This window comes from Gordonia marina, assembly GCF_052036135.1.
In the GTDB taxonomy this organism is placed as follows: domain Bacteria; phylum Actinomycetota; class Actinomycetes; order Mycobacteriales; family Mycobacteriaceae; genus Gordonia.
Genome location: NZ_JBPSDN010000029.1, coordinates 1 through 53,713 on the forward strand (window position 1 = coordinate 1; position 53,713 = coordinate 53,713).

Consider the following 53,713-nt stretch of genomic DNA (forward strand, 5'->3'; position numbering starts at 1 on the left):
GGACCGCCGCCACCTTCTCCTCCGGGCTGTAGCGCCGCGTCTGCGGCTTCCCGGGAACCTGTTCCTTCGGCATGTACTCATCCTCGTTTCCAAGGTCACGAGCCTCCAAAGAACCCAGTGCGGTTCAGAGAACGTGCTGCCCGGTGTTTCGGCGGTGTGTGGCCCGGCGAGACCGAGTCACTGTCGGCCTCTGCGGACCGATGAACTCGCCGACGCCGTCCGTGGTCCACACGCGGGTGCGCCACGTCCGGCGCGAACCGGTGGACCACCGATTCGAGTACGCGAGCCTGAGTTGGCTGATCGACGTCGACGAGATACCGACCCTCCCGCTGGGCCTGCGGTGGACGGCGAAGTTCCGGCCTGCCGATCACTTTCCTCAGTGCGTCCGTCCTGGGGAGACCCTGCGCGGGCGACTCGACCGGTATCTCGACGACGCTGGTATCGGGCGCCCGGATGGGCGGGTCGTTGCGCTCCTGTCGCCGCGCACGGCGGGTTACGTGTTCAATCCGCTTTCGGTGTTCTGGTGTCACGATGCGGCCGGGGCGCTGAGCTACGTGGTCGCTGAAGTGCACAACACCTACGGGGAGCGTCACTGTTATGTGGTTCGCACCGACGCGGCGGGCCGCGCGCACATCGGAAAGTCGTTCTATGTGTCGCCGTTCAACGACGTCGCCGGCCAGTACCGACTGGTGCTTCCGGAGCCTGATTCGGCGGGCGAGGTCAGGCTTGCCATTGTTCTCGAGCGGACCGGCAACGCGCCGTTCACCGCGACGGTCACCGGCACCGCGCACCGCGCGACCGTCGCTGAAGTGATCCGGGCGCAGGTGCGCGCCCCGCTGTCACCCCTGCTGGTCGCCGCCCGCATCCGGTTCCACGGCATTCGGCTGTGGGCCCGCGGGTTGCGTATCCAACCGCGTCCCGATCAGACGTCCCGACCTGATAGAGAAGAGGATCTCCTACGATGACGAGCAACGAGCAGTGCGCGGTCAACGACCCGGCGATCGACGCCCGGCTGTGGCCCGACGTGGCGCACTCGCCGGCCGGCCGGATCCGGGGGGCGGCGGCGGTGCCGGTCTTCGCCATGGCCACTCGCGGTCTGCCGATCTCGGTCGAGTTCCCCGGCAAGCGCGCTGGCGGGGACCGGTCCGGCACAGTGCGGCCCCGGATGATAATACGCAGACCGGAGTCGATGTACCGCCGGATCGGATCGGCCGGTCTGATCGGGTTCGGTGAAGCGTTCATGGCGGGCGACTGGACCACCGACGATCTGGTGGGTGTGCTGACTCCGTTTGCCGAGCGGGCCGCCGATCTCGTGCCCGCACCGTTGCAGCGACTGCGGTCCTTGGTGCTGCCGCGGCATCCGGCGGGTGAACGGAACACAGTGGAGAACACTCGCTCCAACATTTCGCGCCATTACGACCTTTCCAACGATCTGTTTGCGGCGTTTCTGGATGAGACGCTCAGCTATTCCAGCGCTTACTTCGGGTCAAATGAGGCGGCCGACGCCGCGACCTGGCCCCAGTTGGCGGTGGCTCAGCGAGCAAAGATCGACCGGCTCCTCGATTCGGCCGGGGTGGGGCCGGGCACCCGGCTACTGGAGATCGGGACCGGTTGGGGCGAGCTATGCCTCCGAGCGGCGGAGCGGGGTGCCCGGGTTCGCTCACTGACACTGTCCAGCGAGCAGCGTGAGCTGGCCATGGAGCGGGTTGCCGCGGCGGGCTTCGCCGAGCAAATCCAGATCGACCTGCTCGATTATCGACTCGTTGCCGGCGAGTATGACGCGGTGGTGTCGGTAGAGATGCTTGAGGCGGTCGGCCGGGAGTTCTGGCCCGAGTATTTCCAGACGGTCGATCGCATGCTTGCACCGGGTGGCCGCGCCGCCATTCAGGTGATCACCATGCCGCACGATCGGATGCTCGCCTCGGAGGGTACTTATACGTGGGTTCACAAGTACATCTTCCCGGGCGGACAGCTGCCGTCGATCGAGGCGCTCCGCTCAGTGGTGAGCGAAGAGACCGGGCTCGCGATCACCGACGAAATGGCGATGGGCAGGCATTACGCCCGGACGCTGCGCCTGTGGCGGGAACGTTTCTGCGCAGCATCCGAACGGGTGAATCAACTGGGGTTCGACGCGGTGTTCGCGCGGATGTGGACCTTCTACCTCGCATATTCGGAGGCCGGTTTCCGCTCCGGCTACCTCGATGTCTATCAACTCAGGCTGGACAAGAGCGGTGGCGCCTCGTAGCGGCAGGGTCCAGTGACTGCGCTGATCGCGGACGCAGTGGCCGATAGGATGGTCGCCGATGAGACCTGCCGAGGCGAGAGCGAGTGGTGCATGACGGTGGAAGCGGTCCACTTGGAAGATCTGCTGGCGCGTATAGCCACAGGCGACCATGAGGCCTTCGCCGAACTGTACGACCGCACCAGTTCCCGGCTGTACGGCATGGTGGTGCGTGTACTGCGTGACCAGGGCTACAGCGAAGAAGTGACGCAAGAGGTCTACCTGCAGGTGTGGCGGGAAGCGGGCCGGTTTCGCCCCGAACAGGGCAGCCCGATGTCGTGGCTGCTGACCATCGGGCATCGTCGAGCGGTGGATCGAGTCAGATCAGAGTCGTCGGCCTCGGAGCGGGAGTCCCGGTACGGGCGAGTCGAGTCCGTCGATTCCGCGTATGGGGTCGACGAGGTGGTGGTTGCGCGCTCGGAGGCGGAGCGTGTCCGCGAGTGCCTTGGTAGTTTGACCGACCGGCAGTTCGAGGCGGTGACGCTGTCGTATTACGAAGGTCTCACTTATCGCGAGGTGGCGCGACATCTGGCGGTCGCGCTGCCGACGGTCAAGAGTCGGATTCGTGATGGGCTCAAGCGATTGAGAGGGTGTCTGGAGAATGGATGACGATACCGGTCTGATCGCGGACGCTCCTCAGCTGGCCCTGGACGCGCTGGATGAAATGGAGCGTGCTCGCCTGCTCCGGCAGGTGGCGCAAGCTTCTGCAGAGGAGCGGGCGTCGTTCGATGCGGAGGTGGTCGCCGTCCGGGAGACGCTGGCCCGACTGAGCCATTCCACGGCCACCGCACCGCCGCAGGAGCTACGGGCTCGGTTGCTCGATACCGTCGCCGACCTCGGACTCCCCCCGGCTCCCGGTGGCGCCTCCCAGCCGGTGGGTCGGCGCCCGTGGAGGTTGGCCGCGGCTGCGGCTGCCGCCGCGGTCGTCCTGGGCGCCGGTGGTGCCGTGTTCGGCTACGCGATCGCGAACCGAGACGGTCCGACCAGCTCGTCGACGGCCGCCGATGTGTTCGCGGCGCCGGACGTCCGGACCGCCACCGGCGACGTGGCCGGCGGGCGGGCGACGGTCACCTATTCCCCGACGGTGGGCGAGGGCATTCTGGTGATGAATCAGGTTCCGCGGCCGGCCCCGGGCACGGTGCATCAGATGTGGCTCGATGGGCCGGGCGGTCCCCGGCTCGCCGGCACGATGTCCGAGACAGACGTTGGCCCGTCGACCACCGCGGTCCTCCGCGATATGGGTGGGGCCACGGCGATCACTTTCACCGTCGGTTCGGCCGCTGAGCCGACAAGACGAGTGGGCGCGCCGGTCGCCAGTCTCCCGCTGTCTTAGCTGTCCGACTAGGCTCACCTGCATGGAACCCGTATACGACACGGTGATCGGCGCCGCCCGCGCGCTGTGGCTGGCCCAGGGCCTGAAGTTCAAGATCTCCGGGGTGGAGAACGTCCCGGTCGACGGCCCCGGAGTGGTCGCGATCAACCACACCGGCTACCTCGATTTCACGCTCGCCGGCATCCCCGCCTTCCTGCAGCACAAGCGCAAGGTGCGGTTCATGGCGAAGAAGGAGGTCTTCGACAACAAGGTCGGCGGCCCCATCATGCGCGCGCTCAAGCACATCCCGGTCGATCGCGGCGACGGTGCGGCGAGCTATCAGATGGCCGTCGACTACCTGAAGAGCGGTGAACTGGTCGGCGTCTACCCGGAGGCGACGATCAGCCGCAGCTTCGAGATCAAGGCGTTCAAGTCCGGCGCCGCGCGGATGGCGCTGGAGTCCGGGGCGCCGATCATCCCGACGGTGATCTGGGGCGCGCAGCGCATCTGGACCAAGGGTCATCCGAAAGCGATGGGCCGCAACAAGTTCAAGATCGCGATCGGGGTCGCCGAGCCGATCCTGCCGACCGGCACCGCCGACGAGATCACCGCGCGCCTGCACGAGTCGATGTCGGCCAAGCTGGCCGAGCTGCAGGAGATGTACGCGGAGTGGAACGGGCCCTACCCGGCCGGTGAGTTCTGGGTGCCCGCCAAGTTCGGCGGCGGCGCTCCGACGCTGGCCGAGGCCGACGCGATGGATGCCGCCGACGCAGAGGCCAAGGCCGCGCGCCGCGCCGCGCGTGACGAGGCGAGTGAGGGCGGCGCGGGGGAGGCCTGACATGGAACCGGTCTTCCGGGCACTGGAGCTGACCGCGGGGACGCTGGTCCGTGTGCAGGGCATGCGGCGGCGCTACTTCGGGCTGGAGAACATCCCGGCCACCGGCGGATTCGTGCTCGCGCTGAACCACACCGGATACACCGACTTCATCGCGCCCGGGCTGGGGCTCTACCGCGCCGGACGACGCGGCCGGTTCCTGGTCAAGTCCGAGGTGATGGACATATCGATCATGCGATTCCTGGTGAATCATGCGCGAGCGGTGCCGGTGGACCGCTCGGCAGGCGGCGCGGCGTACGCGGCCGCCGTCGAGGCGCTGCGCGGCGGCGAGGCCGTCGTGGTCTACCCGGAGACCACCATCAGCCGCAGCTTCGAGTTGCGCGAATTCAAGAACGGCGCCGTCCGGATGGCCGCCGAGGCCGGCGTGCCGGTGGTCCCCGCGGTCGTGTGGGGTGCGCAGCGCCAGTGGAGCAAGGGCACCGCGCGGCACATGGGTTTCGCGCGGATCCCGGTCGACGTCCGGTACGGCGCACCGATCCACTACGTGCCGGACGTCGATGTCGACCAGGCGACCCGAGAGCTGTACGACGTGATGGAAGCGCTGCTCCACCGTGTGCAGGACGGCTATCCGGAGGCGCCGCGCGGCGCGGACTGGCTGCCGGCCCGGCTCGGCGGCAGCGCGCCCACCCCCGACGAGGCGCATGCCATCGAGGAGGCGGAGGCCGTCGAGAAGGCCCGGCGTCGTGCCGAGAAGGCCGCGCGGGAAGCGAAGGACCGATGACGGCCCGCGACTGGGGTCCGCCCAGCGTCATCGTGTCGGACGTCGACGGCACGCTGCTGGATCCGGCCGAGCGGGTGTCCGCGCGTACGCGCGCGGTGCTCGAGCGGGCCCGGGCCCGGGGTGTCGAGTTGGTGCTCGCGACCGGCCGCCCGCCGCGGTGGATCCCGCAGGTCGCCAACCAGCTCGCCGATTCCCCGGCCGCCGTCCGGTACGCGATCTGCGCGAACGGGGCCATCGTGTACGACGTCGCCGCCGACCGGATCCTCTATCGCGACGTGCTGGAACCCGCCGTGCTGCGGCGGCTGGCGGACATCGTCGCCCAGCGGCTGCCGGCCCCGGGCCTGGCGGTCGAACGGGTCGGCACGCTCGCCGACCTGGCGAGCGCCGACGCGGCGACCGCGCCCTTCGTGGCGACGACCGGGTACGAGCACGCGTGGCTCAACCCCGACCACGTCGAGGTGAGCGACGAGCAGATCTTCGCCGCGCCCGCGGTGAAACTGCTGGCCAGGGTGCCGCAGCTGAGTTCGCGCGAGATGGCCCACCGGGTGCGTCCCGCACTGCGCGGACTCGCCGAGGTGACGTTCTCCATCGACACCGGCCTGATCGAGCTGTCGCGCCCGAAGGTGAGCAAGGCCAGCGGACTGTCGTGGCTGATGGCCCACACCGACGTCGCCGGTGAGTCCCCGATCGCGTTCGGCGACATGCCCAACGACATCGAGATGCTTCGCTGGGCCGGTCTCGGCGTGGCGATGGGTCACGGCGACGAGGCGGCGATCGCCGCCGCCGACGAGGTGGCGCTCTCCAACGCCGACGACGGCCTCGCGCGTGTCCTCGAACGCTGGTTCTAGCCGCCGGCCGACGGAGCAGGGCGCTCCGCGTGCTGGAGATGGTGCTGGATGCGGGCCGTCATGATCGGTCGGCCGTCGTGACGCGGCGGCCGTGGCCGCGTCGACTCGGCGGGTGATCCCGGAGCTGACGGCCGGGAGCGGCGCGCCGCTCGACCGGACGGGCGCGATCTGTCGCGGATGCTGTCGCCGGCGGACAGATGTCGCGGATTCCGGCGAGTCTCGTATCGGATGCGCGACGGATTTTCGGCCCCGACACGATCCGCGACGGATCGCTGCGGGCGTCGTTCCCCGCGGTGCCACGCCGTCGCGGATCGCCGGCCGGCCGACGCCACCTGGACTGTTCGATTCCTGTTCGATAAGCGTGACCCGGTTGTGACCGCGTCGGCTTGTGGGGCGGCCCCAAAAATCACTACTGTCACAGGAGTCCCATTAATCACACGGGCCACATGCTGCAGCTGGGGTCCCGCGCGAACGAGGTAGTGCAGTGCCCAAGACCCGACCCGGCCGAGCCAAGAAGCGGACCCTCACCTACGCCGCCCTCGGGCTGGCGCCCGTCCTGCTGGCCGGTGGTCTCGCCGCCGGTGGCGGGCAGTGGATCGAGGATGCGGGTATCTCGCTGCGCGCGGATACCCCCATCACGCTGCAGGGACACGGCAACGGCCACGGTCGCGGCATGGGCCAGTGGGGTGCGTTCGGCTACGCGAAACAGGGCTGGAACGCGGAGAAGATCCTGAGCCACTACTACGGCAACACGACCGCCGGGAAGGTGGGCAACACCGACGTCACGGTCTCGCTGAGCGAGAAGAAGTCGGTGAGTGTCCGCGCGGACGCGGGTGCCAAGGTGGGTGGCCAGACGGTGGCTCCCGGGCAGGCGGTCAGCCTGTCCGGGGGCAACGCCACCATCACTCAGGGCTGCGGTGGTGCCGTGGTCAAGACGGTGCCTGCCCAGTGGGTGGATCCGATCAACCCGGGACCGAGCCGCCCGGCGAACGAACTTCTGACCTTCTGCGACGGCGGCGACGCGTACCGCGGTTCCATCGGGACCGGGCCCGACGGCGTGCTGAACAAAGTCGGCGTCGACGACTACGTCAAGGGCGTGATCCCCAAGGAATCGCTGCCGGCGTGGGCCGATGCGGGTGGCTTCGAGGCGCTGAAGGCGCAGGCCGTGGCCGCGCGGTCGTATGTGCTGGCAGGCCTGGCCGCCGGCCGCAAGATGGACAACACGCAGCAGTCGCAGATGTACCACGGAGCCTCCGGCGAGGACCCGCGCACCAACCGGGCCGCCGATGCCACCGCGGGCCAGGTCCGCATGCGGAACGGCAAGCCCGCGCTCACCGAGTTCTCGGCGTCCACCGGCGGATACACCGCGGGCGGGGACTTCCCGGCCGTCGTCGACGCCGGTGACTCCATCTCGCCGACCCACTCCTGGACGGCCACGGTCAGCCCGTCGAGCATCGCGTCGGCGTTCGGCGTCGGCACCCTCAAGAGCTTCGAGGTGATCGAGGCCAACGGGCTCGGCGAGGGCAGCGGCCGCGTCGGCAAGGTGCGGGTGGTCGGCACCGGTCGCACCGTCGAGGCGACGGGCGACGAGGTCCGGCAGAAATTGCAGCTCAAGTCCGACTGGTTCTCGGTGCAGGGCCAGAAGACGATGCCGAAGATCGTGCGGCCCCCGGTGGGTCCGGCGGCTCCGGGTGGCGGCGGCCTGCTCGACCTGCTCGATCTGAGCCCGCTCACCGATCTGCTGTCCGGCCAGCTCCCGGACCTGTCCGCGTTCGGTCTCAGCGACATGACGGCCGTCACCGGCCAGCTCACCCCGCTCATCCAGCAGATGATCGCGACCGGCACCGGGGTACTCGCCGGCAAGCGCGTCGCCCTGGAACGCAGCGATAACTCGAACGGCTCGACGGGCACCGTGAGCCGCGACCGGAGCGACAACGCGAACGGCTCCATGGGCACGGTGAGCCGCGATCGCAGTGACAACGCCAACGGCTCGATGGGCACCGTGAGCGAGCCCCGCAGTGACAACTCGCAGGGTTCCACCGGCACCGTCGCCAAGCCGGAACTGGTGACCGACGGCAAGGGCATCCACGGGCTGGTCCAGGTGCTGCAGAACGGCGTCATCTACTACAGCCCGCTGACCGGTGCGCACGCGCTGTTCGGTCAGGCGCTGACCGACTTCCTCAACGCGGGCGGCCTGAAGGTTCTGGGCTTCCCGACCCAGGACGCGCTGCGCTGAGCCGCAGGCGGGACCGGCTGTCCCCGGCGGCCGAGTCCGTCGTGCCCGGGCCGTGTCTCCCGAGTCTCTTCCGGTCCTCGGCGGCCCGCGCAGCGCCTGGCGGCGTTGTGGTCGGACGGTATGGCGCCGCTATGGCTCCCTCCTCCGCCTTGCCGGCCGCCCGGCTGATCCACCGATGCCTTCGGAGAAGACGGAGGAGACGACGTAGGAGACACGGCCTCGCGAAATACTCAGGTTCGGTCCGATAGCCTGAACAGTTGTGACTGACAGTGCGAATCACCCGGATCCGACGGGGACGACGACCCCGAGCGTGGACCTGATCGTCGTCGGCTCGGGCTTCTTCGGCCTGACCGTGGCCGAGCGGGCCGCCTCGCAACTGGGGAAGCGGGTCCTCGTCGTCGAGCGCAGGCACCACCTGGGCGGCAACGCCTACTCCGAGGCCGAGCCGGAGACCGGTATCGAGGTCCACAAGTACGGTGCGCACCTGTTCCACACCTCCAACCAGCGGGTGTGGGACTACGTCAACCAGTTCACCGACTTCACCGGCTACCAGCATCGGGTCTTCGCCATGCACGACGGCCAGGCCTACCAGTTCCCGATGGGGCTGGGCCTGGTGTCGCAGTTCTTCGGCCGCTACTTCAGCCCGGACGAGGCCCGCGCGCTGATCGCCGAGCAGGCCAGCGAGATCGACACCGCGGACGCGAAGAATCTGGAAGAGAAGGCGATCAGCCTGATCGGCCGCCCGCTGTACGAGGCGTTCATCAAGGCGTACACCGCCAAGCAGTGGCAGACCGACCCGAAGAATCTCCCGGCGGGCAACATCACCCGGCTGCCGGTGCGCTACACCTTCGACAACCGCTACTTCAACGACACCTACGAGGGCCTGCCGGTCGACGGCTACACCGCGTGGCTGGAGAACATGGCGGCCGACGAGCGCATCGAGGTCCGCCTGAACACCGACTGGTTCGAGGTGCGCGACGAACTGCGCGCGGCCAACCCGGATGCGCCGGTGGTCTATACCGGCCCGCTGGACCGCTACTTCGACTACGCGGCGGGCGACCTGGGCTGGCGCACCCTGGACTTCGAGCTGGAGGTGCTGCCGACCGGCGACTTCCAGGGCACCCCGGTGATGAACTACAACGACGCCGACGTGCCCTACACGCGGATCCACGAGTTCCGGCACTTCCACCCCGAGCGCACCGGATACCCGAACGACAAGACGGTCATCATGCGCGAGTTCAGCCGCTTCGCCGGCGAGGACGACGAGCCGTACTACCCGATCAACACCCCCGAGGACCGGGAGCGCGTCGCCGCCTACCGCGAACTCGCCAAGGCCGAGACCGCCGAGAACAAGGTGCTCTTCGGCGGCCGCCTGGGCACCTACCAGTACCTCGACATGCACATGGCGATCGCCAGTGCGCTGACCATGTTCGACAACACGCTGGCCCCGCACCTGCGTGACGGTGCGCCGCTGGCGGACCGGCCCGACGCGGACTGACGGAGCTGCCACCCATGACTTCCACCGATCCCGGTACCACCGGCAGCCGGGCCGTGTCCCTGCTGCAGCGGGTGATCTTCCCGCGCCCCGGCGAGCCGCTCGACGTGCGCTCGCTCTACCTGGTGGAGTCCGATCGCAACGAGTCGCGCGCCCACGCCCCCGACCGCACCAGCGTCCGTATCGGCGGCGAGTCGGAGATCAGCTTCGCGACCTACTTCAACGCCTTCGCCGCGTCGTACTGGCGGCGCTGGTCGGTGCTGGAGTCGGTGGTGCTGCGCATCGAGCTGACCGGCAGCGCGCGGGTGGACCTGTACCGCTCCAAGATCGACGGTTCCCGTATCGCCATCGGCGGCGACCTCGTCGAGATCGACGACGAGGGCAAGGGCGTCTTCGAGTTCGAGACCGATCTGGGGCCGTTCGAGGACGGCGGCTGGATCTGGTTCGACGTCACCACCGACACCGCGACCGAGATCACCGCGGCCGGCTGGTACGCGCCGCAGGCGCCGACTCAGGGATCGCCGAACGTCACCGTCGGCATCCCGACCTTCAACCGCCCCGCCGATGCGGTGGCCGCGCTCGCGGCGCTCACCTCCGATCCGCTGGTCGACGCGGTGATCGACGCGGTGATCATGCCCGACCAGGGCACCCGCAAGGTGAAGGACCAGGACGGCTATCCGGAGGCGGCGGATGCCCTCGGCGATCGCCTGCACATCTTCGACCAGGGCAATCTCGGCGGCTCCGGCGGCTACTCCCGCATCATGTTCGAGGCGCTGCGGCTGACCGACAGCCCGTACATCCTGTACATGGACGACGACATCATGATCGAGCCCGACTCGATCCTGCGCGCCCTCGCCCTGTCCCGCTTCGCCAAGACCCCGATGCTGGTCGGCGGCCAGATGCTGAACCTGCAGGACCGCAGTCATCTGCACTGCATGGGCGAGGTGATCGACCACCACAAGTTCATGTGGACCGCCGCGCCGTTCGTCGAGTACGACCACGATTTCAGCAAGTACCCGCTGAGCGACCGCGACAACTCCAAGAACCTGCACCGGCGCATCGACGTCGAAGGCAACGGCTGGTGGATGTGCATGATCCCGCGCGCCGCCGCCGAGGAGATCGGGCTGCCGCTGCCGCTGTTCATCAAGTGGGACGACTGGGAGTACGCGCTGCGAGCCGGCCGGGCCGGGTACCCGACGGCCACCGTGCCGGGGATCGCGATCTGGCACATGGCCTGGAGCGACAAGGACGATGCCATCGACTGGCAGGCCTACTTCCACCTGCGTAATCGCCTGGTGGTGGCCTCGCTCTACACCGACGGGCCGATCAACGGGATCCTGACGTCGATGACCAAGGCCACCGCCAAGCATCTGCTGTGCCTGGAGTACTCGACCGTCGCCATCCAGAACGAGGCGATCCGCGACTTCCTCGCCGGCCCCATGCACATCCGCGAGATCCTGCCGTCGGCACTGGGCAAGGTCGCCGGTATCCGCAAGGAGTACCCGGACGCCGTCGTGCTGCCGTCGGCGCAGTCGCTGCCGAAGACCACCGGGCAGGCCACGCACCTGGGCGTCAACGAGCCCAAGGGCCCGGTCGCCAAGGTGAAGGCGCTGCTGGGTGCGGTCGTGAACAACGCACGACCAGCCGATCCGCGGCACCACGAGGTCCCGCAGGCCAACTACCCGCCGATCGAGGCGCGCTGGTATTCGCTGGGCCGGGTCGACGGGGTCACGGTCACCACGGCCGACGGCCGCGGCGTGGTCTACCGTCAGCGCGACCGGGAGAAGATGCTCGCGCTGGGCATGGAGTCGGCGCGGCTGCAGAAGCAGCTGCGTGAGCGGTTCGACGAGATGCGGGCGCAGTACCGGGCCGCACACCAGGAACTGGCCAGCAAGGAGAGTTGGGCGCATGTCTACGGAATCGACTGACCGGGAATCGGCCGGCCAGGGATCGGCCGGCCGGGAGTTCCTGTCCGTGCCGCCGCACGGTGAGGAGAAGGCACTGGTCGCGGTGCAGTCAGCGCTGCTGACCGTGCCCGGCGCCGTCTCCGGCGCTCGCGGCCTGAGCCACTTCGGTGAGCACTCCCTCGGCTGGCTGGCCCTGGCCGCGGCCGGCGGGCTGCTGGCCGCCCGGCGCGGCGACGACGTGGGCGTGCGCAGATACGCCGAGGCCGGTATCGGCGCGTTCGGCGCCCACGCGGCCTCGGTGATCATCAAGCGGATCGTGCGGCGCCGCCGCCCGGATCACCCGGCGATCACCGTCGGCGTGGGTACACCGAGCAAGTTGAGCTTCCCGTCCAGCCACGCGACGTCGACCACCGCGGCGGCGATCCTGCTCGGGCGGGCCGCCGGACTGAACCCGGCGGTCCTGCCCGCGGTGATCGTTCCGCCCATGCTGCTGTCCCGGCTGGTGCTCGGCGTCCACTACCCTTCCGATGTAGCGGCGGGCGCGCTGATCGGCGGGCTCAGCGCCGGTGCCGTGATCGCGGCCGACAAGCATCTGCCCGACCGGTTCGCGCCGTCGGCACCGACCAAGTGAGGAACTGCTGATGAGCGAGGAGCCGATCGAGGGCAAGGTCGTGGGGCCGCCGAAGAACCTGGCGACCGGCCTGGTCAAGGCGTTGCGCCCGCGGCAGTGGGTGAAGAACGTCCTCGTCCTGGCGGCACCGCTGGTCGCCGGCACCGACGCGCTCACCGACGGTCACAAGATGGCCGGCGTCGGTATCGCGTTCGTCGCCTTTTGTCTCGCGGCGTCGTCGATCTATCTGATCAACGACGCGCTCGACGTCGAGGCCGATCGTCAGCACCCCACCAAGCGTTTCCGCCCGATCGCGGCCGGGGTGGTGCCGCAGAGCCTGGCGTATGTGCTGGCCGTGGTGCTGATGGCCGCGGCGATCGGCATCTCGTTCATCGCCAACTGGCAGACCGCGGTCACCATCGCCGTCTATCTCGCGATCCAGCTGGCCTACTGCTTCGGGCTCAAGCACCAGGCCGTGGTCGACATCTGCATCGTCTCCTCGGGCTTCCTGCTCCGGGCCATCGCCGGTGGTGTCGCCGCCGAGATCGATCTGTCCAAGTGGTTCCTGCTGGTGATGGCCTTCGGTTCGCTGTTCATGGCCGCCGGCAAGCGCTACGCGGAGTTGCAGCTCGCCGAGCGCACCGGCGCCAAGATCCGCAAGTCGCTGGAGTACTACACCACCACCTACCTGCGCTTCGTCTGGACGCTGTCGGCCACGGCCGTGGTGCTCTGCTACGGCCTGTGGGCGTTCGACGGCCAGCACAGCCAGAACGTCTTCTACGCCATCTCGGTGGTCCCGTTCACCGTGGCGATCCTGCGGTACGCGGTCGACGTCGACGGCGGCGAGGCCGGCGAGCCGGAGGAGATCGCCCTCGGCGACCGCGTCCTGCAGTTCCTCGCGGTGGCCTGGGTGGTGCTCGTGGCGGTTGCGGTCTATGTCCCATCGTGACGTGCCGGGGTCCCGGCGTGACGTGCCGGGGTCCCGGCGTGACGTGCCGGGTGACGCCCCCGCCCCGGACTCCGGCGATGCCTCAGCGACCCGCCCGGCGTGGCGCGACCGCCGGCTGCTGGGTCCCGGGCTGTCGTGGCTGATCGGCACCGTGCTGGTCACCGTCTTCTTCGCGATCGGTGCGTGGCAGCGCCGCTGGATCGCCGACGACGGCCTCATCGTGTTGCGCACCATCCGGAATCTGCTGGCCGGCAACGGCCCGGTCTTCAACGCCGGGGAGCGCGTGGAGGCCAACACCTCGACCGCGTGGACCTATCTGCTGTGGTTCTTCTCCTGGGTCACCGGGGCCGGGAGCGATGCGAACGGGACGGGTGACGGGCACCTCGAGTACGTCGCCCTCTGGGTGGCCCTGGTGCTGTCCGTCGCGGCGATCCCGATCGCCATGTACGGCACGGCCCGCCTGTACGGCGACCGCTGGCTCAGCGCGCGCGGCCGGGCGGCCGCGGGCGTCACCCTGCTGCTGCCGCTCGGCTCCATCGTCTACATCTCGCTGCCGCCGGCCCGCGACTTCGCGACCAGCGGCCTGGAGAACGGTCTGGTGATCTTCTGGATCGCCTGCCTGTGGTGCCTGTTCCTGGCCTGGTCGCGCCGTGACCCGGAGCGGACAGACTGGCGGGCGCGCACGGCCTTCCTCGGCCTCTCCTTCGTGGCCGGCCTGGCGCCGCTGATCCGGCCGGAGATCACCGTGCTGGGCGGCCTGGTGCTGCTGGTGCTGTTCTGCGCGCCGATCGGCTGGAAGCTGCGCGTGTCGATGGTGGTGGTCGCGGCCGTGGTGCCGGTCGGCTATCAGATCTTCCGGATGGGCTACTACGCCATCCTGGTGCCCAACCCGGCGATCGCCAAGGACGCCAGCGGGTCCAAGTGGGGGCAGGGCTTCACCTATCTGGACAATCTGTTCAGTCCTTATATTCTTCTGCTTCCGGTCATCCTGGCGATTCTGGTCGGCGTGGTGCTCGCGGTGACCGGGCCGCGACGGAGCAGCCACGACCCCGAGCAGATCGATCCGCACGACCACATCGCCGACGACATCCCGGACATTCTGGAGCCGGTCGACTCGTCGCCCCGCCGGTTCGCGGCGCGGTGGATCGACTTCCAGGCCCGCCTGCAGCAGCCGTCGACCGTGGTCATCACGATCCTGGTGGCCGGAGTGCTGCTGACGCTCTACTGGCTGCGCCAGGGCGGCGACTTCATGCACGGCCGGGTGCTGCTGGCCCCGCTGTTCATCTTGCTGCTGCCGGTGATGGTGGTGCCCGCGACGATCCCGGCGACGGCCCGCACCGCGGTGTCGCGCTGGCGGCTCGCCGCGGCGGCGTTTATCATCCTGTGCGTCGGCGGCACCGTCTGGTGGGGTGCGGCGGTCTCCCAGAAGGTGCTCTCCCAGGCGCCGATGGACATCAGCCGCAACGGCATCGTCGACGAGCGCCGGTTCTACGTCGCCAACATGGCGATCGAGAACCCGGTGACGGCGAAGGACTATCTGGAATACCCGCGCATGCGCGCGATGGTGGAGAAGATCAACGAGCTCCACGGGACCGGCGGCATCATCCTGCCCTCGGGCAACTACGACGAGTGGTATGTCGCGCGGCTGCGCGGCGGTCTGCCCGCGGGGCAGAAGGACAAGACCACCGTGTACTTCCTGAATCTGGGTATGACGGGGATGAACGCGCCGCTGGACGTGCGCGTGGTGGACCAGATGGGGCTGGCCTATCCGCTGGCCGCGCACACCGAGCGACTCAAGGACGGCCGCATCGGGCACGACAAGAACCTGCCGACGGCCTGGGTGATCGCCGAGTCGGGCGGCGTGTCCGGTGGCCCGGGACTGCCCGCGTACGTGGAGTCGATCGATGTGCGGGAGGCGAACGTGGCGCTGACGTGTCCGGCCACTCAGGCTCGGTTCAGCTCGTACAAGGGTGTGTGGTCGTTCGCCCGATTCCGGCACAATCTGCGGCAGTCGTTCGAGTTCAACAGCTACCGCATCTCACGTACTCCCGAGTACGAGATCCTGCGGTGCGGGCTCAAACCGGTGACCGACCGTCCCCAGTGACGGTGACCACAGAATGGCGGATTTGATCTCGAAAAGGTAACGTCCTACGTCGAGCCCTCGATGGAATCAATGTCGGGACGGCCGCGGATCGCGAGATCATGAGGCCTGAATGACGGAGATGCCAGCACCGACACTGTGATCAGCGTCACAGTTTTTGAGTGGTGAGGGCGAGAGAGATAGGCTTCCGTCCATCCGGTTACGGATGAGGCGTGTGTGAGTTGCGAGGCGGCTGACACAAACGAGGCGGCTGTGGGTGATCCTGAGCGGATCCTGGCAGCTGAGTAAGTTCAAGGAAGAGAGCAGCAATGCGCGTAGCTAAGAGCAAGCCGCAGGCCGGTCGCCGGCTGACGGCCGTTCTGGTCGCCGTCCTGACCGTCCTCGGTCTGGTGGGCACCGCGATCGGAACGGGTGAGGCCAGTGCGTTGGCGCCCGGAGGCAAGACCTACTGGACCGACTCGTGCGGCATGCCGACCAACGGCGCGTTCGGCAACAAGTCGATGAAGCCCGGTCACGTCAAGGTCCGTATCTGGGCCAAGCCGGGTAACAAGCGCACCGTCATCATGCTCGACGGCCTGCGCGCCCAGTACGACCTGAGCGGCTGGGAGATCAACACCAACATCCAGAACCTGGCGAAGCAGGGCGTGAACGTCGTCGAGCCGATCGGCGGCCCGGCCAGCTTCTACACCAACTGGGATGCGCCGTCGAACTTCAACGGTCAGCGCCAGGCCTACAAGTGGGGCTGTGTCATCGACCGCCTCGCCGCGAACCTCCGCAGCGGCCGCTCCGGCCTGCCGGCCCTGCCGGGCAAGGGTGGCAAGTACGCCATCATGGGTATCTCGGCCGGTGGTAACGCCGCGCTGACCCACGCCGCGCAGCGTCGCGACCTCTACTACGCCGCCGCCTCGATGTCGGGTTACGACTACCTGAGCGCGCCCGGCATGCGCACCATGATCCGGCTCGCGATGCTCGACGTCGCGCCGCAGCCGTGGAACGTCGACTCGATGTGGGGCCCGCCGTGGAGCCCGCGCTGGGTGCAGAACGACCCGGCCATGCTGATCAACCGCATGCACGGTCTGAAGCTGTTCATCGGCTCGGGCAACGGCCTCTTCGGTCGCTACAACTACCCGCAGAACGTCGGCGACGACCTCTTCAAGGGCACCCCGCTGGAACTGCTCGCGTTCACCCAGGCGAAGGCCTTCGAGACCAGCGCGCGGATCCAGGGTCTGAACCCGATGACCTACTACGCCAACGGCACCCACGCGTGGGGCTACTGGCAGGACATGGTCTGGAACGCGAAGCGGCAGGGCTTCTTCAACTGACCCGCCGCCGTGGCTGAGAAACTTTAGTCACACAATTCACATGCGTCACAGCGTGGCGCACGGACAACGAGACGCCCCACGTGTAAGAACACACGTGGGGCGTTTCGCATCGTCGGATGCGCGGTGACCCGCGGGGTTCGTGAGTGAGTTGAAGGAGCAGCACGTGACGGTGTGGAGTACGACGAAGCGCAAGCGTGGTCGACGGGTGACCGTGGCGGCGGTCGCCGCGGCGCTGAGTGTCGTGCTGGTGGCACCGTTCGCCGGCACCGTCGTCGCCGATCCGGCGCCCGCGGCCCCGCCGGCGGCGCCCGCCGCCCCCGCGGACAAGCCCGCTCCGCCGACGGCCAAGCCCGCGGACAAGCCGGCCCCGCCGGCCGCGCCCCCGGCCGCCCCGGCCGCGCCCGCCCGCGTCACCAAGATCGTCTGGTACAGCAGCCAGCGCGTGGCGATCTGGGTGTTCTCTCCGGCGATGAACACCGAGATCCAGGTGCAGCTGCTGCTGGCTCGTGACTGGTGGTACAAGCCGACGGCCAAGTTCCCGCAGCTGCTGACCCTCGACGGGCTCCGCGCGCAGGACGATCAGAACGGCTGGCTGATCAACACCGACATCGAGCGCTTCTACCAGGACAAGAACGTCAACGTGGTGCTGCCGGTGGGCGGCGAGTCGAGCTTCTACACGGACTGGAAGGAGCCCGACAAGGGCAAGAACTACAAGTGGGAGACCTTCCTGATCCACGAGCTCCCGCCGATCCTGCAGAACCAGTGGCGCTCCACCGACGTCCGCGGCGTGCAGGGCCTCTCCATGGGCGGTAGCGCCGCGATGATGCTGGCCGCGCGCAATCCGGGCTTCTTCAAGTTCGCCGCGTCGTACTCGGGCATCCTGCAGCTCACCTCCTACGGCATGCCGCAGGCCGTGCAGTTCGCGCTGCGCGACGGCGGCGGCTACGACTCGCAGAAGATGTTCGGTCCGCCGAGCGATCCCGCGTGGGCCGAGCACGACCCGTATCTGCTGGCCGAGCAGCTGCGCGGCACCAGCCTGTACATCTCGTCCGGCAACGGCGTGGTGGGGCCGTACGACAAGCCCAGCGAGATCCCGTTGCTGGCCACCAACTATTCGGGCGTCGGCCTGGAGGTGCTGGCCCGCACCACCAGCCAGCAGTTCGCGACCAAGCTCAATCAGCTCGGCATCCCGGCGCAGGCCGTGTACCGCCCGTCGGGCACGCACACCTGGCCGTACTGGGAGTTCGAGATGAAGCAGGCGTGGCCGCAGGCCGCCAGCGCCCTCGGGCTGTCCGGCGACCGCGTCGCCTGCGCGGTCGGCGACGCCTTCAAGAAGGCCAAGCAGGTCCGCTCGCTCGGCGGTTGCCTCACCCCGCAGTACCCGGTGCCCGGCGGTATGGCGCAGGACTTCCGCAACGGGCGCATCTTCACCGGCCCGAAGGGGCCCAAGGTGGTCGGCGGTGCGATCGGCGGCGCCTATGTGCCGAACTTCGACCGCCTGGGACTCCCGACCAGCGACGAACTCACCAGCAAGGACGGCAAGGTCAAGTTCAACACCTTCGTCCACGGCAAGATCAGCTGGACGCCGACCGGCGGCACGCGCGTCGAGGTGAAGTGACACCGCTGCGGCGCACGATCGGTGACCTGCGCCGCAGCGACGTCGTCGTTATTGATAATCGGCTGAGGATCTGCCGTGTTTACGCAGGTGAATACCCTGCGAGGTGCAGAATTGCGAGATTCGGAAGGTAGCCTTTCAACCATGACTGGCAAGTTCTCTCGCGGCGTCTTCGTGTGCGTCGCCCTGGCTGCTGCCGCGGTCGCCCTCGCCGGGTGCGGCGGGGATTCGTCGACCGCCAGCGCACCGCTCTCCCAGGAGGTCACCACCCGGACCATGCCCGGCAGCGGTACCACCGATTCGTCGGCCGAGGAGCAGGCCTCCGAGCTGGCCGCGTCCAACGCGTCGAAGGCCACCAGCACGCTGCCGGCCACCAAGCCGGACAAGTCCACGACGGTGCCGGGCAACTTCCCGGGCTCCAAGCAGGGCCAGCAGCAGCTCACCGACAAGGACAAGCGCTACCTGGCGGCTCTGAAGCAGGACAATGTGGCGTTCATGGGCGACGACGACAACAACATCGCGCTCACCATGGGCCACTACGTGTGCCAGGAGAAGAAGAAGAAGACCGATCCGATGATGATCAAGGTCTACGTGCGCGCCGCCATCGGTCCGATGACCAAGACCGAGGACGAGGCCGGCGCCAAGGCCGACAAGCTGATCTCCGCCGCCGAGAAGAATCTCTGCTGATACATGCGACGCCGTGCCCGCAAGCTGGCGTGGGGTGTCGGACTCCTGGCGCTGGTCGCCCTCGTTCTGGTGATCGTGCTGATCATTCAGTTCCTGCGGCCGTCTCCGCCGCCGCCCGGGCCGCCCACGAGCCCGCCCACGTCCGCGCCCCCGCACCGGCCGAACGCCCAGCCCGCCGACTGCCCGGACGTGCTGGTCCTCTCGATCCCCGGCACCTGGGAGTCGAAGTCGAACGACGATCCGTATCACCCCACGGCCAACCCGAAGTCGCTGATGCTGCGGGTGACCAGCGCGTTGCAGGAGAAGTTTCCGCGTAGCCGCGCCGAGGTGTACACCGTGCCCTACGTCGCGCAGTTCCGGAATCCGACCGTGCTCGGCGACAACCAGCGCGACTACGACTGGTCGCGGCACCAGGGCCGCCGGAAGGCGGACGCCAAGCTGACCGCGACCCACGAGCATTGCCCGCTCACCCGGTACATCCTGATGGGCTTCTCGCAGGGCGCGGTGATCACCGGTGACATCGCGAGCGACATCGGCAACGGCAAGGGCCCGATCCCGGCCGCCGACCAGGACCTGGTGCTCGGCGTCGGCCTGATCGCCGATGGCCGCCGGGTGTCCGGCGAGCAGCACGACGTCGGCCCGAGCCCGCAGGGGCAGGGCGCGGAGGTGAGCCTCGGCGGCCTCCGGATCCCCGGGATCACGATGAGCGGCAAGCGGACCGGCGGTTTCGGCACGCTCACCGACCGGACCTACTCGATCTGCGCTCCCGGCGACCTCATCTGCGACGCCCCGCAGATCACCAACCCGTTCGACGCCGTCGGCAAGTTCGCGAATGCGGCGAACAATCCGGTGCATGCGATGTACGCCACGAAGAAGTACTGGAGTGACGACGGCGCCACCGCGACGCAGTGGATGCTGAGGTGGGCGACCGCGTTGATCGAGCAGGCCCCGCGCCCGAAACATCGGTGATACGGAAACACCGCGAAGACTTTGGGGTCGGCTCCCCGGCTGCGTTAACCTTTTCGTGACATTTGAGTGAGCGTCCCCCGTTCGGATGAACGCGGGCCGCGGTGGCCGGGGGTGGCGAGGAGGTGGACGCGTGACCGGAACGGCGATGCTGGATCCGGCGACGCGCACCTCTCGACTGCGCCGCTTCCGATTCGGCGCCGGCGGCGAGGGCAACAAGGACGAGGGCGGCGCCCGCAACTTCATCCGGCTCGCGCAGCACGCGGAGGACCTCGGCTACGACACCTTCGCCGTACCCGACCATCTCGGCAATCAGGTCGGCCCCCTCGCGGCGCTCGGCGCGCTGTCGCAGGCCACCAGCAGTATCCGGCTCGCGACGTCGGTGCTGGCCAACGGCTTCCGCCATCCGGCGATCCTGGCCAAGGAGGCCACCACCATCGACGTCCTCTCGCGAGGGCGACTGGAACTGGGCATCGGCGCAGGCTGGCTGAAAGACGAGTTCCGCCAGGCGGGCATCGACTTCGGGACCCCGGGGGAGCGGATCCGCCGGCTCGACGAAGCGCTCACCGTGCTCGACGGCCTGTTGCGCGGCGAGACGGTCGACTTCGCCGGGGAGTTCTACCGGATCAGCGGCCTGCAGGGCTCGCCGCGGCCGCGGCAGGGCCCGCGCCCGCCGATCGCGGTCGGCGGCGGAGGGCCGCGGATGCTGGCACTGGCCGCGCGGCATGCGGACATCATCTCGGTGGCCACCCGGTCCACGCCCGACGGGAAGCTGCGGCTCTCGGATATGACGATCGAGAGCACGCTCGAGCGCGTCGACCGCATCCGGGAGGCAGCCGGGGAGCGGTTCGACGAGATCGAACTGAATTGGACCATCGCCGCCGTCGTGCCGACCGACGACCGGGTCGCCGCCGCCGAACTGGCCCTGAAGGCTCTCGACAGCGGGTATCCGCCGACCATCGAACGCGACGCGGAACTGACCGTCGACGACCTCCTCGCCTCCCCGTATCTGGCGTTCGGCACCGTCAAGGAGATCGCCGAGCACATCCGCGAGGTCCGTCGCCGGACGACGATGAGCTACGTCGGTGTGTTCCCCACGCAGATGGATGCATTCGCACCCGTCATCCCGCTCTTGCGGGAGGAGTAGAATCAGACCGGTTTTGCGTGTCCCGGACCGATGAGAACCATCGGAGAGCGGGAGAAATGGACAGGGCGACGACACCGCGGGTGAGTGCAACGGAGCCGACAGGATGACTGAGAAGACGCCGCGGCAGCGGCACAGGAGTTTGGAATGCTGAATACCGAGTTCGAGCAGTTTCTCGATGAGAACGGCAACCTTCGGTTCACCGCGGACGCCACGCTCGTCGACTACGTCGAACGCAACGTCCGGGATCAGGCCGACACTCTCGCCTACCGGTTCATCGATTACAGCCGCGAGCGCGACGGTGAACCCCAAGACCTGACCTGGGCCCAGTTCGGCAAGCGGCTCCGCGCCGTGGCCGCACGCCTTCAGCAGGTGACCAAGCCCGGCGACCGCGTCGCGATCCTGGCCCCGCAGTCGCTCGAATACGTGATCGGCTTCTTCGCCGCGCTGTACGCCAGCAACATCGCCGTCCCGCTGTTCAGCCCCGACGAGCCCGGGCACACCGACCGTCTCACCGCGGTGCTCGCCGACTGCCGGCCGACCGCCATCCTGACCTCCACCAAGTCGGCCGAGGCGGTTCGCGACTTCTTCGCCGACCGTCCGGCCAAGGAGCGCCCGCGCGTCATCGCCGTCGACGCCGTGCCCGACTCGGTCGGCTCCACCTGGGTGGCCCCGGTCGCCGGCAAGGACCACAACCGCGACACCGTCGCCTACCTGCAGTACACCTCCGGCTCCACCCGCGTGCCGGCCGGCGTCGAGATCACCTACGAGGCGGTCGCCGCCAACTGCCTGCAGATCTACGACTGCATCGAGATCGACCGCAACTCCCGCGGCGTCACCTGGCTGCCGATGTTCCACGACATGGGCCTGCTGACGGTGATCCTGCCCGCGCTCGGCGGCAAGTACATCACCATCATGAGCCCGGCCGCGTTCGTGCGGCGCCCGGGCCGGTGGATCAAGGAACTGGCCGCCGCCGACGATCACACGCCCACCTACGCCGCGGCCCCGAACTTCGCCTACGAGCACGCCGCCGCCCGCGGCCTGCCGCGGGAGGGCGAGGAACTGGACCTCTCCAACGTGATCGGCCTGATCAACGGCTCGGAGCCGGTCACCGTCAGCTCGATGCGCAAGTTCAACGAGGCCTTCGAGCCCTACGGTCTGTCGCCGAAGGCGATCAAGCCCTGCTACGGCATGGCCGAGGCCACCCTCTTCGTCTCCGCCACCCAGCGCGACAACGCCGCCAAGATCAGCTACGTCGACCGCGAGAAGCTGAACGCCGGCGAGTTCGTCCCGGTCGCCGAGGACGCCGAGAACGCGATCGCCCAGGTCTCCTGCGGTCAGGTGGCGCTCAGCCAGTGGGCGTGCATCGTCGATTCGGACACCGCCACCGAGGTTGCCGACGGCCGCGTCGGCGAGATCTGGCTGCACGGCCTGAACATCGGCAAGGGCTACTGGAACAAGGACTCCGAGACCGAGGAGACCTTCCACAACCTCCTCGCGCACCCGCTGCCCGAGGGCAGCCACTCCGCCGGCGCCCCCGAGGGCGCGCAGTGGATGCGCACCGGCGACTACGGCGTCATCTACGACGGCGAGCTGTACATCACCGGCCGGGTCAAGGACCTGGTGATCGTCGACGGCCGCAACCACTACCCGCAGGACCTCGAGTTCAGCGCGCAGGAGGCCAGCGCCAACCTGCGACCCGGCTTCATCGCGGCGTTCGCGGTCCCGGCCAACCAGCTGCCGGCCGAGGTCTTCGAGGGCGGCTTCTCCGGTCTGACCGCCGATCCCGACGACGCCTCCGAGCAGCTGGTGATCGTCGCCGAACGCGGCCCGGGCCGCAAGGCCGATCCGCAGGAGATCGCCGACGCCGTGCGCGCCGCGATCGCCGGCCGCCACGGCGTGATGGTCCGCGACCTGCTCCTGGTACCGGCGGGTTCCATCCCGCGCACGTCGAGCGGCAAGATCGCGCGCCGGGCCACCAAGGCCGCGTACATCGACGGCACCCTGCGCGGCGGCTACCAGCAGACGGCCTTCCCGGACGCCGGCGACTAGATCTCGTGCACTTCACCGCGAACGGCCCGGCATGTCCACGACATACCGGGCTTGACGCATACCTCTCGAATGTTCCCGATCAGTAGGCTGTAGGCGATGTCTGACACTGAAAACACCGGTACCCAGATCCCCGCGCAGGCGGGGGTCGTCCCCTCCGATGAGGACGCAGGCGCCGCGGGCGCAGGCACCGAATCCACCGGCGCCTCCGGCACCGAGGGGGAGACGGCCGGCGGCCTGACCGTCGAGGAACTGCGCGACTGGCTGCGCGAATGGGTGTCGACCACCACCGGCCTGCCGATCGAGCAGATCTCCGACGACCGCCCGATGGAGGAGTTCGGTCTCTCGTCCCGCGACGCGGTGGCGCTGGCCGCCGACGTCGAGGACCGCACCGGCGTCATCCTGACCGCGACCGCGGCCTACAACCACCCGACCATCGCGATGCTCGCCAAGCGCATCATCGAGGGCGATCCGGACGAGGGTCTGGACGTCGACGCCGACCGCTACTGGGAACGCGAGCGCAGCGCCGACGACGACATCGCCATCGTCGGCCTCGCCACCCGCTTCCCGAAGGCCGGGCAGACCCCCGAATCGACGTGGGCGGCGCTGATCGCCGGCGTCGACGGCATCACCGACCTGCCCGACGACCGCTGGACCGAGTTCAAGGCCGATCCGCGACTGGCCGAGGTGATCGCCGAGGCCAACGTGCACGGTGGCTACCTGGACGACGTGAAGGGTTTCGACGCCGACTTCTTCCAGATGAGCCCGCGCGAGGTCGAGATGGTCGACCCGCAGCAGCGCCTCGCCCTGGAACTGACCTGGGAGGCGCTGGAGAACGCGCACCTGCCGGCCAGCGACCTGAAGGGCGCGCCGGTCGGCGTGTTCATGGGCACGTCGACCAACGACTACCAGATGCTCGCCACCCTCGGGCTCGGCGAGGGCGCCAGCGAGACCGCCGCGTACGCGCTCACCGGCACCGCGACGTCGATCGTGGCGAACCGGGTGTCGTACTTCTTCGACTTCCGCGGGCCGTCGGTGGCCATCGACACGGCGTGCTCGTCGTCGCTGGTCGCGGTGCACCAGGCGGTGCGCAGCCTGCGCAGCGGCGAGACGGACGTCGCCCTGGCCGGCGGCGTCAACATGATCATCACCCCGGCGGTGACCCTCGGCTTCGACAGCATCGGCGCCCAGGCCAAGGACGGCCGGATCAAGGCCTTCTCGTCCGACGCCGACGGCATGATTCGCGCCGAGGGCGGCGGTGTGTTCGTCCTCAAGCGGATGTCCGACGCCCGGCGCGACGGCGACCAGGTGCTCGCGGTGATCGCCGGTTCGGCGGTCAACTCCGACGGCCGCTCCAACGGCATCTTCGCGCCCAACCCGGAGGCCCAGGTCGACGTCTTGCGCGACGCCTACCGGGACGCGGCGATCGACCCGCGGTCCGTCGACTACATCGAGGCGCACGGCACCGGCACCGTCCTCGGCGACCCGATCGAGGCCGACGCCCTCGGCCGCGTGGTCGGCCGCGGCCGCACCCCGGATGCCCCGGCGCTGCTCGGCTCGGCCAAGACCAACTACGGCCACATGGAGTCGGCGGCCGGCGCGGGCGCGCTGGCCAAGGTGGTGCTGTCGCTGCAGCACGACGTCATCCCGGCGTCGCTCAACTACGTGGGCCCCAACCCGTACATCCAGTTCGAGGCCACCAATCTCAAGGTGAACACCGAGAACTCCGACTGGCCGCGCTACTCCGGCCACGCCGTCGCGGGCCTGTCCGGCTTCGGTTTCGGCGGCACCAACGCGCACGTCGTCGTGCGCGAGGTGCTCCCGTCGGACCTCCAGGGCCCCATGATGGTCGAGCGGAGTCGAGACCAGGACGATGACGACGACCCCATGATGGTCGAGCGGAGTCGAGACCAGGACGATGACGACGACTACCTGACCGAAGCCGAGCGCGCCGTCCTGGCCGCCCAGGCCAAGCAGCCGGAGACCGTCGCCGAGGTCGCCGAGACCGATCCGGCCGAGGGCTTCGCGCCGTGCGCCGTCGCGGCCGCCGGGAGCGAAGCGAGCGGGGCCGATGGGTACAGTCCCGTCATCCCGCTGGTGGTCTCCGGCTTCCTGCCGTCGCGCCGCCGCAAGACCGCGGCCGACCTCGCCGACTGGCTCGAGACCGAGGAGGGCCGGGCCACCCCGCTGGTCGAGATCGGCCGGACCCTGTCGCGCCGGAACCACGGCCGCACCCGGTCGGTCGTGATGGCGCGGACCCACGAGGACGCGCTCAAGGGCCTGCGGGCCGTCGCCGCGGGCAAGGCGCTGCCGTTCGTGTACACCGCGGATTCGCCGGATGCGGCGTCGGCCGTGTGGCTGCTGTCCGGTTTCGGCAGCCAGCACCGCAAGATGGCCAAGCAGCTGTACACCGAGAATCCGGTGTTCGCGAAGTACATCGATCGCGTCGACGAGTGCGTGCAGAACGAACTCGGCTACTCGATCGTCGAGATGTTCCTCGACGACGCGCAGACCTACGGCATCGAGGCCGCGCAGGTCGGGATCTACACCATTCAGGTGGCGCTCGCCGACACCTTGCGGCACTTCGGCGCCGAGCCGGGCGTGCTGGTTCCGCATTCGATGGGTGAGGCGTCGGCCGCGTACATCAGCGGCGGGCTCTCGCTGGAAGACGCCACCCGCGTCATCTGTCAGCGTTCGCGGCTGATGGGCGAGGGCGAGTCGATGCTGTCCGGCGACGACATCCGGCTGATGGCGCTGGTCGAGTACAGCGCCGACGACATCAACGGCGTCCTGGCCGACTACCCCGACCTGGAGATCTGCGTGTACGCCGCGCCGACGCACACGGTGATCGGCGGTCCGGAGCCGCAGGTCGACGCGATCGTCGCGCGCGCCGAGGCCGAGGGCAAACTCGGCCGGAAGTTGCAGACCAAGGGCGCGAGCCACACCTCGCAGATGGATCCGCTGCTCGGCGAGCTGGCCTACGAGCTGACCGGCATCGTGCCGCAGCGCCCGTCGGTCGGCTTCTACAGCTCGGTCGACCGCGAGGTGTTCTACCGCCCGGGTGCCGAGCCGGTGCACACCATCGAGTACTTCACCAAGGGCCTGCGGCACAGTGTCTGGTTCGCCCAGGCGATCGCCAAGACCGTGGAGAACGGCCACCGGACCTTCCTGGAGCTCTCGCCGAACCCGGCGGTGCTCATCTCGGTCGCGGCCGCCGCGTTCGGCGCGGGACTGCACGACGTCGAGCTGATCGAGACCCTCCGCCGCAAGGAGGACGAGAACTACGGTGTGGTCAACGCGCTGATGAAGCTGTGGGTGCACGGCCACCCGGTGAACGTCGGCTCGCTGTTCGGCACCGGCCAGGACCTGCCCTACGCGAACGTCCCGCGCACCCGGTTCGACCGCAAGCCGTACTGGCTCACCGCCGCGGTGAGCAGCGGCTCCGGCCTGACCTCGGTCCCCGGATCGCACGTCGCGCTGCCCGACGGGCGGCACGCGTGGGAGGTGGCCGCGTCCGCGGTCACCGATCCGCGCGAACTGGTCCTCGCCGCGGCCAAGCAGGTGCTGGACGACGCCGCCGTGGCGGCCGCCGACGCGCTCGGCGACCTGCCCGGCGACGGCACGCTGACCACCGTCTACACCCGCCATCCCGGTGGCGGCGCGGTCGCGGTCTTCGCCGACGCCGAGCACGGCCACGCCCTCCTCTTCGAGGCCGCGGTGACGGGTACCGTCCCGGGCCGCCGGCCGGCTGAGCCCTTCGGCTCCGCTCAGGAACCACTGGGCGACGGAGAAGCCCGCGTCGAAGCCACGCCCCCCGCCGCGGAGGACACCGGTTTCGGCGGTGGCCCGGTCGTCGTCGAGGACGAGGTGGTCGACGACATCGGCCGCAAGTGGACCCCGGAGTCGGGGGAGACCGTCGAGCAGCGCCTCGCGCTGATCGTCGGGGAGTCGATGGGCTACGACCCGGACGACCTGCCGCGCGAGATCCCGCTCATCGAGCTGGGCCTGGACTCGCTGATGGCGGTGCGCATCAAGAACCGCGTCGAGTACGAGTTCGACATCCCGCAGCTGCAACTGCAGGCGATGCGGCAGGCGAACCTCGCCGACGTGACCAAGTTCGTGACCTTCGCGGTCGAGAACCGCGACCAGGTCGACCTCCTCGCCTCCGGCACCGCCGACGGCCAGGAACTCGACACCGCCGCCCTCTCCGCCCTGATCGACGAGGCCAACGCCCGCAAGGCCGCGGAGCAGCCGGCCCCCCAGCCCGCCCCGCCGGGCGACGAAGGAGCCCGTGTCGAAACGACGGCCCCTCAGCCCGTTGAGCCGGTGAGGAGCGAAGCGACGAGCCGTGTCGAAACGACCCCCGAACCGGCGCCGCAGCCCCAGTCCACCGACCTGACCGACCAGACCCAGGTCGCCGCGGCGGCGGGCGCGGACGTGCCCCCGCGCGACGCCCCGGAGCGTCTCACCTTCGGCGCCTACGCCGTGGTCACCGGCAAGTCGGCGGGCGGTGTGTTCAACAAGCTCCCCGTCCTCGACGAGGCGACCGCGAAGAAGCTCACCGACCGCCTGAACGACCGCACCGGTGGAAACATCGACGTCGAGGACATCCTCGCCGCCGAGACCATCGAGGAGATGAGCGAGTACGTCCGCCAGCACATGGAAGCGGCGGCCGACATCGACGGTTTCGTGCGGTATCTCCGGGTGCCCGACAAGGACGGCAAGCGCCAGCACGAGTTCGACACGCAAGCGGGCGACCCGATGCCGCTGCTGGTGTTCCACCCGGCGGGCGGCAACACCTCCGCCTACGAGGCGCTGCTCAAGCGGCTGCCCGACGATCAGCCGGTGATCGGTTTCGACCGCGTCGAGGGCACCATCGAGGAGCGGGTGCGCCAGTACCTGCCGAAGCTCCGTGAGATCCAGCCGCACGGCCCGTACGTGCTGTCCGGCTGGTCGCTGGGCGGTGCGCTGGCCTACGGCGCCGCACAGGTGCTGCGCGAGCAGGGCGAGGAGGTGGCCTTCGTCGGCCTCATCGACGTCGTGCGTCCGCGCGAGGAGATGGTCGAGACCCCGGAGACCAAGCGGGCGCGGCTGGAGCGCTGGAAGGACTTCGCGGTCAAGACCTACGACCTCGACGACTCCATCCCGATTCCGATGGACCGCCTGGTGGAGGCCGACGACGACGAGCAGTTCGCCATCATCATGGAGATGATCTCGATGTCCGGCACCAAGATTCCGGGCGGCATCATCGAGCACCAGCGGACGTCGTTCCTGGACAACCGGGCGCTGAGCAACATCCACCCGACCCCGTACGGCGGCAAGGTGGTGCTCTACCGGGCCGACAAGATGCACGACGGCGCCATCGAACTCGAACCGCAGTGGGCGGACATCCCGGAGGACGGGCGCTGGGGCGAGGTGGTCGACGATCTGGAGATCCTGCACATCGGCGGCGACCACCTGTCGATCGTCGACGAGCCTTACGTGGCCCAGGTGGCCGCGGATCTGACGCAGCGGATCGCTGACGTGAACCGGAAGGGAAGCGGCGCATGACCGATCACACCACCGCGGGCAAGCTCGCCGACCTGCGCGCCAAGCTCGAACTGTCCAAGGAGCCGGGCGGCGAGAGGGCGGTCGCCAAGCGCGCCCACAAGGGCATCTGTTCGCCGCGTCAGCGGCTGGAGATGCTGTTCGACCCGGGGACGTTCGTCGAGGTCGGTGCGCTGGTCAAGGCGCCGGGAGCGGGCGAGACCGGGTACGGCGACGGCGTGGTGACCGGACACGGTCTGGTCCACGGGCGGCCGGTCGCCGCGTTCAGCCACGACCAGACGGTGATGGGCGGCAGCGTCGGCGAGATGTTCGGCCGCAAGGTCTCGGCGATCATGGAGTGGGCGGGCAAGCTGGGCTGCCCGATGGTCGGTATCAACGACTCGGCCGGCGCCCGCATCCAGGACGCGGTCACCTCGCTGGCCTGGTACGCCGAGATGGGCCGCCGCAACGACCTGCTGTCGGGCCTGTCGCCGCAGGTCTCGGTGATCCTCGGCAAGTGCGCCGGCGGCGCCGTCTACACCCCGGCGAACACCGACATCCTGGTCGGCGTCGAGGACAAGAGCTACATGTTCGTCACCGGCCCGGACATCCTCAAGGCGGTGAACGGCGAGGACACCTCGGCCGAGGACCTCGGCAGCGCCCACAATCAGGCGCGCTGGGGCAACATCCACCACGTCGCGGAAGACGAGAAGGCCGCGTTCGAGTGGGTCCGCGAGTACCTGGAGTACATGCCGTCGAGCTGGTCCGAGCGGCCCCCGGTGATCAACCCGGGGCTGGAACCGGAGATCACCGAGTCCGATCTGTCGTTGAACGAGTTCATGCCGGACAGCGACAACGCCGGCTATGACATGCGTGACCTGATCGTGAAGATGTTCGACGACGGCGCCTTCCACGAGGTCGGCGAGCTGTTCGCGCCGAACATCCTGACCGGCTTCGCCCGGGTCGACGGCCACAGCGTCGGCATCGTCGCCAACCAGCCGTCGGTGATGGCCGGCACCATCGACACCGACGCATCGGAGAAGGCCACCCGCTTCGTCCGGATCTGCAACGCGTACAGCATTCCGCTGATCTTCCTGGTCGACACCCCGGGCATCCTGCCGGGCGTCGCCGAGGAGGCCAAGGGCACCATCCGTCGTTCCGGCAAGTTCCTCTACGCCTACGTCGAGGCCGACGTCCCGAAGATCACCGTGGTGCTGCGCAAGGCCTACGGCGGCGCGTACGCGGTGATGGGCTGCAAGCAGCTCGGCGCCGACATCAACTTCGCCTGGCCGACCGCCAAGATCGCCGTGATGGGCGCGGAGTCGGCGGCCGTGCTGCTGACCCGCCGCCAGACCGAGGGGCTGTCGGTGCACGACGCGGACAAGGTGCGCCGCGACTTCATCGACTTCTACAACGTGATGATGGCCAACCCGTACCTGGCCGCGGAAAAGGGCTACATCGACGCGGTGATCGAGCCGGCGCAGACGCGCCTGCAACTCCGCAAGGCCCTCGCCCAGCTCCGCGACAAGCACGTGATCCGCGCCCCCCGCAAGCACTACCTGATGCCGATCTAGCGGCGAGAGCGGCGTTTCGACTCGGATTCGCCTAGCGGCTCATCCGGCTCAACGGGCGGCTAGGAGTATCTCAACGGGCGGTCGGAGGATGCAGCCCCTCCGCCGGCTGAGCCAGCCAGGGCGAGTCGATGTGTCGAAGCCACCTTTCTAGAGGCTCGGCGTCGAGGCTCCCTCGCGCGCCGGCTCAGCCGAACACCTCCCGGCCGTCGTCGAAAGAAGCTGTACCGCAACGAGAGTCAGCCCACCGCGGTGCCGAAGGCCGCGCCGATACCGTAGGTGACCGCCATGGCGATCGCGCCGCCGATCACCACGCGCAGGCACGGGCGCAGCGGCTTGGCGCCGCCCAGGAGTGCGCCGAGCGTGCCGGTGACGGCGAGTGCGATCAGTACCGCGATCACCACGACCGGGATACGCCAGCTCTCCGGCGGGAGCAGGACCGCGATCAGCGGCAGCGCGGCACCGAGCGTGAACGACACCGCCGACGAGAGCGCCGCGCCCCACGGCCGGGTGAGTTCCTCCGGGTCGAGATTCAGTTCGGCGTCGGCGTGCGCGGCGAGCGCGTCGTGGGCGGTCAGTTCGGCGGCGACGCGGTGCGCGGTCTCCGGGCTGAGCCCCTTGGCCTCGTAGAGTCCGGCGAGCTCGTCCAGTTCGGCGGCGGGGTCGTCGTGCAGCTCGCGCCGTTCCTTGGCGAGGAGAGCGGCCTCGGTATCGCGCTGGGTGCTCACCGAGACGTATTCGCCGAGTGCCATCGACACCGCACCGGCGGCGAGCGCCGCGATACCGGCGGTGAAGATGGTGCCGCGGTCGCTCGACGCGGCGGCGACGCCGACCACGATGCCCGCGGTCGACACGATGCCGTCGTTGGCGCCGAGTACCCCGGCGCGCAGCCAGTTGAGGCGATTGGCGAGTCCGCTGCGATGCGGCTCGCCGGCGTGCGAGTGCGGGAGATCGGCCGTGGTCTCGGTCATGGCTCATACCGTGCCCGCCGCGCCGGGCACGTGCAAGCAAGGCGAGGCGAGCCTTCCGGTCCTCAGCGCGCGCCAAGACGGAGCGGGATAGGGTCTGGCGCATGGAGAGCTTCGCGGGCCTGCCGCTGCATCCGCTGGTCGTGCATTTCGTCGTCGTGGCCGTGCCGGTGACCGCCCTGGTCGGGATCGTCGTCACGCTGTGGCCCCGCGCCCGGACCGCCCTCGGGGTGTTCCCGCCGGTGCTGGCACTGCTGACGCTGATCTCGGTGCCGATCGCGACCACCGCGGGCGAGGCCCTGTATCGCAAGCTCGGTGAACCGGCGGGCGTCGCCCACCACGCCTCCATCGGCGACTCGCTGATCCTGGCGGTGGGCCCGATGTTCGGGGCGATCGCCATGCAGTGGCTGCTTTACCGTCCGGCGGTCACCGCGCTGATCGACCGCCCCGACGGCACCGCGGGTGACACCCGGTTGCGCTGGCTGCGCCGGTTCGCCGCCCTCGCGGTGATCGCCGCCGCGATCGCCTCGCTGACCATGGTGATCCTGGCCGGCGACAGCGGCGCCCGCGCCGTCTGGGGCTGACCCTCGTCGCCGGAATCCGTCGCTCCACCTCGAATCCGTTCTGCCACCCGAAATGGTCCGGGTGGCAGAACGGAATCGAAGTGGGCGAACGGAGTTCAGGGGGAGGGACGGAATGCGGGCAGATCAGTCGACGGCCAGGACGGTCAGCTGATCCCAGCCGTCGCCCTCCACCTGCCGCGCGATGATGTCCGGGGTGCGCGCGAGGAACGGGTGGATCAGCGCACCGCCGGACCGGAAGTGCTCGCTGGTCGCGTGCGCCGCGAAGCCGTCGTCGGTGTAACCCTCGATCACCACGTACTCGTTCGGGTCGTCGAGGCTGCGCGACCACAGGTACCAGAGGTTGCCCGGCTCGTTCCGGGTGGCCGCGGTGAGCTCAGTGAGGGCGGACGGGAACTCGTCGGCGAGTTCGGGTTTGACGTAGAAGCGAACGGTCACGATCTGCATGCCGCCCACGCTACGGCGCGGCCCGTCCCTACGGGCCCGTACGGCGCGCCCGCTGTCCGGTCGTCGGCCGGATTCCGCCTACCCACTCGCACTCCGTTCATCCACTGGCACTCCGTTCGTCCACACGGAATAGACCGGGTGGACGAACGGAAACCAGGGGGACGGACGGAATGCGGACTCGGGGTCAGTAGCCGGCCGAGCGCATCGGGGCCGGGCTCCACAAGCCGTTCACGGTGCGGTAGCCGAGCTCCAGGTCCGCGGGCTTGGCGTTCGGCACCAGTGGGGTGAACCGCTCCAGGCCGCCCCAGTCACGACCCCAGTTGTTCCGCAGGTAGGTCGGCACCAGGGTGTTCGACAGCAGCGCGTCGGTGATGCCCAGCGGGCCGCCCGACTTGCCGGCCTGCCACGACTGGCTGTTCTTCTGCGTCGCGTCGGCGTCCGGCATGATCCGCCACTGCGGCAGCTCCAGCACGCCGTCGCGGACGGCCATCGGGCGCTGGCACGGGAACACCAGACCGGGCAGCCAGTCGATGAACACCGGGACGGTGCGGCCCACGACGTCGTTCAGCGTGCGCAGCGCGGGTACGCGCGGGGGCGTGAAGGCCACCCATTCGGCGCTCGCGGCGGCGTCGTCGACCACGTTGAGGCGCACCATGGTGGCACCGGGCGGTGCCTCCTTCAGCGGGAAGCGGAGGGTGCGCCAGGTGGACGACGGGTTGAGCGCCATCGCGTCGATCGGCATCTGCGGATGGCCGACCGGGACCACCCGGCCGTCCGGACCGGTGCGGGCGTACTCGGCGACCAGCTTGCGGCCGGGGATCACCGCGCCCAGCGGGTCGATGGCCTGGACGGATCCGGCGGCGGCCACCGCGAGCAGCGGCGACTGTTCCGGAGCCTTCCCGGCCGCGAAGGGCAGCTGGTACCAGTCCGTGGTCACCGACGCGGTGCCAGTGGCCCCGTAGCTGCCGAGGACCGGGGTGGTGGCCGGGTTCAGGCCGTACGGGAGACGCACCACGGTCGCCGGGGCGCTCTGCGTCTGATCGGTGTGATCCGCGTCCTCACCGGTCACCTCTTCGGTGGTCGGCAGGGTGGTGGTGGCCGTGTCGTCGTCGGTGGTGTCGCTGCTGCTCTTCTGCTCCAGCGGGTCGATGTACACGTCCGACGGCACACCGCTCGGCGTGAAACCGTCGTTGTTCCCGGCGAGAGCGGCGGTGGGCGACGGGGCGGGCTTGCCGCCGGTCGCGGCCGGTCGCAGGATCGACGCGTTGACGTCCGACTCGACGAGGACGTCGTTGGCGAGGCCGCATTCGTTGCCGGCCAGCGCGCGGGCGTTCGACTTGGCCCACGACCAGCTGTCGCGCTGCGTCCAGGCGCCCTTGGCGAACGACGCCAGCATGAACAGCACCACGAGGGCGGCGATCACCGGCAGCGGCGAGACCTTGAACCGGTTCAGGCCGGTGCGCTGGTAGCCGGTGCGCTTCTCCTCGTCGACGTAGTCGTTGCGGAAGTAGTACCAGAGGCCCACCAGCGTGGCGATGAGCGCCAGGGCGAGGACCACCCAGCCGAGCTTGATGCCGGCCACCGAGATCGGGCGGTCCCACCACGGGACGCCGTAGCTGCCGACGTACCACCACATGTTGGTGCCGGTGGCCGACACGGCGGTCACCAGCAGCACGGCCGCGGTGAAGAACGCGCGGTTGCTCCGCGAGCGCAGCAGCGCGGGCGACATCATCGCTGCGGTGGCGGCGACGATCGCGGCCCCGATACCGGCGTAGATGCCCAGGTGGTGGGTCCACTTGGTGGGCGTGAACGAGATGAAGAACATGGTGCCGAGCATGATCGCGACCAGGCGCCAGATCGGGGCCCGGGCGACGCCGTTGAGGCGGCTCTTCGACAGCAGCCGGAAGATCACCACGATCAGGCAGAGGAACATCACCAGGATGCCGAAGCGGCGGGAGAAGGTGCCGTCGCCGGTCTGCAGGATCAGGTAGTAGTAGCGGACCGGTTCCTGCCACCACTCGAGGGTCGGCCCGACGTCGCTGGCGACGGTGCTGCCCTCGATGAGCGGCATCAGCGGTTGCCAGTAGAAGATCGCGAACAGCACCGCGGTACCGGCGGCCAGCAGCGGGGCCAGCAGCGGCAGCAGGCCGTCGCGTGTGCGGCGCGACACGATGCCGCGCACCACGGGACGCAGACCGGCCAGCAGAGCGGCCACCGCCATCAGGCCGCCGGGGGCGACGGCCAGGGTGAACGCGCCGACGATCGCCGCCACCGCGTAGGGGAGCAGCCGGCGGGTCGCGATGGAGCGTTCGACGGCGCACCAGGTGAGCAGGGCGCCGATGGCCTCGATGCCCTCGAACCGGATGCCGTTGTTGTAGGGCATCCAGATGGCCAGGAACACCAGGGCCGACGACCAGATCGCGGCCTGGTTGGTGCGTACCGCGCGGCCCAGCCGGGGGATCACCTCGCGGCTCAGCAGCCACCAGCCGAGCAGGCCCATCAGCAGGGCGGGCAGCCGCAGCCACGGGGTGGCGACGCTGACCTGCGTCATCCACGACAGCACCTGGTAGGGCCAGCCGAACGGGTCCTGCGGCACGCCGAAGTAGCGGAAGTAGTTGTCGGCGTAGCCGGCTTCCTTGGTGATGCGGGCGACGGTGATGTTGTAGCCGTCGTCGGAGGTGTTGCCGCCGATCAGCCACCACAGGGCCAGCACGACGGTCACCACGACGTCCGGTGCGCGGATGGTGAACCAGCCGCGGGGCAGGAACCGCTTGTGACCGCGGCCGTCGCGCAGGTCGAGCACCGCGAGGGCGATCAGCGACAGCAGGGTCATCAGGATGCCGAGAATGATCGCGGCCCGCTTGAGCGGGGTGGGGCTGTTGACGAATCGGGTGTCGACGTCGGCGTGCAGAGCGAGACCGGCCGGTGCGGCCGTCGTGCGTGCGGCATCCGGGGACACCAGATCGGAGAAGACGCCGACGATCTGCGGCCGCATGTCGGTGTCGGCGGTCTGGTAGTGCGTGCCGTCGCCCGACATGCCCTTGACCTGCGCGACGACGCCGTCGGCGCCGCCCTTCAGCTCGAAGGAGCAGTTCGGATTCGCCTGCGCCGCTTGACGATCCACCGACAGCAGCAGAACATCACGCACCGTCATGTTGATCTGGGAGTCGGTCGCGCGGACGAACAGGCCGCGGGCGGTGGCCTGCTTGCCGGCCGCCGGGACGGTCGACATCAGCACGCCGCCGGAGGCAGGCAGGTCCTTGGCGAGCGAACACGGCACGCTCGCGGTCATCGAGGTCGGGACGAAGGCCACCAGCGGTGCGGTGACGTTGCTGACCACCTGGTGCTGCGGCCAGTCGAGGGTGGTGCTGCGCTGCTGAACCGGGAGCAGCGGGGTGGCGATCGCCAGGATCAGGCCGAGCAGACCGGTCACCGTGGCCACCAGTTTGGTGACCCGGTAGTCGTTCGCGGTGAACACGCGCCAGCGCGAGTTGTTCCCGGTCGGCGTGGCGGCGGTATCGGCGGGATCAGTCACGGGGGCGTTCTCCGGGCTCATTTCGACGGCTCCACACGGATCGATCCGGCGCGGGCCAGGCCCGACTGTGTCACTTGCCGGGTACGGACGACGGCGACGGCGGCGTTCGGGGCGAGCGGAGCGAGCCGCTCGACCGTGCCCCAGTCCTGGTGCCAGTCGTCCTTGAGGTAGGTGGGGACCACGGTGGGCTTGGTGGTGGACTCGTAGATCGACAGCAGGCCACCGCCGCTCGTCGCCATCCACGTCTTGGACTGCATGTTGAGGGTCACGTAGTCGGGCATGATCCGCCACTGCGGTACCTGCGCGACGCCGTGCGTCACCGACAGCGGGTGCTGGCAGGGGAAGAAGGCGCCGACCGCGAAGTCGATGAGCACCGGGTCCTGCGAGCCGACGAGCTGCTGCAAGGTCTGCAGCTTGGGGGCGCGTGGCGGCGTGATGCCGATGAACTGCATGGCGCCGAGGTTGGTGTCATCGAGCTTGAGCCGCATCACGGTGGCGCGCGGCGGGACCGCCGACATCGGCACGCGCAGATTGCGCCACGGGCGGTTGGCCACGCGCGGCCCCGGATCGATGGGCAGCGTGTTGTGTCCGACCTGCACGAATTCGCCGTTCGGGCCGGGACGGCCGAACTGCACCACCAGCGACTGCCCGGGCACGTGATTGCCGTTGGCGTCGAAGGAGTCGACGGCACCGGCGGTGGCGAAGACCAGCAGCGGCGATGCCGAGCGGTCGGGCAGCCGGTACCAGCCGGTCTCCAGGTGGGCGTTGCCCTGGTAGCCGTAGCTGCCGAGGATCGGGGTGGTGGCCGGGTTCAGGCCGAACGGCAGCGCGACGGTGGACCCGTTGACCGTCTTCGGCCCGGTGCCGCCGGTGGTGCCCGCGCCGAGCGTGCCGAGCGTGGAGAACGGCTTCGAGGTGGAGCCGGCGACATGCATCTGACCGGGGCGCGAGGTGATCGGATCGGTCGTCAGGTCGCTCGCGACGCCGTCCGGCGTGAAACCGACGTTGACCGAACCGTTCAGTGCCGCGGTCTGCGACTCGCCGCCGGCCGGGACCAGCAGGTTCGCGTTCGGGTCGGGCTCGGCGAGGACCTTGTCGGCCAGCCCGCACGACGAGCTGCGCAGCGAGTCGACGTTGTTGCTGAAACCGGTGACCGCGGGCTCCCGGGTCACCACCGCCTTGGCGAAGAAGGCGAGCGTGGCCAGCACCATCAGGGCGGCGATCACCGTGATCGGCGACGAAGCCACTGCGAGCCGTCGTCGGTCGGCGGCCGAATCCGCTTCGCCCGCGGCGTGATGCGCCATGCCGCGGTTGGGCACGTAGTCCAGGCGGAGCGTCTGCCACAGCGCGATGGCGACCGCGATCACCGCGAACACCAGCAGGATCGACGACAGCTGGAAGCCCTTGATCGTCGGGGCCTGGTCGAACCACGAGATGCCGTACCGGTAGACGTACGGCCAGGCGTTGTACCCGGCGGCGACCGCGGCCAGGCCGAAGAGCAGACCGGCGACGAAGACCGTCAGATTGCGCGACGACCGCGCCGCGGCCTGCGCCACCGCCAGGGTGCCGGTGGCGGCCAGCGCCGCGCCGAGCCCGGCGAAGACACCGAACTGGATGGTCCACTTGATCGGCAGGAAGAAGAACAGGAGCAGGGTCACCGCGAAGGCGCCGACCAGCCGCCACGCGGGGCGGGCGTTGACGCCGTCGATCCGCCCGCGGCGCAGCAGGACCGCCGCGGTCACGATGGCGCCGGCGAACAGCAGCATCACCGGGATGCGACGCGCGATGCTGCCGTCGGGGGTGGTGACCGAGAGGAAGTAGTAGCGCAGGAACTCCTGGCTCCAGGGGATCACCGGCCCGGTCTGGTACTTGATCTTGAGGGCTTCGAGCACCGTCATCAGCGTCTGATCGCGGAACACCACCACCAGCACGATGAGGGCGGCGGCGCCGATCGGCGCGAGCAGCGACAGCAGCGGGTCTTCCCGGCGGCGCTGCGCGAGGATCGCCAGCAGTGCGCGGGCGCAGACCAGCAGGATGGCGAGGCCGATCACACCCTGAGGGGCCAGCGTCAGGGTGAACGCGGCGGCCGTCGCGGCGAGCGCGGCGGGCAGCAGCTGGCGCGAGGCGATGGACTTCTCCGCCGCCCACCAGGTGAGCAGCGAACCGAGCACGATGATGCCCTCGGTCCGCAGGCCCGAGCAGAACGGCAGCCAGAAGGCCAGGAAGACCGAGGCGGCGGCCCAGCCGGTCCAGCCGGTGGCGCGGATCGCGGTGCCCAGCCGGGGCAGCATCACGCGGCTGAGCAGGAACCACGACGCCAGGCCGGCGATCAGCGCCGGGAGGTGCATCCACACGATCGAGGTGCTGACGTGACCCCACACCGCGAGGAAGCTGTAGTACCAGTCGAACGGTGCCTCGGCGACGCCGTAGTAGCGGTAGTAGTTCGAGAGGTAGCCGGAGGACTCGGCGGCGCGGCCCATGTTGAAGATGTAGCCGTCGTCGGGAGCACCGGCGCCGAGGAACAGCCAGATCAGCAGGACGACAGTGACCACCATGTCGGTGACGCGCGGCCGGAACGAGCGCAGCCATCGCGCACCGACCGCGGACACCGAGTTCGGTGCGGCGCCGTCGGCGGGCGGACCGCGGTAGCCGCGCAGCTTGTCGAGGCAGTACAGCGCGAACAGGGCGACGAGGGCCGCGATCACCGCGATCACCATGACGGCGATCTTCAGCGCGGTGGCGCTCGACTCGTAGCGGTTGTCGACGGTCAGCGTCGACCGCATACCCGCGGTCTGCAGCGCGTGCACCTGCGCGGTGTCCAGCGAGGTGAAGAAGCCGTCGACCTGCGGCCGCTTGTCCGGCGGCAGGGTGGTGGCCGGGCCGAGCCCGACGAACTGGGCGCCCGCCCCGGCCGGGGAGGAGAAGATCCGCAGGTTCTTACACCGGTCGGAGGTCAGTTCGGCGTGGGTGGCGCTGGCCGCCGCCGTCGAACGGAAGAGGACGTTCACCCGCTCGCCGCGATTGTTGACCACCAGCCCGTTGTTGGCGAGCCGCGACGCCTTGAGCGGCATCGTGGCCAGCAGCGGGCCGTCGGACGTCGCGGCCGCCGCCAGCGCACGGCAGGGGATCACGACGTTCAGCGCCTGCGGGGTCTGCGCGATCAGCGGGGCGACCACCGACGGGTCGTCGTGGTTCAGCCGCTGACCCTGCGGCCACGTGATCGTCGCCTCGGTGGTCTTCACCGGAAGGAACGGGACGGCCAGCGCCGCGACGACGGCCACCAGGCCGGCGACGGCGGCGAGCATCCGCGCTTGCGGGGCCGACAACAGCGCCTTTTGCGGCGAACGCTCGGGCTCTTCGGTTTCTGTTGTCGCTACCGGCACGTTTGTCGAGGTTAGTCGAACATCCTGAGTGGTACCCAAACCAGCCCGGCGGGGCGGACGACGGGTCTGCTCGCCGCTTCAGTGCCGGATCGGCGCCGGACTCCAGAGTCCGCTTCGGGTTCGCGTGCTGTAGGTGATTTCGGCGGGCGGTGCGGCGTCGTACGGCGTGTAGCGTTCCAGCGCACCCCAGTCCCGGCCGATGTCGCCGTTCAGGTAGGTCGCGACGGTCTCCGGACGCTGCGAGAGCTCCAGCCAGCCGAGCGGGCCGCCGCCCGGCGCGGCCTGCCAGGTGCCGACCGCCGCCGCCAGATCCGCGCCCGGCTTGATCCGCCACTTCGGGATCTCGGCCACCCCGGCGTGGAAGTTGAACGGCCGCTGGCAGGGCATCACCAGGCCCGACGTCCAGTCCACGTGGACCGGGTCGGTGTCGCCGACGGTCTGCTCCAGCGTCGTCATCTGCGGCAGCCGCGGCGGCGTCACCACGATGTAGCGGTCCGACGCCAGGTTGTGGTCGTCGGCGACGATCCGGACCGCGGTGAGATGGTCGGGCAGCCCGGCGGTGTCGATGCGCACATTGCGCCACGACGGCCGCGGTCCGGGGTCGATCATCTCGATGCTGCCGGTCGGAGTGAGCGACCCGTCGCGGGCCGAGGCGCCGATCGCGTCGTCGGTGTACTCCAGGCTCAGCTCGCCGGGGTAGAAGTTGCCGGCCACCGAGAAGGTGATCAGCGGGCGCTTCTTGTAGTCGGCGGGGAGGCGGTACCAGCCGGAGGTCAGCTCGGCCGGGGTCTGCGAGTCCTCGGTGTAGCTGCCCAGCACGGCGGTGCGGGCCGGGTCCAGGCCGAACGGGAGGGCGGCCAGGCTGCCGTTGACGCCGGGCGCGTCGAGCGTGCCGCCGCCGGTGCCGCCGCTGTTGGCGATCAGCAGGTCGGGGTCGTAGTTCGCGGCCCCGGCGAGGACGCCGAGGCTGCCCGAGGACGCCTTGGTGGTCAGGTCGTCGGGCACGCCGTTCGCGGTGAAGCCGGTGGTCGGGTTGCGGTCGCTGCCGGCCGGCTGGGTCGACGGCCCGGCGAGCGGGTCGCGCAGCGAGGGGTCGACCGGGGTCAGCAGCGAGCCGGTCGGGTCGTTCTCCACCCACACCTTGTCGGCCATGCCGCACGGGCGCCCGGCGAGCGCCGCGAGGTTGGACCGCGGCACCGAATACGACCCGTGCTGGTTGAGTCCGGCGTAGATCGCGGTGACGACGGCGAAGACGACGAAGGCGGAGGCGGCGATGCCGAGGGGGGCCCGTGCCTCCCGGTCCAGGACGCGGCGGAGGCGGCGCAGCCGCGGGTTGTCGGGATCCTCGTGCGCGGGGTCGGTCCCGGCGAAGGGTTCCCGGAAGTGGAACCACAGGGCGACGGCGAGCAGCACCAGCGTCAGGTAGAGCAGGATCTGGCCGACCATCGCGTCGCCGATCTTCACCTGGCTCACGCCCCACGGCATCCCCCACGCCGAGGAGTAGTAATACGAGTTGGGCGCGGTCAGCGCCAGCCCGGAGATGAACACGACCAGCGCGCCGAACAGGGTGCGGTTACGGCGCGAATGGGTGGCGTCGGCGCTGGCCGCGACGGTGGCGAGCGCGGCCAGTGCCGCGGCCAGCCCGGCGAAGACGCCGAAGTGATGGGTCCACTTGGTGGGCGTGAACATCAGGAACAGCAGCGAGGCGAAGGTGATGCCGACGATGCGCTGCGCCGGACCGGCCGCGGTGCCCGGGATCCGGCCCTTCCGCAGCAGCACTGCGCCCGCGACCACCATCGAGAGCACCATCGCGAGCACCGCGAAGCGCCGCATGATGGAGCCGTCGGCGGAGAAGGCGAAGAGCGACGAGTACCGGTCGATCTCGTTGTACCAGTGCAGCGACGGCCCGACGTCGGACTTCATCGCCGAACTCTGCGTGAACAGGGTCAGCGTGAGGTTGGTGAAGACGACGAACAGCACGAAGGTGCCGGCCGCGAGGATCGGCGCGATCAGCGAGACGTAGGCCAGGGCCAGCGACCGCCCGGTCTGCCGGGCCACCTCGTGGGCCCGTTTCACCAGGGACAGCAGCATCGGGCGTGCCCCGGCGACCAGCGCGGCCACCGCCAGCACCCCGGTCGGGCCCGCCGCGATGGAGAAGGCGCCGACCAGGCAGGCGACGGCGGCCGGCAGCAGGCGGCCGGTGGCGATGGAGCGTTCCACCGAGCACCAGGTCAGCAGGGCGCCCAGGCAGATGATCGGTTCCGGGCGCAGCCCGTTGTTGAACGGGAACCAGGCCACCAGGAACACCGCGGCGGCGGTCCAGGCCGGCGCCGAATGCATGCGGCCCGCGCGCTTCGTTCCCAGCGCCAGGCCGGCACGAGTGGCCCGGCCCAGCCGGGGCAGGACCTCGTGGCTGATGATCAGCCAGCTCGCGATGCCGCACAGCAGCGCCGGGATCCGCATCCACGGGCTGGCCACCGTCACGTGGCTGAGCAGCCCGAAGACGTTGTAGTACCACCCGAACGGCGACTCGGGTGCGCCGTACCAGCGGAAGTAGTTGGCCGTGTAGTCGCTCTCCTGGGCCACCCGCGACATCGTCATCAGGTAGCCGTCGTCGGAGGTGTTGGGGCCGATGAGATGCCAGACCAGCAGCAGCCCGATCACCACGACATCGCGCGAGTTGAGCCGCCACCAGCGCGCCGGGAACACCCGGCGGTGGCCGCGGCCGTCGGTGCCGTCGAGCCGGGCCAGCGCGACCAGGGAGAGGAGCGTCATCGCGACGCCGACGATGATCGCGATCCACTTGAGCAGCGTCGGCGCGGTGCTGTACCGCGAGTCGATCAGGACGTGCGCCGTAAGCCCGGGGAGCGCCGACGACGCGCCGGTGAGCTGGGTGAAGATGCCGGTCACCTGCGGACGCTGATCGCCGAGTCCGCGGTCGGCGGTCGACGCCGTCAGGGGCTTGCCGTCGGCGTCGCGCAGGCCGTCGAAGGTGGCGGTCACCGCATCGGAGTCGGCGGTGACGCGGATCGTCGTGCATGCGGAGGACTGGACCTGGTCCAGCGGCGCCGAGAGCAGCGGAACGTTGCGGTTGACCACCTCGACGGTGCGCGGTGCGGACGGGTCGTCGTTCCCGCCGGTCACCCGGACGAAGAGGCCGCGTGACCCGGCCTTGGGGGCGGACGGGGAGGTGGTGGACAGCAGGACGTGCCGGCCGGCGGGCAGATCGTCGACGGCGGTGCAGGGGATCGACGCGCTCAGGTCGATCGGGGCGTACGAGATCAGCGGCGCGGAGACCGAGCCGATCACGTCGCGCTGCGGCCAGGAGATCTCCGCGGTGGTCTGGCTGACCGGAAGAAGGGGGGTCAGCAGTGCCAGAATCAGCCCGGCCAGGCCTGCGACGATGGCGGTGACCTGGGCCCGCCGGACCGAAAAGGATGGCACAGGGGAATCCTAGCGATGCCCCTGTGCCGGGTGACGGTGTGCGGCGTCAGATGTCCTTGCCGGACCAGTTGGCGACGGCCCAGATCACGATGATGTCGAGGGCGATCAGGATGACCGACCACCACGGGGTGTACGGCAGCCACAGGAAGTTCGCGATGATCGACAGGCAGGCGATGATGATCGCGCAGACCCGGGCCCAGGTGGTGGCCATGAACATGCCGACCGCCACGATCACGGCGATGATGCCCAGGACGATGTGGATCCAGCCCCAGGTGGTCAGGTTGAAGCCGTAGATGTAGTCGCCGACCCGCACGATCGCGATGTCGTCGTTCGCCACCGCGGCGATGCCCTGGAAGAAGCCGAGGACGCCGACCACCAGGAGCAGGGCGGCCGCCGCCCACGTGATGCCACCGGCCCAGGGGTTGTCGGGCTTGCTTTCCGCGGCGTGTGCGGGAGTGCTGTAGTTCTCTGTCATACGTCGTGACTAGCACGCCCACCTGCGGCGACGGGCCCGATTGCGCCGTGATGTCGCGAAATCACTCTTGTAGGGTGAGCCCATGCCGAACAATCCCGCCGGATCCGCCGCACCGCTGCCGATCCTGCTGCTCAACGGGCCCAACCTGAACACGCTCGGCATCCGGCAGCCGGAGGTCTACGGTACGGCCACGCTCGACGACGTCGTCGCGCTCGCCGAGGCCACCGCCGCCGAATTCGGCTTCGGCGTGCGGGCGCTGCAGACCAATCACGAGGGCGAGATGATCGACGCGATCCACGCCGCCCGCGGGCAGGTCTCCGGCATCGTCATCAACCCCGCGGCGTGGACGCACACCTCGGTCGCGCTGGCCGACGCGCTGGTGATCCCGGAGGTGCCGATCGTCGAGGTGCATCTGAGCAATGTGCACCGGCGTGAGCCGTTCCGGCACCACTCCTATGTGTCGCCGATCGCCGCGGCGGTGATCGCCGGTTGCGGCATCGCCGGATACGAGTACGCGGTCCGGCACGTGGTGACGCTCGTCTCCTGATGCCGGGTTCGGCGCGCCCGCCGCGTAGGGTGGAGACATCGGCGCCCGTTGATTCGCGGCGCCGGGCGTCGTAGAACGCTCCAGATCGCGGCCGAGGAATCCATTCCGGCGCGCCGATCGACGACTTTCCTGCGGCGAACGGATACGCACACCTGCGTGTTCGCCACCCGACTCCCTCTGTGAGCCTGCGTTTCCGCGCGCCCTGTGCGCCGCGGCGGCGTCGTGCGCGTGCCGGGGGTCCCTAGCCGTGAAGGCTGAACAAAAATGACTACTTTCGCTGACCTGGGCGTGCCCGCCCCGATCGTCGCGGCCCTGGCCGCCGACGGCAAGACCGCCGCGTTCCCGATTCAGGAGCGTACCCTCCCCGACAGCCTGACCGGGCGCGACGTGCTCGGCCGCGGCAAGACCGGCTCCGGCAAGACGCTGGCCTTCTCCATTCCGATGGTGACCCGCCTCGCCGCGCTCGGCGCGGCCCGCAAGCCCGGCCGCCCGACCGGTCTGGTGCTGGCACCGACCCGCGAACTGGCCACCCAGATCGCCACCGCGATGACCCCGATGGCCCAGGCCATGGGCCTGAAGGTGACCACCGTCTTCGGCGGCGTCAAGCAGGCCGGCCAGGAGCGCGCCCTGCGCGGCGGCGTCGATATCGTCGTCGCCTGCCCGGGCCGCCTGGAAGACCTGATGAGCCAGCGCATCGTCAGCCTCGACGACGTGAAGATCGTCGTGCTCGACGAGGCCGACCACATGGCCGACCTGGGCTTTCTCCCCGGTGTGACGCGGATCCTCAAGGCCACCCCGGCCGGTGGGCAGCGCATGCTGTTCTCCGCGACGCTCGACAACGGCGTCGACAAGCTGGTGAAGCGGTTCCTGTCGAACCCGGTGACGCACTCGCTCGAGGAGGCCACCAGCCCCGTCGAGAAGATGACGCATCACGTGTTCGAGGTCCGCTCGGCCGCCGAGAAGAACGATCTGGTGCAGACGCTCGCGTCCGGCACCGGCCGCCGCATCCTGTTCATGCGCACCAAGCACCAGGCCAAGAAGCTCGCCAAGAAGCTGACCGCCGCCGGCATCCCGGCCGTCGACCTGCACGGCAACCTGTCGCAGAATCAGCGCGACCGGAACCTGGCGTCGTTCTCGGCCGATGACGGCGCCCGCGTCCTGGTCGCCACCGACGTCGCCGCCCGCGGCGTGCACGTCGACGGCGTGGAGCTGGTGGTGCACGTGGACCCGCCGGCCGAGCACAAGGCCTTCCTGCATCGTTCGGGTCGTACCGCGCGGGCCGGCAGCGACGGCGACGTCGCGACCATCTGCCTGCCCGAGCAGCGCGCCGACCTGCGGAAGATGCTGCAGAAGGCGGCCATCAAGGTGACTCCGCAGCAGGTCACGGCATCGTCGGCGGCCGTCGACGAACTGGTCGGCGAGCGCGCTCCCTACCGTGAGCCCGCCCCGGCTCCGGCCCCGCAACAGCAGCAGCCGCGCAAGCGCTCGGGCTCCGGCTCCGGTGGCGGCCAGGCGCGGTCGGGCCGCGGCGGCGGCCAGGGCCGCGGTGGCCGCGGCTCGGGCGCCGGTGCGCGTTCGGGTTCGGGCTCCGGCTCGGGTGCGTCGGGCGGCCGCGGCCGCAGCGGCGGTGCGCGTCGCAGCGAGAGCGGCGAGTCGTCCCGGGTGATGTACACCTCGTCGTCTTCGGCGTCGTCCTCGCGGAACGAGGGCGCGGCTCCGGCCCAGCGCCGTCGCCGTTCCGCCCGCCGCCCCGCGGGTGCCCCCACCTCCCGCTGACCTCTGGCGGCGCGCTCGGCATCGGCCGAGCCGTCGGTTCTCGGTCTCGGAGTGTGCGCGCTCGGCGTGACCCTACCGTGGCGTATCCGCCCCCGATCTACAGATCGGGGGCGGATTTGTCCAGGTCGACCGGCGGGCCCGAGTTCCTACGTCACAGTAGGGTCAGCCCACGGCTGATGGACGGATCTCCGGCGCATCTCCGCTCACCCGACTGCGCGTCGGCACCGGATTCGCGACAGCCGTCCACAGCCGCGTCATCCGCGACCGACCCGGATGTGCCCGGCCGTCTCGTTCGCTGCCGGTCCGGCCGGGTCAGCGACGACTCAGGGCCTCGTTCACGGCCGTCCGCATGGAGCCCTCCCACAGATGACCGTGGCCGGGGAGGAGGAGGGTGGCGTCGGTGACGGCGATGGCCTCCAGCGACTCGGCGCCCTGGTCCGGGTCGTGGGTGAAGATCGGGCCCAGACACTGCGGCCCGTTGTGCGAGGTGATCGGGTGGCCGCTGATCAGCGCGTCGCCGGAGACCACGGCCTCGCCCTCGGCCACCAGGTAGGCGCTGTGCCCGCGGGTGTGGCCGGGGGTCGGGATCGCGACCGGGTTACCGGGCAGTGCGCGAAGCCCGCTGAACGGCGCGGCGTCGTCGACGCCGGACTTGCTCAGCGCCCCGAGCGGAATGATCTGGCTGAGCCAGCGCAGGACCCGCGGCTGCCAGGCGATCGGGGCCAGGCTCGCGGCGTCGGCCTGCTCCAGATACTCGCGCCGGGCATGCGCCACCTCGTCGGCGTGCGCGTAGACGTCGAACGTGTACTTCTGCCGCAGCTTCACCAGGCCGCCGAGGTGGTCGACGTGCGCGTGGGTCAGCAGCGCGGCGCGGATCTCCTCACCGGCGCTGCCGACCCGGCGCAACGACTCCAGCACGGCGCCCGCGTGCCCCGGGTAGCCGCCGTCGATCAGCGTCACACCGGCGTCGGACTGCAGGATCACCCAGTTCACGGTCCCGGTGGAGACGAAATGCGTGGTGCTGGCCCGGCTCGTCAACGTGTCGATCTGCATGTCCATGCCGGTTTCTCCCCTACTTCGGCGGCGTGTGACGGACGACGAGCACGAACGGCCCCACCTCGGTCACCGTATACGCCGGATCGGCGAACACGGCGGGATCGAAGGTGACGGTGTACCGCTTGATGTTCGGGTCGTTCGGATAGACGTCTTTGGCCAGCCGCAGCGTGTAGCCGTCCGCGCTGTAGCGGAACAGGAAGACGTTCGGCGGCGGCCACGGGCTGTGGCGGAGTTTCTCGGCGAACTCCTCCGGCGTCGTCGACTGCGACCAGCGCTCGATGGTTGCCGCGCGGGCCTCGAAATCGGCGAGCGGATTGGCATAGTGCGAGGTCAAGCCCTGGAAACCCCAGTACGGGTACACCGAAAGGAAGCTGTAGTCCGCGGTCAGCACGACGTTCTCGGTGGCCGGCCGCCCGGTCTGCTCGCGGATCAGCCGGTGCAGTTGCGGGTAGTAGCTCTCCGCGCCCGCCGGCCGGTGGTCGGCGCGGACGCCGGCCCCGTCGGTGTCGGTGTAGGCGATGGTGATGTCGCCCGACATCGACGACGGCAACTGCTGGGCCACCGCGACGGCGGCGACCGCGGCCAGCACCCCGATCGCGGTGCGGATGTCGCCGAAGCGCCCGACGGCCGCGCGGGAGAGTTCGACGACGGCGAAGACACCGGCCGCGGCGAGGATCCCCGCGGTCACCGCCTCCAGCCGGAACGACAGCAGGGTGCTCCCGACCGCGGTCCGCGCGAGCGAGGCCAGCGTCAGGATCACGACCCCCACCAGCGTGGTCGCCATCGCGAACGCGATGGTGCGCTGCCGCATGCGGATCAGCACCCAGACCAGTCCGGCCAGGGTCAGCAGCCCGATCAGGCTCACCTGGAACATCGGCAGCGGCAGGTACGACCCGTTCTCCGGAAGGTAGTGTTCGGCCGCGCCGGACGACGACACCGTGCTGCCGGCCCGGGCCTTCAGATACGGGAACCAGAACAGCAGGGCGACGACGATCGCGATCAGGCCCATCGCGGCGAGGCGGCCCAGCACGCCCAGCATGCGGGCACGTCGTCGTGCCGACCGCACGGCGTCGTCGACGGCGGTGTTCCGGCTCTGCAGCCAGACCTGGATCAGATAGACCAGCGCCATCAGGACCGCGGCCCCGGCGAAGAGCGCGGTGTAGAGCGTGTAGACGGTCGCCGAGACGCCCAGGAACAGTCCGGCCGCGACCACCGAGAGCCAGCCGGTCTCACGCAGCGCCGCCGGACCGTCCGCGAGACGACCCCCGGAGTCACGCGGCCCGCTCGCGGGGCTCCCGGCGCCGCCGCGCAGCGCGACCGCCGTCACGACCAGCATCGGCACCCCGACCAGGATCAGGACCGCCGCGTACGGCTCCTGCGACGCGTAGTGCAGGGTCACCACGGTGACGGCGAGCCCGATCGCGGTGCCCACCCCGACGCCGACCATCCGGTTCCACAGCACCGTGCCGAGGGCCGCGGCGGCGGCGATCGAGATGATCGCCCACGGCTTGTACGCCTCCCAGCCGGGCAGCCCCATCACGTGGGCGTAGCGGCCGCCGAACCAGAACCAGGTGGCCGGGTAGTACGGCGGCAGGTCGAGGTAGGTCATGTCGTGCAGCCGGGGGCTGCTGGTGAGGCGCGTGAGGTATTCGGTGCGGAACTGCTGGTCGGAGGTGAGACCGGAGAGATACAGCTTGGTGGCGCCCAGCGGCATGCCGAGACTCGCCGTCACCATGCCCGCGGCGGCGATCGAGCCGAGCCACGACGTCGCCAGCCGCCAGCCGCCCGACGCCGACCGGTACCGGTAGACGACGACGGCTACCACCGCGATCAGCACGCAGACGGCCTGGCCGAGCGTCGTGAGCGCCCGGGTCACGTTCGAGGTGTTGAACGCGGGCCAGCCGACCGCGGAGATCACCCGCAGCCCGGCCATCGCGACGGCCGTGCCCAGGATCACCGCGCCGGCGAGCTCGATCAGGTCACGGCTGCGTCGTCGCAGCGGCGACGACGCAGCCGGGCGCTCCGCTGCGATCGTCACGTCTAGACGGGAAGCTTGCGGAAGATCGGGCGCGGGACGTGCCGCAGCACCATCATGATGTAGCGGAACGGTCCGGGCACCCAGATGACCTCTTTGCCCTTGCCCACGGCGGCGACGACGCGCTGCGCGACGTCCTCCTTGTTGACCGTCAGTGGCGCCTCGGCGACATGCGCGGACAGCCGGGTGCGGACCTGGCCCGGCCGCACCACCAGGACGCGGATGCCCTCGGGGCGCAGGGCGTCGCCCAGGCCGAGATAGAAGCCGTCGAGCCCGGCCTTGGTGGAGCCGTAGACGAAGTTCGAACGACGCACCCGCTCACCCGCGACCGAGCTCATCGCCACGATCTGCCCGTGGCCCTGCGCGCGCATCCGCTCGCCGAGCAGCACGCCGACCGAGACGGCGGCGGTGTAGTTGATGTCGGCCTCCAGGACGGCCAGCTTCTGGTTCTGCCAGGCCTCCTCGTCGTCGCCCTGGATACCGAAGGCGACGATCGCGACGTCGATGTCGCCACCGGCGAAGGCGGCGTCGATCACGGCCGGGTGCGATGCGGTGTCGAGGGCGTCGAAGTCGATCTGCTCGACGCTCGACGCTCCCGCGGCCGTCATCTGCTCGACGGCGGCCGTCGCGGCGGGGTCGTTCGGGACGGTCGCGAGCACGACGCGCATCGGGCCGCGGGAGAGGAACTCGGCGGTGATGGCCAGGCCGATCTCGGAGCTGCCGCCCAGGACGAGGATGGACTTCGGGACGCCGACGGCGTTGAACATGGTGATCTCCTAAGTTGATCGAGCGGAGTCGAGATCTCAGAAGGGTGCGAGATCCCGTCCGCGTCGGGTGGTCTCGACTCCGCTCGACCGTCATGGCGTAGCGGAGTCGAGGCTAGACGAGTTCGAGCCGGCGGCCCATGTCGGACACGAACACGCCGTCCGGGTCCACCCGGCGTCGTACCTCGATCCACTCGTCGATCCGCGGGTACATCGCGTGGAAGGTCTCGGCCGTGGTGCGCGAATCCTTCGCCGTGTACAGGCGCCCGCCGATCGACAGCACGCGCCGGTCGAGCTCGGAGACGAACTCGTGCAGCCCCTTCTTGATCGGGAAGTCGACGCAGATGTTCCAGCCCGGCATCGGGAAGCTCAGCGGCGCCTCGTTGCCCTTGCCGAACAGCTTGAACACGTTGAGGAAGCTGACGTGCCCGGACGCCTGGATGTCGTAGATGATGCCCTTGAACTCCTCGACGGCCTCCGGCGGCACGATGAACTGGTACTGCAGAAAACCCTTGTTCCCGTAGGCGCGGTTCCAGTTCCCGAACAGATCGAGCGGGTGATAGAACTGCGTCAGATTCTGGATCTTCCCGGTGTAGTTGCCGCCCATCCGGTAGTACGCCTCGCCGACCAGCGAGAAGTTGAACTTGTTGGCCAGCCCGTTCGGGAAGACGTCGGGGAAGTTGACCAGCGTGGGGGCGTCGAACTTCAGCGGATCCTTGGCGAGCTTGTCCGGCAGCTGGTCGAGCGTGGCGAGCGAGCCCCGCGAGAACGTGCCCCGGCCGAGCTTCGGCGGCTTGCTGATCGCGTCGAACCAGCCCGAGCTGTAGGTGTAGTTGTCCTCCGAGCCGTCCATGTGCAGCGCGATGGTCTCGTCGAGGGTCTTGGTGACGGTGCCGTCGGCGATGAAGTACGCGGTCTCGGTGCGCGTCATCTTGATCTTGGCGCGCAGGATGATGCCGGTCAGGCCGATGCCGCCGACCGTCGCCCAGAAGATGGAGGCGTCGGGGTCGTCGGGCGAGCCCTCGGGGCGCAGGGTGAGGATGTCGCCCGAGGCCACCAGCAGCTGCATCTCGGCGACGTGGTTGCCGAAGCTGCCCGAGCTGTGGTGGTTCTTGCCGTGGATGTCGCAGCCGATGGCGCCGCCGACGGTCACCTGGCGGGTGCCCGGCAGAACCGGCACCCACAGGCCGTGCGGCAGGGCGACACGCATCAGGGTGTCCAGGTCCACGCCGGCGTCGACGTCGACGATCGCGGTGGCGTCGTCGATCGAGTAGATGCGCGTGAGCTTGGTCATGTCGATCGTCAGACCGCCCGCGTTCTGCGCGTTCTCGCCGTACGAGCGGCCGAGGCCGCGGGCGATCACGCCGCGCTTCAGGTACGACGGCTTGTCCGCGTCCTCGTCGGCCACGCGGGCCACCGCCTGGGCGATGACCTCGGGATACGGGGTCGACAGCACATGCCCCTCGACGGGCATGGTGCGACCCCACCCCATCAGCTTGCGGGTCTCGATCGGGAGTACATCTGTGTTCGTCATCGAGGTAGAGAGTACCCGCCGGTACCTGTGGATCACCTGGGCTTGGCCGCAGGTGGAGCGGATACGCGGGAGGAGTCCGTACCCGGTGAATGTCTGCGGCGTCCGATACTGTCGTTTTCATCAAGTCGTCCGGATCCGCGCCGAGGAGGTATCGATGATCGTCGTGGGCTATGCGGCCGGAGCCTTCGGCCGGGTCTGTCTGGAGCAGGGCATCGTCGAAGCGCGCCTGCGCGACACCGAACTACTGGTGATCAGCGCGGTGTCCGAGGTCCGCGGTCAGCGGATCGCCGACGCCGACGAGATCGCCGCGGTCACCGACCGGCTGATCGCGTCCGGGCTGCGGTACCGGATTCAGCAGCCGATCGGCGCCACCCCGGCCGAAGAACTGCTCGCCGCGATGGACCATCCCGACGCGGAGATGCTGGTCATCGGCATGCGGCGGCGTACCCAGGTCGGGAAACTCCTGCTCGGCAGCACCTCGCAGTATCTCCTGGTGTCGTGCCGGAAGCCGGTGCTGGTGGTGAAGCCGTCCGGGGAATCCGAGCGTCCCACCATCCCGCTGTCCGTCGACGACGTCCCCGAGCCGCGCCCGAAGGCCGGCGACGAGATCGAGCCGTAGCGGCCTACGCCGACCCAGAGTCCATGCTGCTCAAGAGCCCATGCTGATCGAGAGTCCATGCTGATCGAGAGTCCATGCTGATCGAGCGGAGTCGAGATCACCGCCCGGGTTGAGATCTTCGCGAATCCGGGGGTGCCTCGGACATATAGCCCGAGGCGCCCCCGGATCGTCGAAGATCTCAGTCACGCCGGGCCGGTCAGCGCATGATCCGCTTCATGAACGGCGTCGAATCGGGGATCGAGGCGAGCACCGTGCCGGAGTGATCCTCGCCCGGGTACACGTGGAACTCGACCGGCTGGCCCGCGGCCAGCATCTGCGCGTAGAGCGAGCCCGCGGACACGGCCGGGACGTCGGTGTCGAGCAGGCCCTGGCCGAGGAAGATCGGCCGGTCGTAGCCGGAGTACGGGGTGCTCATGTACTTCACCAGCGCGCCCTGCACGCCCGGGATCGAGGCCAGCGGCCGGCTGAACCACGAATTGATGCGCTCGCCCTGGACCACGTCGTGCATGCCGTCGTAGCAGGTGACCTTGGCCTTCTCCACGATCGCGCGGCCGTGCGGGGTGAGCACCGAGCCGACGTGCAGGTCGGGGCGGGCGTCGCTGAATCCGGCCAGGATGTACGACGCGTAGACGGTGAGGCCGCCGGGCAGCGCGACCGGCGGGAAGCCCGGTCCGGCCTGCCAGACGATGTGCTCGATGTTCGCCGGGGTGCCGGTGGCGACGACGCCCCGGTAGTCCAGCCCGCTGCCGCGGGACAGTTCGGTGGCCCGGCGCGCCGCGTTCAGCGCCGCCCCGGCGCCCTGCGACTGCCCGACGATGGCCCACTTCCGGGACAGCGGCAGACCCATCTGGTGCGTGGCCTTCACCGAATCGACCACCGAATGCGCCGCGACGTCGCCGTTGAGATAGCTCATCAGCCCGGGCGTCCCCAGCCCGGCGTAGTCGGAGGCGACCACCACATAGCCCTGCTTCAGCCAGTGGTTGAGGTACTGGGTGTCCCGGTCGGAGCGGGGGAGGGCCGACGGCGTGCAGTCGTCGCCGAGCCCGGTGGTCCCGTGCGCCCAGGCGATCACCGGATAGCCGCCCTTGGGCGCCGGTGTGCGTGGCACGAAGACCGCTCCGGTGCTGGTGGCGGGCTGCCCGTGCACGTTCTTGGTGGCGTACAGGATCCGGTACGACGATCCGGCCGCGCTCAGCGACACCGACGGGTCGAGCCGGGTCTTGGCGAGCAGGGTGCCCGGTGCGCCGATCGGGCCGGAGTAGTCGCGGGCGTCGAGCCCGGACCACACCGGCGTCGTCGTCGGCGCGGCCTGCGCCGGAGCGATCGCGAAGACGGCCGCGGCGGCGGTGGCGAGTGCCACAATGGCGATGCGAAGGGGCTGACGTCTCATGGTTCAGGAGAATAGGCCGTGAACGCGCAGTGTCCCCCCGATGGGGGCCATTTAGGTCCCGAATCGATGCAGAGACGTCCCGGATCGACCGTCGATTACTCTGACTGGGGTGTCCGACACCGAACTCCCGCAGCCCGGCGACCCCGAGGCGCACCTGCACCACGAGGACTTCACGACGCGGCACGCCCCGATGCCGATCGAGCTTCCGTTCGACGACGAGGAAGCCTCGACCGACGTCGATCTCAAGACGCAGATCGTTCGCTTCATTCTGACCGGTGTCGGCTCCGGCATCCTCGATCTGGGCCTGACGCTGCTCCTGCAATACGGTGTGGGCGCGTCCGAGCCGCTGGCCAAGGCGGCCGGCTTCATCCTCGGGACCACGGTCGCGTACCTGATCAATCGCCGCTGGACCTTCCGCGCCGAGCCGTCCGCGGCCCGCTTCGCCGCGGTGGTCGTGCTGTATCTGGTGACTTTCGGCGTCAACGTCGGCCTGTACACGTGGCTGTCGGCCCTGTGGCCGACCACGGTCGTCTTCTCGATCCTGGCTTACGTGATCGCCCAGGGTGTCGCGACGGTGATCAACTTCGTGGTCCAGCGCGCCGTGATCTTCAAGATCAAGTAGCGCGGGTTCGCGCGCGGCCGAGCCGGTCGTGCCGGTCGTGCGGGGTTGAGCGTGCTGGTCGAGCGGAGTAGTCCACGATGGTCGAGCGGAGTCGAGACCTCTCAACGTCGGCGGTACCAATTCCCAGGATGACGGGAGACCCGTCGACCGCCCCTTGAGCAGGGCGAGGCGCTAGCCTGGTTCTTTCATCGGTGAATTCGACTCGCCGACCCTGATGCATGAAGAAAGGTGCTCTCACCTGCGATAATCGTTCTTGCGACAGTCCGATTACGTCAGAGCGAGGGAGCACCTTTCTGGTGAGT

General features: G+C 69.5%; 37 protein-coding genes. 26 read left to right on the forward strand and 11 right to left on the reverse strand.

Going from position 1 to position 53,713, the window contains the following annotated elements; genetic code table 11:
* Positions 1-200 precede the first annotated feature (200 nt).
* From ACSEEN_RS16160 to ACSEEN_RS16260, 21 genes are all read left to right on the forward strand, one after another.
* Positions 201-965, forward strand: coding sequence for a DUF1365 domain-containing protein (locus ACSEEN_RS16160; protein ID WP_440713734.1), 765 nt, complete (start codon positions 201-203; stop codon positions 963-965).
* Entirely contained in the window at positions 962-2,245 is a 1,284-nt protein-coding gene (locus ACSEEN_RS16165; RefSeq protein WP_298445114.1) for a class I SAM-dependent methyltransferase, read from the forward strand. Before ACSEEN_RS16160 ends, ACSEEN_RS16165 begins: the two co-directional genes overlap by 4 nt.
* A 90-nt stretch (positions 2,246-2,335) precedes the next feature.
* On the forward strand, positions 2,336-2,890 hold the full coding sequence (gene sigK / locus ACSEEN_RS16170) for an ECF RNA polymerase sigma factor SigK (RefSeq protein ID WP_440713735.1): 555 nt from the start codon (positions 2,336-2,338) through the stop codon (positions 2,888-2,890).
* Positions 2,883-3,614, forward strand: a complete 732-nt coding sequence (locus ACSEEN_RS16175) for an anti-sigma factor (RefSeq protein WP_440713736.1) — start codon at positions 2,883-2,885, stop codon at positions 3,612-3,614. The genes sigK and ACSEEN_RS16175 overlap by 8 nt, the downstream gene beginning before the upstream one ends.
* A gap of 22 nt (positions 3,615-3,636) precedes the next feature.
* Positions 3,637-4,431 (forward strand): lysophospholipid acyltransferase family protein, encoded by a 795-nt coding sequence (locus ACSEEN_RS16180; RefSeq protein WP_371308202.1) that lies wholly within the window; start codon positions 3,637-3,639, stop codon positions 4,429-4,431.
* 1 nt (position 4,432) lies between these two features.
* Positions 4,433-5,209: a lysophospholipid acyltransferase family protein gene (locus ACSEEN_RS16185; RefSeq protein WP_298441286.1), complete on the forward strand. Its 777-nt coding sequence runs from the start codon at positions 4,433-4,435 to the stop codon at positions 5,207-5,209.
* Complete coding sequence (locus ACSEEN_RS16190; protein ID WP_440713737.1) at positions 5,206-6,057, forward strand: HAD family hydrolase; 852 nt, start codon at positions 5,206-5,208, stop codon at positions 6,055-6,057. Before ACSEEN_RS16185 ends, ACSEEN_RS16190 begins: the two co-directional genes overlap by 4 nt.
* Positions 6,058-6,541: 484 nt before the next feature.
* Entirely contained in the window at positions 6,542-8,293 is a 1,752-nt protein-coding gene (locus ACSEEN_RS16195; protein ID WP_247865721.1) for a SpoIID/LytB domain-containing protein, read from the forward strand.
* Positions 8,294-8,552: 259 nt separating this feature from the next.
* Positions 8,553-9,791 (forward strand): UDP-galactopyranose mutase, encoded by a 1,239-nt coding sequence (glf, locus tag ACSEEN_RS16200; RefSeq protein WP_247865722.1) that lies wholly within the window; start codon positions 8,553-8,555, stop codon positions 9,789-9,791.
* Between the two features lie 14 nt (positions 9,792-9,805).
* On the forward strand, positions 9,806-11,716 hold the full coding sequence (locus tag ACSEEN_RS16205; RefSeq protein ID WP_247865723.1) for a glycosyltransferase: 1,911 nt from the start codon (positions 9,806-9,808) through the stop codon (positions 11,714-11,716).
* Positions 11,697-12,326 carry a phosphatase PAP2 family protein gene (locus ACSEEN_RS16210; protein ID WP_440713738.1) on the forward strand — a complete coding sequence of 210 codons (630 nt, stop codon included), beginning with the start codon at positions 11,697-11,699 and terminating at the stop codon, positions 12,324-12,326. The genes ACSEEN_RS16205 and ACSEEN_RS16210 overlap by 20 nt, the downstream gene beginning before the upstream one ends.
* A gap of 10 nt (positions 12,327-12,336) precedes the next feature.
* Entirely contained in the window at positions 12,337-13,254 is a 918-nt protein-coding gene (locus ACSEEN_RS16215) for a decaprenyl-phosphate phosphoribosyltransferase (protein ID WP_247865725.1), read from the forward strand.
* Positions 13,241-15,358 (forward strand): arabinofuranosyltransferase AftB family protein, encoded by a 2,118-nt coding sequence (locus ACSEEN_RS16220; protein ID WP_247865726.1) that lies wholly within the window; start codon positions 13,241-13,243, stop codon positions 15,356-15,358. The genes ACSEEN_RS16215 and ACSEEN_RS16220 overlap by 14 nt, the downstream gene beginning before the upstream one ends.
* Positions 15,359-15,663: 305 nt before the next feature.
* Entirely contained in the window at positions 15,664-16,677 is a 1,014-nt protein-coding gene (locus tag ACSEEN_RS16225) for an alpha/beta hydrolase (RefSeq protein ID WP_298441299.1), read from the forward strand.
* A 163-nt stretch (positions 16,678-16,840) separates the two neighbouring features.
* On the forward strand, positions 16,841-18,295 hold the full coding sequence (locus ACSEEN_RS16230; protein ID WP_440713739.1) for an alpha/beta hydrolase-fold protein: 1,455 nt from the start codon (positions 16,841-16,843) through the stop codon (positions 18,293-18,295).
* 141 nt (positions 18,296-18,436) lie between these two features.
* On the forward strand, positions 18,437-18,979 hold the full coding sequence (locus ACSEEN_RS16235; RefSeq protein ID WP_247865729.1) for a DUF732 domain-containing protein: 543 nt from the start codon (positions 18,437-18,439) through the stop codon (positions 18,977-18,979).
* A 3-nt stretch (positions 18,980-18,982) separates the two neighbouring features.
* Complete coding sequence (locus tag ACSEEN_RS16240) at positions 18,983-19,948, forward strand: cutinase family protein (RefSeq protein ID WP_440713740.1); 966 nt, start codon at positions 18,983-18,985, stop codon at positions 19,946-19,948.
* A 145-nt stretch (positions 19,949-20,093) separates the two neighbouring features.
* The gene (locus tag ACSEEN_RS16245; protein ID WP_440713753.1) at positions 20,094-21,092 is read left to right on the forward strand and encodes a TIGR03621 family F420-dependent LLM class oxidoreductase; all 999 of its coding nucleotides are present in this window, start codon (positions 20,094-20,096) and stop codon (positions 21,090-21,092) included.
* Between the two features lie 144 nt (positions 21,093-21,236).
* Positions 21,237-23,141, forward strand: a complete 1,905-nt coding sequence (gene fadD32 / locus ACSEEN_RS16250; protein ID WP_440713741.1) for a long-chain-fatty-acid--AMP ligase FadD32 — start codon at positions 21,237-21,239, stop codon at positions 23,139-23,141.
* 96 nt (positions 23,142-23,237) lie between these two features.
* Positions 23,238-28,688 (forward strand): polyketide synthase Pks13, encoded by a 5,451-nt coding sequence (gene pks13 / locus ACSEEN_RS16255; protein WP_440713742.1) that lies wholly within the window; start codon positions 23,238-23,240, stop codon positions 28,686-28,688.
* Entirely contained in the window at positions 28,685-30,238 is a 1,554-nt protein-coding gene (locus ACSEEN_RS16260) for an acyl-CoA carboxylase subunit beta (protein WP_440713743.1), read from the forward strand. Before pks13 ends, ACSEEN_RS16260 begins: the two co-directional genes overlap by 4 nt.
* Positions 30,239-30,474: 236 nt before the next feature.
* Here ACSEEN_RS16260 and ACSEEN_RS16265 read toward each other — a convergent pair whose 3' ends face one another.
* Complete coding sequence (locus ACSEEN_RS16265; RefSeq protein ID WP_247865734.1) at positions 30,475-31,206, reverse strand: VIT1/CCC1 transporter family protein; 732 nt, start codon at positions 31,204-31,206, stop codon at positions 30,475-30,477.
* A 101-nt stretch (positions 31,207-31,307) separates the two neighbouring features.
* Here ACSEEN_RS16265 and ACSEEN_RS16270 point away from each other — a divergent pair, with 101 nt between their 5' ends.
* The gene (locus tag ACSEEN_RS16270) at positions 31,308-31,787 is read left to right on the forward strand and encodes a DUF2231 domain-containing protein (RefSeq protein WP_440713744.1); all 480 of its coding nucleotides are present in this window, start codon (positions 31,308-31,310) and stop codon (positions 31,785-31,787) included.
* Between the two features lie 123 nt (positions 31,788-31,910).
* Here the strand turns inward: ACSEEN_RS16270 and ACSEEN_RS16275 are convergent, their stop codons facing one another.
* The 5 genes from ACSEEN_RS16275 to ACSEEN_RS16295 form a co-directional block, all read right to left on the reverse strand.
* The gene (locus tag ACSEEN_RS16275) at positions 31,911-32,231 is read right to left on the reverse strand and encodes a putative quinol monooxygenase (protein ID WP_440713745.1); all 321 of its coding nucleotides are present in this window, start codon (positions 32,229-32,231) and stop codon (positions 31,911-31,913) included.
* A gap of 184 nt (positions 32,232-32,415) precedes the next feature.
* Positions 32,416-35,787, reverse strand: a complete 3,372-nt coding sequence (locus ACSEEN_RS16280) for an arabinosyltransferase domain-containing protein (protein WP_440713746.1) — start codon at positions 35,785-35,787, stop codon at positions 32,416-32,418.
* Positions 35,784-39,071 (reverse strand): arabinosyltransferase domain-containing protein, encoded by a 3,288-nt coding sequence (locus tag ACSEEN_RS16285; RefSeq protein WP_440713754.1) that lies wholly within the window; start codon positions 39,069-39,071, stop codon positions 35,784-35,786. The genes ACSEEN_RS16280 and ACSEEN_RS16285 overlap by 4 nt, the downstream gene beginning before the upstream one ends.
* 156 nt (positions 39,072-39,227) lie before the next feature.
* Positions 39,228-42,593: an arabinosyltransferase domain-containing protein gene (locus tag ACSEEN_RS16290; RefSeq protein WP_440713747.1), complete on the reverse strand. Its 3,366-nt coding sequence runs from the start codon at positions 42,591-42,593 to the stop codon at positions 39,228-39,230.
* 46 nt (positions 42,594-42,639) lie between these two features.
* Positions 42,640-43,068: a DUF7144 family membrane protein gene (locus tag ACSEEN_RS16295; RefSeq protein WP_247865739.1), complete on the reverse strand. Its 429-nt coding sequence runs from the start codon at positions 43,066-43,068 to the stop codon at positions 42,640-42,642.
* 82 nt (positions 43,069-43,150) lie between these two features.
* Between ACSEEN_RS16295 and aroQ the strand changes: the two genes are divergently transcribed.
* Entirely contained in the window at positions 43,151-43,615 is a 465-nt protein-coding gene (aroQ, locus tag ACSEEN_RS16300; protein ID WP_440713748.1) for a type II 3-dehydroquinate dehydratase, read from the forward strand.
* Positions 43,616-43,879: 264 nt separating this feature from the next.
* Complete coding sequence (locus tag ACSEEN_RS16305; RefSeq protein ID WP_371308211.1) at positions 43,880-45,391, forward strand: DEAD/DEAH box helicase; 1,512 nt, start codon at positions 43,880-43,882, stop codon at positions 45,389-45,391.
* A gap of 312 nt (positions 45,392-45,703) precedes the next feature.
* Here ACSEEN_RS16305 and ACSEEN_RS16310 read toward each other — a convergent pair whose 3' ends face one another.
* The 4 genes from ACSEEN_RS16310 to dprE1 form a co-directional block, all read right to left on the reverse strand.
* A complete protein-coding gene (locus ACSEEN_RS16310; protein ID WP_440713749.1) occupies positions 45,704-46,450 on the reverse strand; it encodes an MBL fold metallo-hydrolase in 747 nt (248 codons plus the stop codon).
* Positions 46,451-46,463: 13 nt separating this feature from the next.
* Positions 46,464-48,485: an arabinofuranosyltransferase gene (locus ACSEEN_RS16315; RefSeq protein WP_440713750.1), complete on the reverse strand. Its 2,022-nt coding sequence runs from the start codon at positions 48,483-48,485 to the stop codon at positions 46,464-46,466.
* 2 nt (positions 48,486-48,487) lie between these two features.
* Positions 48,488-49,249 (reverse strand): decaprenylphospho-beta-D-erythro-pentofuranosid-2-ulose 2-reductase, encoded by a 762-nt coding sequence (gene dprE2, locus ACSEEN_RS16320; RefSeq protein WP_440713751.1) that lies wholly within the window; start codon positions 49,247-49,249, stop codon positions 48,488-48,490.
* 112 nt (positions 49,250-49,361) lie between these two features.
* Positions 49,362-50,780 (reverse strand): decaprenylphosphoryl-beta-D-ribose oxidase, encoded by a 1,419-nt coding sequence (gene dprE1 / locus ACSEEN_RS16325; protein ID WP_247865744.1) that lies wholly within the window; start codon positions 50,778-50,780, stop codon positions 49,362-49,364.
* 154 nt (positions 50,781-50,934) lie between these two features.
* Here dprE1 and ACSEEN_RS16330 point away from each other — a divergent pair, with 154 nt between their 5' ends.
* The gene (locus tag ACSEEN_RS16330; protein WP_298445745.1) at positions 50,935-51,399 is read left to right on the forward strand and encodes a universal stress protein; all 465 of its coding nucleotides are present in this window, start codon (positions 50,935-50,937) and stop codon (positions 51,397-51,399) included.
* A 196-nt stretch (positions 51,400-51,595) separates the two neighbouring features.
* On the opposite strand, the gene ACSEEN_RS16335 is transcribed toward ACSEEN_RS16330, so the two are convergent.
* Entirely contained in the window at positions 51,596-52,789 is a 1,194-nt protein-coding gene (locus tag ACSEEN_RS16335) for an alpha/beta hydrolase family protein (RefSeq protein WP_440713752.1), read from the reverse strand.
* Between the two features lie 190 nt (positions 52,790-52,979).
* Here ACSEEN_RS16335 and ACSEEN_RS16340 point away from each other — a divergent pair, with 190 nt between their 5' ends.
* Positions 52,980-53,411 carry a GtrA family protein gene (locus ACSEEN_RS16340; RefSeq protein ID WP_247868141.1) on the forward strand — a complete coding sequence of 144 codons (432 nt, stop codon included), beginning with the start codon at positions 52,980-52,982 and terminating at the stop codon, positions 53,409-53,411.
* Positions 53,412-53,713 lie beyond the last annotated feature (302 nt).

Bases quoted from the DNA above. Each gene is read 5' to 3' on its own strand.
- ACSEEN_RS16160 (WP_440713734.1), top strand. From the start codon at position 201: ATGAACTCGCCGACGCCGTCCGTGGTCCACACGCGGGTGCGCCACGTC.
- ACSEEN_RS16165 (WP_298445114.1), top strand. From the start codon at position 962: ATGACGAGCAACGAGCAGTGCGCGGTCAACGACCCGGCGATCGACGCC.
- sigK (WP_440713735.1), top strand. From the start codon at position 2,336: ATGACGGTGGAAGCGGTCCACTTGGAAGATCTGCTGGCGCGTATAGCC.
- ACSEEN_RS16175 (WP_440713736.1), top strand. From the start codon at position 2,883: ATGGATGACGATACCGGTCTGATCGCGGACGCTCCTCAGCTGGCCCTG.
- ACSEEN_RS16180 (WP_371308202.1), top strand. From the start codon at position 3,637: ATGGAACCCGTATACGACACGGTGATCGGCGCCGCCCGCGCGCTGTGG.
- ACSEEN_RS16185 (WP_298441286.1), top strand. From the start codon at position 4,433: ATGGAACCGGTCTTCCGGGCACTGGAGCTGACCGCGGGGACGCTGGTC.
- ACSEEN_RS16190 (WP_440713737.1), top strand. From the start codon at position 5,206: ATGACGGCCCGCGACTGGGGTCCGCCCAGCGTCATCGTGTCGGACGTC.
- ACSEEN_RS16205 (WP_247865723.1), top strand. From the start codon at position 9,806: ATGACTTCCACCGATCCCGGTACCACCGGCAGCCGGGCCGTGTCCCTG.
- ACSEEN_RS16210 (WP_440713738.1), top strand. From the start codon at position 11,697: ATGTCTACGGAATCGACTGACCGGGAATCGGCCGGCCAGGGATCGGCC.
- ACSEEN_RS16215 (WP_247865725.1), top strand. From the start codon at position 12,337: ATGAGCGAGGAGCCGATCGAGGGCAAGGTCGTGGGGCCGCCGAAGAAC.
- ACSEEN_RS16220 (WP_247865726.1), top strand. From the start codon at position 13,241: ATGTCCCATCGTGACGTGCCGGGGTCCCGGCGTGACGTGCCGGGGTCC.
- ACSEEN_RS16225 (WP_298441299.1), top strand. From the start codon at position 15,664: ATGCGCGTAGCTAAGAGCAAGCCGCAGGCCGGTCGCCGGCTGACGGCC.
- ACSEEN_RS16235 (WP_247865729.1), top strand. From the start codon at position 18,437: ATGACTGGCAAGTTCTCTCGCGGCGTCTTCGTGTGCGTCGCCCTGGCT.
- ACSEEN_RS16240 (WP_440713740.1), top strand. From the start codon at position 18,983: ATGCGACGCCGTGCCCGCAAGCTGGCGTGGGGTGTCGGACTCCTGGCG.
- ACSEEN_RS16245 (WP_440713753.1), top strand. From the start codon at position 20,094: ATGCTGGATCCGGCGACGCGCACCTCTCGACTGCGCCGCTTCCGATTC.
- fadD32 (WP_440713741.1), top strand. From the start codon at position 21,237: ATGCTGAATACCGAGTTCGAGCAGTTTCTCGATGAGAACGGCAACCTT.
- pks13 (WP_440713742.1), top strand. From the start codon at position 23,238: ATGTCTGACACTGAAAACACCGGTACCCAGATCCCCGCGCAGGCGGGG.
- ACSEEN_RS16260 (WP_440713743.1), top strand. From the start codon at position 28,685: ATGACCGATCACACCACCGCGGGCAAGCTCGCCGACCTGCGCGCCAAG.
- ACSEEN_RS16265 (WP_247865734.1), bottom strand. From the start codon at position 31,206: ATGACCGAGACCACGGCCGATCTCCCGCACTCGCACGCCGGCGAGCCG.
- ACSEEN_RS16270 (WP_440713744.1), top strand. From the start codon at position 31,308: ATGGAGAGCTTCGCGGGCCTGCCGCTGCATCCGCTGGTCGTGCATTTC.
- ACSEEN_RS16275 (WP_440713745.1), bottom strand. From the start codon at position 32,231: ATGCAGATCGTGACCGTTCGCTTCTACGTCAAACCCGAACTCGCCGAC.
- ACSEEN_RS16280 (WP_440713746.1), bottom strand. From the start codon at position 35,787: ATGAGCCCGGAGAACGCCCCCGTGACTGATCCCGCCGATACCGCCGCC.
- ACSEEN_RS16285 (WP_440713754.1), bottom strand. From the start codon at position 39,071: ATGCTCGCCGCCGTCGCCGGCCTGGTGGCCGTCGTCGCGGCGCTGGCC.
- ACSEEN_RS16295 (WP_247865739.1), bottom strand. From the start codon at position 43,068: ATGACAGAGAACTACAGCACTCCCGCACACGCCGCGGAAAGCAAGCCC.
- aroQ (WP_440713748.1), top strand. From the start codon at position 43,151: ATGCCGAACAATCCCGCCGGATCCGCCGCACCGCTGCCGATCCTGCTG.
- ACSEEN_RS16305 (WP_371308211.1), top strand. From the start codon at position 43,880: ATGACTACTTTCGCTGACCTGGGCGTGCCCGCCCCGATCGTCGCGGCC.
- ACSEEN_RS16310 (WP_440713749.1), bottom strand. From the start codon at position 46,450: ATGGACATGCAGATCGACACGTTGACGAGCCGGGCCAGCACCACGCAT.
- dprE2 (WP_440713751.1), bottom strand. From the start codon at position 49,249: ATGTTCAACGCCGTCGGCGTCCCGAAGTCCATCCTCGTCCTGGGCGGC.
- dprE1 (WP_247865744.1), bottom strand. From the start codon at position 50,780: ATGACGAACACAGATGTACTCCCGATCGAGACCCGCAAGCTGATGGGG.
- ACSEEN_RS16330 (WP_298445745.1), top strand. From the start codon at position 50,935: ATGATCGTCGTGGGCTATGCGGCCGGAGCCTTCGGCCGGGTCTGTCTG.
- ACSEEN_RS16335 (WP_440713752.1), bottom strand. From the start codon at position 52,789: ATGAGACGTCAGCCCCTTCGCATCGCCATTGTGGCACTCGCCACCGCC.
- ACSEEN_RS16340 (WP_247868141.1), top strand. From the start codon at position 52,980: ATGCCGATCGAGCTTCCGTTCGACGACGAGGAAGCCTCGACCGACGTC.